This is a genomic window from Streptomyces sp. NP-1717, assembly GCF_022695985.1.
Taxonomy (GTDB): Bacteria; Actinomycetota; Actinomycetes; order Streptomycetales; family Streptomycetaceae; genus Streptomyces.
Genome location: NZ_JAAPBF010000022.1, coordinates 1 through 55901 on the forward strand (window position 1 = coordinate 1; position 55901 = coordinate 55901).

Below are 55901 nucleotides of genomic sequence, written 5' to 3' on the forward strand. Positions count from 1 at the left end.
TCGTGTCTTCAAAGTCCCGCCTGGCCCGCGACGCCTGGCACGGCCTCGCCACGTTGTGGGAGTCATCCAAGTACCCCAGTACGAGAACGATCCTTCACCTTGCGATGCACTGCACCAGCCGCCGCAGGCCCGCTCTGCGGGCGGACGGCGCTTCTTTGAAGACACTGCCTAGCCCCCTGAGCGGCGGCTGAGTACGCTCTGATCCCTGCCATCACCGGCGGCGAGCTGAGGGGAGCGTGGGGAAGTGGTGGAGCGCATGCAGCCAGAGCGGATCGTCGGTGGACGCTACTTGCTTGTCGGAGAGCTCGGCGTCGGCGGGTTCGGACGGGTGTGGAAGGCGCACGACATCGCTCTGGACGTTCATGTCGCGGTCAAGGAGGTGCGGCTGCCCCAACAGGCGGGCTCAGACGCTGACCGTCATGAACGAATGGTCCGCGCGGCACGCGAAGCCCGTAACGCGGCCCGCTTGCGTGACCATCCGCATGTCGTCGCGGTCCACGATGTAGTGATGGAGGATGGCGCGCCCTGGATCGTGATGAGCCTGGTCGACGGGAACTCGCTGGAGAAGCAGCTGAGCACGGACGGACGGTTGCTTGCGCCGCTCGTCACCAAGACGGCTGTTGCCCTGCTGAAAGGGCTGCAGGCCGCCCACGCAGCCGGGATCGTTCACCGTGACCTGAAACCCGCGAACGTTATGCTCACCGACGACGGCGAGACGCTTCTCACCGACTTCGGTATCGCTGTGCACGAGACGGACACCCGCCTCACCACCACAGGAGGGATCATCGGCTCAGCCGAGTACATGGCCCCTGAACGCTTGAAGGGTCTTCAGGATCAAGCTGCCGGCGACCTGTTCTCGCTCGGAGTCACCTTGTACGAAGCGGTAGAGGGTATTTCCCCGTTCCGCCGGGACTCTCCCGCAGGCACCCTCACCGCCGTCATCTCCGAACCGCCGCCGCCGATGCGCCACGCTGATCTCGGCCTTGCCCCGCTCATTGACGCCCTTCTGGACAAGAACCCTGAAGACCGACCGAGCGTGAACGCCGCCCTCGCCGCACTCTCCGGCAGCACACTCACGATCACGGCGTCGGCATCCCGGCCCCCACCCGCAGGCAGAGCACCGGCCATGCCTCCTCTTCCTACAGCATCAGTGGCTGTGTCCGTGACCAGCATCGCGCGTATCGGGCGTCTGATCTCGGGAAGTTGGTTCCTTCTGGCCGGGATCAGCCTGATCGCATTCGGATGCTTCATGTTCATCATCGAGGGAGGCTGGGAGGGTGCCTATCCCATCAGCTTAGGCGCTGCTGCTCTCGTCGCAGTGCTCTTCGGTCTGGCCGCAACGTTCTACCGATGGAACTACCCTGGCAAACCGCCCTTTCGGATCGCGGGAGGACTTTTCCTTCCCGTCTTCCTCTCGCTGGCCGCGATCTGGACAGTGTGGAACACGGTGCTGCTGTGGTAGGTGGCGCACATCGCCACCGAGCTTCAGCCACACCGAGGCCTCGGCCGCGTCCGCTCTCGCCTGCGCGGCCTTGAGTATCCGCTCGAACGTGCCGTCCAGTGCCCACCGGCGGAAGCGGGTATGCAGCGTGGCCCACGGGCCGTACCGCTCGGGCACGTCACGCCAAGCGGTCCCGGTGCGGAACTTCAACACGATCCCGTTGAGCACCGTGTGGTCGTCCAACCGTTTCCTGCCCCGCAACGACTCAGGCAGCGGCCGGACGAACTCCCACTCGACATCCGACAGTTCATGACGACGTATCACCCGACCATGATCCACCACACGAGATCATTTGAAGACACCGCTAGGCCGGGCACTCCGTTTGTTCACCTGTGCGGCGCGGTTACTCTGCCGTGCACGCCGCTGGTTTTGGGCCGGGCGGCCGCGCGGGAGACAAGGGCACAGCCGTGGCCACCAAGACATTCGCGATCAACACCAAACCCCACGTTGCCGACGTCGGCGGAACCGAGCTGCTGTTCCAGCCTGAGGTCATGGGCGACGACTTCATGGACGCCTACGCGGAGCTGCGGAACAAGCACCAGAACAGCGGCGTCGACCTGGACGACTTGCAGGGCACAGATCCCGCCCAGCTCCGGGTGGCGGCCCGCGTGCTGCCGAGCTGATGCTCACGGAGTCCGCCGAGTTGTTCACGCGGCTCGACGTCGTCCGCGACGGCAAGGCGCTGAAGTCGTTCAGCGACCGCGACGAGGCGGAGAGGTACGCGGAGGACAACCCTAGAATCGGGTCGCCGCTGGTTGTGGGCCGGGCACACCCTTTGCCATGAGGAGACCTCTGTGGCCAGCGTGTGTGCCTGCGGCGACTACTTCAACGTCAGCACGGACGGCGAACTGTGCCTGAACCCGGGCACGATGGGCTTGCGCGACATCGTGTACTTCACGGTGGGCGCCAATCAGTTCAGGAAGGCCGACTATCCCTGGCTCGCGCGGGTTCGCGTGCGGGTGCAGGCAGCCGGCGGAGGCAGTGGCGGGGCCGAGCCGACACCGGAGAGCTGATCAGCCGTCCCGGTGCGGCCGGTGGAGGGTACTCCGAGAGCCTGCTCGAGGTGGACGAGCTGGGCGCCGTCGAGTCTGTTGGGGCGGGCGGCGTTGGCGGGGTCGGGAACGACCCCGGTACGGCCGGGGGAGACTCCAGTTTCGGCGGGGTGGTGATGGCCAACGGCGGCGGCCCCGGCACAGCGAACATGACGTCAGGCACGAGCCTGGCTGTTACGAACGGCGTCTCGGGCCCCGTCGCTGGGACAGGGCAGTTCGTTCAGGGCGGAGGGGCCGGCGAGGGGTCGATCCGGCTGAGCGGAGCGTCCGGCTTGTCCGGTGCGGAAGGCGATTCGATGCTGGGGTTCGGCGGCTGGGGGCGCAGCACAACCGGAGTGGGCGGTACGAGTCGCGGCTACGGCGGTGGAGCCAGCGGGGCGTTCTCCCTGGGGGATGCCAACGTCGGAACGGTCGGGGGCAACGGCATGGTGATCGTTGAACTCTTCAGCTGAACTCGCCAGTGCTACGGGAGTGTGGGCCGCCAAGCGGAAGCAAGGATGACCGTCGAAGGAACAGGAGTACCTAGGACTGTGAGAAGCCCAGCGGGAACCGGACCCATCCCACTACGAAAGTCCACCATGCCGCCGGAGAAAATCGCGCCGTAGAAGTGCAGCGTGCCGCCGGAAAACTCTGCGCCCAAATACACCTTGCCGCCGGAGAACGTCACGCGGCGGAAGTCCACCATGCTGCCGGAAAACACAGCGCGGCTGAAGTCCACGGCGCCGTCGGAGAACTCCGCGAGCTTGAAGAGCATGACGCCGCCGGAGAACACCGCACCGCTGAAGCCCACCGTGCCGCCGGAAAACGTCGCACGGTTGAAGTCCACCGTGCCGCCGGAGAACACCGCACCGCTGAAGCCCACAGTGCCGCCGGAAAACGTCGCGCGGATGAAGTCCACCGTGCCGCCGGAAAACGTCGCACCGCTGAAGCTCACCCTGCCGCCGGAAAACGTCGCACCGCTGAAGCTCACCGTGCCGCCGGAGAACACCGCACCGCTGAAGTCCACCGTGCCGCCGGAAAACGTCGCGCGGATGAAGTTCATATTGCCGTCGATGGTGACGCCGGTGAGGTCGAGGTCGCAGCCTTGCCAGGAGCGGTGGGTTCCCTGAGGGCGTCGGTAGTGGTCGCCGATGAGGCGCAGGATCGTGTGCCGGACCTTGCGGAAGGCAAGGTAGCGGTGGTGTTCCTCCTGGTGGGTCGGGTCGTTACCGGGGTCGGGGGTGAAGGGGAGTTGGAGGTAGGCGCACAGGACGTCGACGCAGGTCTGGCGGAGGTTGTTGTCGGGGGCGTCGTCGGCGAGGCCTGCCAGGGCGTGGACGCCGCCGAGCCGGACGGCGGGTGATTCGGAACCGAGTTGCTCGACGGCCTGAGTGAAGCGTTCGGTGTGAAGCCGGGTGGCCTCGCGATGGGCGCCGGCCTCATCGACACGCTGGCGGCGATAGGCGACGACGAGGGCGACGAGGGCGCCGGACCCGGCGACCACGCCGAAGGAGAGTTTCACCAGGTCGAAGAGCGTCTTCGCGTCGAGCTTGGCTGTGGCGCCAATCTCCTCGACGTCGAGCAAGACCCACAAGCCGCCGAAAACGCCACCCGCGACCAGCACCGCGGCACCGAAGGAGAAGGTCAGCGCCCGGCCGATCCTCGATAACCGAAGCTCTCGCTCATTCGGGGCGGCCGGAGTCTGTCGATTGGCTGTCATGACGATAGAGACAAGTCGCCGAGAACAGTGGTTGCAACCAGTTCACTGAGTGCGGTGGTTCGGCCTGCATGCTGGCTTCGGCGTGGACCAGAAGGTGAACCGCGCGGCTTCGGACTCTACGGTCTGTCCCCTGACTGGGCCGCATCAGCCGCCCACCTCATCCTTGAGTGAGCTGTTCCAAGCTGTGCTCAAACCTCCGGACGTTCTCGTGAACAGCGCCAGCTGCCTATACTCCCTGCCGCTGGTTGTGGGCCGGGCTGACGTCCTCCGCATCGGAGTTGATCGCCATGGCATTAAGCACACACCCGCGGCCGACAGTGGGCCGGACAGTCCACTACGTCAGCCACGGCACCCCCGTGCGCACCGACGGGTCCCAGCAGTTCCCGTCGGCATGCCGCGCGGCGGTCGTCACCGAGGTCGACCCGGACGATCCCGGCCGCGTGGGGCTCGCCGTGCTCCACCCCACCGGGCAGTTCTTCCACCCGCTCCAGGCCGGCGGGAGCGTCCACAGCGACGCGGAGACGCGCCTGGGCGGTTCGTGGCACTTGCCGGAGCGTGTCTGATGGCGCTGATGCTGGGTGTGACGCGCCGTCTGATCCCGAGGAACTTCACCCGGGGCGGTCAGACGGCCGTTCACAGTGTGCTGCTCCACATCATGGAAGGGACGCTCGACGGCACCGACTCGTGGTTTCGGAACCCGGATTCGCGGGCGTCCAGCCACTTCGGAGTCGGCAGAGACGGGCGGATCTTCCAGTGGGTGGATACGGGTGACCGGTCGTGGCACCCCTCGGGCGCGAACGCGTTGTGGCTGTCGATCGAGCACGAGGGTCGGGGCGGCGATGCGCTGACTTCTCCTCAGCTCGTGGCGACCGCGCGCGTGATCCGGTGGATGCACGAGACCGAGGGCGTGAAGCTCCAGCTTGCCGATACGCCGGCCGAGCGCGGTATCGGCTGGCACGGCATGGGCGGTAAGGCGTGGGGGTCGCACCCCGACTGTCCAGGCAACCCGATCAAGGCGCAGCGGCCGGCGATCATCGCCGCCGCGCGAGGAACTGAGGAGACGGACATGAACCTGACTGACGCGGTCAAGCTCCCGGCGTGGGTCCCGACGACCTGGCCGAAGGACGAGGGCCTTCAGGACGGGAAGATCACCGTCAACACCGCGCTCGGGTCGACGTACGGGCACGCTCGCCGGTCGGCAGAGAACTCGGCCCAGTTGGTCAGCGATGTGCAGGCGCTGCGGGCGGCGTTCGCGGAGCTGTTCGCGCAGGGGCGGGCGGGCGGATGACCGCTGGGGAGTCGGGGCTCGTCGCGGTCGAGCTGGCTCAGCTTCGCGGGGAGATCGGTACCGGTCTCGCCGAGATCAAGGGCGCGCTCGGCGTGCTCGTCGAGCGGACCGCACGTACGGACGCGGACGTGAAGCAGCTCCGAGCGGACACCGAGGAGTCGGTCCGGGCCCTCCAGCAGGAGGTCGATGAGCTGAAGCGGGGCCGGTGGCCGCTGGCACAGATCGGCTCGCTGCTCGCTGTCGGCGCGCTGGCCGTCGCCATGATCGCTCTCTTCATCAGCAACTGACGAACACTGTCCGGACACTGCGTCCGGACAGTGTCCGCGCTGGTCAGCGCAGCGGCCGGTGGGTGCGGGGACAGCGTGTCCGGACCCGCGTCCTGATGTCCGAGACGCTGTGTCCGGGAAGGCGGACGGCCGTCATGAGGGTCTCCGGGCGTGTGGCTTCCGCCCACAGGATCAGGAGTCGCCAGTACGTCTCGGCGCGCTGCTCCTGGTCGCGCTCCTCGCCCTGCTGGCCGCCGGCGGACTCGTCCACGAGTCGGCGGATCGCGGCGTTCACCTCAGCCTGCGTCGGGCGCAGCAGCTGGCCGTAGGGCCTGGAGAGGGAGGGCATATGGCAACCGTACGGCAGACGGTGACTCACCGTAACGGCCTGGACGCTTTCAGTTGCCGAGGCGGATTGATCTCCAACGCCGGTCGGTGCGGCTGATCATTCCCAGCGCCTCCATGCGGGCGAGCTGGTAGGCGACTGAGCCGGTACTGGACAGCCCAACCAGATCAGCGATCTCCCGGACCGACGGCCCTTCGCCGTGGTCCGCGATCCAGCTCCTCACCGCGCGGAGGATCTGGACCTGGCGCTCGGTGGGCTCGGATATCACCCTGGGCCAGCCGTGCTACTCGATCTGCGAGTCCTGGCGCGCAGTGCAGTGCGCGCGGGCAGGGCGGGAGTGCAGGCGCGGGTCCCACCAGAGGCGCACGGAGAGCCGGAGGAGCCGTCGGCGCAGCGCGGTGTTGTCGGCGGGGTGCGGTGCGGCGAGCGCCTGGTAGGTGGCGGTCCAGTCGCGTTGGGTCTGTACGAGGTCGTCAGGGAAAGGCGTCGCGTCCATTCCAGCATTAGATCGCGTGTTCGAATAACTTGTCACGTCGGGCGCCGTGTCCGACGCCACCGGCCTTCCTGTCCGGACGCCGTCCGCGCTCACGTCGCTGATCTGCACGGGCGACGTCCGGACAGAGTCACGGGCTATGCCTCAGCCGTGATGATTTCAACGAGGCGGGCGGTGTCGGTGAGGTCATCAAGAACGTGATGAGCGCCTGCCTCGCGCAGCTCGGCGGAGGAGCTCCGGCCTGTCGCGACAGCAATGACACAGACACCGCTCTCCAGCCCGCCTTCGACGTCCGCCAGGGTGTCGCCGATCAGTACCGTCTCCCCGGCCGCGATGGACGAGCGGGCAAGCGCGAGGTCGACGAGAGCGGGTCGGAGGTCCGCGTCCTCTCCGTACGCGCCGACATCCCATTCGATGTGGGTGTCCAGGCCGAAGACGTTCAACTTGATCTCTGCGACAGCGCGGACGTTGCCTGTCACCACGGTCTGCCGGACGTTCGCGACAGCGAGGGCGTCGAGGGCCGCAGCAGCACCGATGAGCGCCGAGCCCCGCTCTCTCAGCTCCCCCGCGTGCGCTACATGCTGCTGAGCCAGCGCGTGGGCGAATCGTTCGAAGTCGCCCCGGTCTGTTGTGAGCCCGTGCAGTTTCGCAGTCTCCCGAAAGATCACGGCCTCGGTGATCCCGTCGATAGTGGCCTGCTCTCGCATGGGCTGACGCGTCACCTCCGCGAATGCCGCAGCGGACAGCTCGCGCCCCACGCCGCGCGTGTCGATGAGCGTGTGGTCGATGTCCCACAAGACCAGAGGCATGTGTCGCCCCTCCCCAGAATTGATCACAATATCCACCATGTTGCGGAAGGCCCCCATGGTGGAGCGGTCCGTCCTACTCTGTCGTAATCGGGAGGGCTGATGGCCGAGAACCCAAAGGTGCTCGTTGGGGCGCGTATCCGGCATTACCGGCGCAAGAACGGCAACAGGTCGATGGCTGCCGTGGCTGGACTCTGTGGTGTCACCGAGCGGTACTTCTCGATGATCGAGAACGGGAAGCGCTCCCCGTCCTCCGGAGTGTTGACCAGGATCGCCGCCGAGCTCCAAGTGCCCGTGTCGGCTCTCCTCGGAGATGAACCGCCCGCCAAGGCGCCCGTGACGCTGACGACCGCACCGGACGTGGCTGGCGCCCTGCTGGGGTACAGATCGACCCGCGCGGTGGGACCACCAGTGGGGCCCGTGCCGCTCCGGGAGCGGGTTGAAGAAGCATGGAGGACTTGGCAGAAGAGCGACCAGCGCTTCACCGAGATCGAGGAAGCACTCCCCGCGCTCATCGCCGACGTGGAGCACTCCGTCCGGGCCTACCGCTCATCGAGCGACGAATCGGCTCGGCGTGACGTGCTCCGCGTGGCAGCTGACTTCTACGGGCTCATGCGCTCGTACTGCCGCCGGTCCGGCCGTCTGGATCTGTCGCTCATGGTCGCGGACCGTGCCCGTCGAGCGGCGGAGGATGCGGACGATCCCATCCGAATTGCGGCCGCGCACTGGAACTTGGGCCACTGCTTGTTGTCCCAGGACGGCGGTGCGCAGGAAGCGGACGAAGTCGCCGGCGTAGCGATCGGAGAACTTCACTCGGTCCCCGAAAGCACGGAGAAGGCCGCCATCCAGGGGGCGCTCGAACTGGTGCGTGTCGTCGCGGAGGCCCAGCAAAGGCAGTGGTGGGACGCTCGCCAACGCCTGGTCAACAAGGCGGAGCCGCTCGGGAAGAAGGCTGGCGAGTCCAACACGATGTGGACCGTTTTCGGCCCCACGAACATCGGACTGCACGCCCTGACTATCGAGATGCTCGCCGGCCACAGCGCGGAGGGTCTACGCCTGGCCGACGACGTGAACATCTCCCAACTCCCCAGCAGGGAACGCCAGTTCACTTTTACCCTGGAATTGGCCCGCTGCTACGACCAACGGCGTGATGACCCCGCCGTCCTCGTCCACCTGCTCGACTTGGAGAAGCTGAGCGCTGAGGACATGGCGCGAAGCACTGTCGCGACAGACATGGTGACGGGCCTTCTCCACCGTGTACGTCCTACCTTCCAGCCCCAGGTGGCCAAGTTGGCCGAGCGCCTGGGGATCGCCCCTTAGCCGCCCGGAACTGTCAGTTCACCCGAACTCTCAGTTCGGGTCGGCATCGCGCGCTCGTCGTAACTTCCTGCGCACAGCAGTGGTCTACGAGGAGCCCTACGTGATGACAGAGCCGCCGCGCGGACGTTCGAGGCAACGCAGGGCGTTAGTGCTCCCGACCTGGGAAGTGCTCCGGGTCGGCAGGTTCTACGGTCTCCAAGCCCTGGACCGGCTCAACCGACCGGGCACGGTCGCGGTAGACCCTGACGTGCGCGGCGTCTTCTTCTTCGTCCAGGCTGGCGCCACGGCTACGTGGCCGCCGATGCCCGCCGACGGGCCTCTGAGTCTGACGACGGACCTGGAGCTTCCGCCCCATGAGCGCTGCCGCCCCCCCCGGCACCTACTGGCTCGTGCCGCCTCGAGGCGGCATCAGCGTGACGTGCTCGGGAGCACTTCGCGCGGCGTTGTCCAACGTGCTCCCCGGACTGAGCATCGCCCTTGAAGAGGAGCCCCGTTGAGCAAGGTCATAAAGCGCGCCAACTGGACACTCGGCGTCGACACCCAGCCCGGCGCGTCCGGCCCGGTGCACGAGATCGAGTGCACGACTTGCGGCGAGTCCTCAGAGGTGTCTGAGGAGCGGGCGAGTCCCGAGGAGTGGGCGCTCAACCACACCGGAGGTAAACCGTCTCACCGCGGCTTCCGAGGAATCACCACCGCGTTCTTCCGCGTGACGCCGGCCCCGGGCAATCCGTACGCGGACACTCCGCCCGAGCTTGGGGCGGAGCCGCCCCAAGTTGGGCGCCGAAGCAACTGAGTTGATGGCATGAGGCCCCCCACCCCCGTTAGTTCAGCGCCACCCCCGAGGCCCGTGAGTCCGCCGACTGCCCCGCCGCCCCTGGGCGACGGCAAGGGCTGTCTCTACGTGCTGTCGATACCGAGCTGCTTCGGCTTCCTCGCCGTGGTCGGTCTGCTGCTTCTTCTCGCGGCCGTCCACGACCTCACCCAGATCTAGCGACCTAGCTGTCGAAAGGCGCCCCCATGGCCGCACCCACAGCATCAGCGCAGCCGGCCCCGGACGAGGGACTGGTGAAACTCGAAGAGACCATCCACAGGGGTGGCTTCTGGCGGCTCGTACCGGAGTACGTACCTCGCGTGTACGCCCCCGTCGACCGGCCGTTGCTGGAGCACGTTGAAACCTGTCTGCGGCGGCTGGCATGAGGGCGATAGAAGGTCCCAGCGCCGCGGTTCTTGAGCCCGTGGCCGTCGAGGGGTGCGACGTGTGCGCCGCGCTGGCCGGGCAGCGCGAGGACGCCCGCCGCCTGGGCGGCGTGCCGACGGTAGAGGAGTGCAACGCGGAGTTGCGCTCTCACCCTCACCACGCCGGCCTCGTGCGGCGGCGTGCCCCATAGCCCCGGCTCCGTCCGTCGCGCTAATGCAGGAAGGGCAGCGGCGCGGTCGGGCGGAGCCGGATCAGAAGCCCGTCCGGCTGGCCCCCTCGGCGGGGACGGTCGGCAGCCGGACGGGCTCCAACTCGCCTACTAGGAGGCGGTCGTGACCCTCACGACAAGCGAGCGCACAGCGCCGGCGAACCCGGCGCGACTGCACAACGTGACCCGGCGGGCTATCTCCCGCGCGGTCAAAGACCTGTGGCCGAACAAGCGAGTCGTCCTGGGCACGCCGTGCCCGAGCGTCACGTCCTACGTCTGCCGGATCACAGTGGACGGCGAAACGCTGATCGCGAAATACAGCTGGCTGGGCATGTCCCTGGTGTCCGTCCTTCGAGGGGCGGGAGGGACCTGGAAGGACGTGCGTCAGGCCCAGGAGGCGTATCTGCGCAGCACCGATCTCGTCACCGCGCGCGAGGCCCGGAATCTGGAACTGCTCCGCGAACTCGGGCGCCCCCGTGTGTGCGAGACAGTCGCCCTCCATCAAGGTGTTCTGCTGACCCGCCTGGTGCCGGGGACGACGTTGGCCGATGAGCTGACGGCCCGTCCGTGGGAGACCGGTGATCTCCTCGACGCGGCCCTCGCCGCTCTCGGAGATCTCCACGGGCTTGCGGGCGTACGGCTCTTGGGCGGGGCCCGGCCGATCGACGAACGGTCGGTCTCAGGTGTGTTCCGCCGCAAGTTCAACGGCCTGAGCGCCAGCGTCTATCTGAGGTCGCTCGGTCGGGACAGCGGGCTTCCGGAGTATGCGCGTGAGGACGTGGTGGAGTTGGTGCAGCACACGGTGTGGCGGCTGATTCGGATGGGAGGGGCGATCTCGCCCGGTCGGAGAGTCGCGGTGTACGGGGATCTGAAGCCGGAGCACGTCTACGTCGACGGTCCGCGTCTGCACTTCATCGACCCGGCCGTGCACTGGGCAGGTGGCCCGCAGCCGGATATCGCGAAGCTGATCGGCCGGTCCCTGCTGCTCGCGATCGGCCACCCTGACCGGGAGGCCGGACAGCAGATGGTGCGGGGGATCGCTTCCGCGCTCTCCCGCCAGGTGTCGGCGGTGCCGGCGCTCGACCGTGCGGACTGGCTGCGCGAGGTCCTGGTGCTGTGGCTCATGGACACGGTGAGCATCCTGAGTACCTGCCTCAGCGCACCGCACGGGCTTGCTCTGGCGCCCCATCAGCAGGCGCTCGTCGCGCAGGCCCATACGGTCGCGGGGATCGTACACAGGGTGAGCGGCCTCCTCACCGGGTCGATGGCCGGGCCGCGGCTGCTGGACCTGGTTTTCTCCGAGGTCGAGCACACCACGGGCAGAAAATGGTGACCGGCGCCGTCGTGGGGGTTGTCGGTGCGGGCGCCATCGGGCAGACCCTCGCCGCCGGCCTCGTCGCCGCCGCTCTGCCCGGACGACTCCTGGTCGTGTCCCGGCAGCCGGACCAGGTACGCGCACTGACCGCCGACCTCCAGGACCTCGCGCACGCCGCCCGCTCCCGCACCGTGGTCGAGCCCGGCGAAGTGGATGACCTTCACGGGTGCGACGCGGTCGTCATCGCTCTGCGGACGTCGTTCACGAACACCGCCGAACAGGACATCCGGCGCGGGGGTGCTCTCGCCAACGCTCCCGCGATCGGCACGCTGGCCCAGGAGTTACGCGGCTTCGGCCGCACCGTCCTGGTCGTCACCGACCCCGTGGACCTCATGGCCCGCCGCTTCGCCGAAGTGTCCGGCTGCAACAGGGTCTTCGGGATCGGATCGAATCTCGACTCCACCCGGTACCGACTGCTGATGGCCCGACGCGCCCACGTCCTTCCGGATCTCGTGCACGGCCATGTGATCGGAGAGCACGGCGACCGCGCCGTCATCTGCGCCTCGTCAACAGCCGTCAACGGCAAGCCTGTTCACGTCCCGATCAAGGCGGTCCTGGACGAACTCCAGCAGCGGCCGGCACTGATCCGTACCGGCACCGGCCGTACCCGCTGCGGACCCGCCGGTGCGGTGCTCTCCACGCTCCGCAAGAGCCTCGGTCTGGCCGACGGCATCGAGGAACTGTCCGTGCCGTACCAAGACGTCTGGCTCGGAATTCCCATGCGCTTCACGGGCGGACGGGCCGTAGCGTGCCTGCCTCACCTCACCGGCACCGAGCGGCGATGTCTGGACGCCGCCGCCACCAGCCTCCGTGACGCCTACACCCGCATTCCCGCACACACCGAGAGGATCGCCCCATGATCAGTGCCACCCGACTCGGCGCCGCCACGGCCGCCGTCAACGTCATGAGCAACGACACCGAGGTCACGCACTGGGCCCTGCGGTACTTCGGCCCCTGGTGGAACGCCACCACCATCGCCGCGGCCGACGTATGTGTCGCCGAGGCCGTCGTCCTCGCGAACGTCGACAAGGCCGCCTACGAGGAGATCAGCCTCCTCGTCCAGGACGGCCGACCCATCGACACGGTGGACTACGCGAAGCACCCGATGCTCGTGGCGCGCGACGGTGAGGACATCATCGCGGCGTCGCCGGACGAGAACATCGCCTACCGGAGCACCCCGTCCACCGGCCGCCTCACCCTCGCCGGCATTGACTCCATGCCCCTCGCCCTGGCCGCCGCGCGCCTCGCCCGCGAATCGATCCGTGGCCAACTCCTCCGTGACGGCTGGGCTGTCCTCCACGCCTCCGCCGTTGTGCGCGAGGCCGACGGTGCGACGGTCCTCACCTTCGGCGACAAGGGCGCGGGCAAGACCACCACGGCCCTGCTGCTCGCCTCGCACGGCTGGCAGCTCCTCGCGAACGACAGGGTCCTCGTCCGCCCCGTCGGGGAGCGCGGTGTCGAGGCCCTGCCCTGGCCGTCCGCCGCAGCGATCGGCCTCGGCCTCCTTCATGCCCTCGGCTGGGACACCGTCGCCCGGGGCCACCTGCGGGCGGGTGGCACCTTCCACCCCACACAGCACCCGTCCGTAACCGCAGCGCTCTTGGACGGCAGTCACGAACCGCAGTGGGACGGCAAGGGGAAGGAGCGGAAGGTCCAGGTGTTCCCGGACCAGTTCCCGGCACTCTTCGGCGTTCCTCTCGCCACCGGAGGACGGGCCGCCGCCCTGCTGTTCCCCCAGGTCGATCCCGACGCGGCGCCCGACATCATCGACGGAGCACGCGCGCTCGGAGAGGCGGACTTCATGTCCGGCGCCACAGAGGACCGCTACCCGGACGTCTTCGAGCTGGCCCAAGGCGTCGACGGCGGCGGCCGGGACAGCGTCCGTACGGAGGTGGCGCTGCGTCTCGCCGGACTCCCGCACCAGGCGGTCCGGCTCAACCACGACATCCCCGCCAGCGCCGCCCTGCTGAGCAAGATCGCCGACACGGCGCGCTGACCGACCAGCCCCCGGGTCCGCTGACCTTGTCGCGGGGCCGGGGCGCGGGTACCACCCCGCGCGGGCCACCAGGTCCGCGCGCTGTCGCGAGGAACCCCGGTGAGTGAACGAGTCCGCCAGATCGTGTACGTGATGATGCTCTGTGGTCTGCTGGCCGCGTTGTGCGCCGGCATCTTCAAGGGGTAGGCGTCGTGGACCGGAATTGGGTCATCGGGCTGTGCTGGCGCTGTGAGGACGACCACGTGCTGGTGCTGTGGCTCGGTCCCGTGCAGAGCCCAGAGGTCGGCGATGCCGGGTTCTTCTGCTGCGCGCCCTGTGTGCGGCGCCTGGAAACTCTGGTGAACGCGCACAACCGCCGCAATGCCGAAGTTCCGGACGACGGGCCTCTCGATCCTCCCCCGGCCCCGCAGACCCAGCGTCATACGTCCAGATCCCGGTCGACTCACTGACCCACCTTGATCCATTTGGCTTACCTGAAGGGTTTGCTATCGGTGGGGTCCTGAGCGGATTGACCGGGGCGCTGGAGAGGGAGGACGTGTGAACCTCGATGTGCCACACCCAGGTTCAGCGGTACGGCCCGGGGCTGGGGGCTGGATCCGCGCATCGCCAGCTGCGGGCGGCAACGGAGCCGGTCGCGGTCCGTCCGGTACCGGGCGCTCCGAGGGCCTCTAGGGCATGGGACGCCCCCGCCGCGCCGGGATGGTGTGCCCGTCCTAGCGGGGGCGTGGCCGGTGCTCCAGGTCGGTCGTTCAGAGGAGAGCGAGTTCGGCAGTGAGCTTTTCCAGGGGCTGGCCGTGTCGGGGAGCAGCGCCGCATGCAGGCCCTGCGCCATCCACGGGGTGACGGTAGCGGCCGCGTCGACGGCGGTGCCTGCGACGAACTTCACCACCAAGTCCGTCGCACCCTGCGGAACCTCACGTCGACGTTTGTTCCCTACCTCCCGCTGACGCGTCGTCCGGGCAAGGGATGCTCGGTACCAGTGGTGTTGCGGTGTCTGTCTTAGAGCTTGCGCAGATAGGCGGTGCGGGGTGCTCCGACAGCAAGGCGGGCACAGGCCTCGGTGATCATGGAGTTGCGACGCTCTGTGATCGCTGAGGGGACCTGTGCCCGTCCTGCCATCATGGCTGACCGAACCGCTCTGGGACCAATTCGCGGCGCTGCTGCCGCAGCGCCCGGCCTTCGATCCGACGCACCCACTGGGGTGCCACCGCCGCCGCGTCAGCGATCGGATCGTGTTCGACAAGCTGCTGCAGCTGCTCCGGTTCGGCTGCTCCTACCAGGCGATTGCCGACACAACCTGCTCGGCCACGACCATCCGCAACCGCCGTGACGAGTGGATCCGGCTGGGCGTCTTCGCCCAGTTCACTCAGATCGCGCTCCAGTCCTACGACCGGATCGTCGGACTCGTGCTCGACCAGATCGCGATCGACGGCTCCATCACCAAGGCGCCCGGAGGCGGCGAGGCCGCCGGGCGCTCACCGGTCGACTGCGGCAAACAGGGCCTGACGCGCTCGGGCATGACAGATGGTTACGGAATCCCCCTCGGCAGGGTCCTGGCCGGAGCAAACCGCCACGACTCCCCGATGCTCGCCCCCACCCTGGACCTGCTGCACGACCTCGGGCCGCTGCCCGACGACATCACCGTCCACCTGGACGCCGGCTACGCCTCGGACAAGACCCGCGCCGAACTGGCGGCCCGCAAACTGCACGGCCGCATCGCCCGCAAGGGCAAGAAGGCGCCGATCCAGGCAAGCCAGCGCTGGCACCTCGAGCGCACGCACGCCTGGCAGAACGCCTTCCAACGCCTTGCCCGCTGCTACGAACGTCGGGCCACGGTCATCGACGCCTTCTTCGACCTTGCGGACACGATCATCACCGTCCGTAGCCTGATCCGCCGCGCCTGGACCACCCACCGCTGGGACGACCGCCCGAACCGGCACCCATGAATACACACCTGCTCTTAATCATCGTCGGTCGCGGCCGCGCCCCGCGCCTCGTCATACTCGGCGAAGACCTCGCGCGCCACGGAATAGCTGTCGAACGCGCGGGCGACGCCCGCGTAGACGGCCATCTGGATGAAGGCTTCGACGATCTCCTCCTTGGTCACGCCGTTGTACAGGGCGATCCGCAGCTGGCCGCGGAGCGGCTCCAAGATGCCCAGGCTCGCCGTGATGGTGACGGAGACCAGCGCGCGGGTACGCAGGTCGAGGTGATCGGTGCGGGGCCAGGCGTCGTTGAAGGCGTGCTCGGTCGCGATCCGGGTGAAGTCGTAGGCGTTGGCCGGCTCAGACGGCCGGGGGTCGACGAACGGCGCCAGGCTGAAGCCGAGGATCCGCTCGGCGTTGTTTAGGGAGCGGATGTAGTCAGGGCTGTGCTCGGTCATACCGTGATTCTGCACCCGCACGGCGTTTGACGGTGCATCGCAACCCCGGAAGCGCAGCCACCCCGCCGTCGCACGATCGAAATCCTGGCGATCGCGTGAGGCTCGACCTTGGTCGGCGGTGCGATCGCTCATGCGGTGTCTCCGCCCGGCGGGTACCGGACGACGCGCCCGTCTCCGGTCACGGCGGCCTCAGGGACCTTGCGAGGACGCGGGCCTTCTTCGCCTCGAACTCCGCTTCCGACAGCGCCCCTTGCTTCCTCAGCTCCGCCAGGGCGGTAAGCCTGGAGATCCGGTCCTCGGCGGGAACAGCCGCTGCGGTGGCGACGGCGGGCTACTGCGTCGGGCAGCGGCCCGAGGTCGTGCAGCAGGTCCAGGGTGGGGGCGAGCAGCGGGGAGTCGTGGCGGTTTGCTCCGGCCAGGACCCTGCCGAGGGGGATTCCGTAACCATCTGTCATGCCCGAGCGCTTCAGGCCCTGTTTGCCGCAGTCGACCGGTGAGCGCCCGGCGGCCTCGCCGCCTCCGGGCGCCTCCGATCGCTGACGCGGCGGCGGTGGCACCCCAGTGGGTGCGTCGGATCGAAGGCCGGGCGCTGCGGCAGCAGCGCCGCGAATTGGTCCCAGAGCGGTTCGGTCAGCCATGATGGCAGGACGGGCACAGGTCCCCTCAGCGATCACAGAGCGTCGCAACTCCATGATCACCGAGGCCTGTGCCCGCCTTGCTGTCGGAGCACCCCGCACCGCCTATCTGCGCGAGCTCTTATGCGTGACCTTATCGTCCGTGCCCTGCTGTGGGTGCTCCGCCTGGTGCTGCCGGCCCGAGGGCGGCACAAAGAACGACCGTCCTGCCGACGTGTGAACCCGTCCATGTGAGCCCGTGGAACAGCCCTTGGCCGACTCCGGCCCCCAAGCACGTTCGTGAGCTCTTCACACCGCTTGACGGTGAAGATGTCAGGCTCGTCCGCCCTTATGCCCTTGCAGAGTTCACGATGGAACTCGGAGTGATCGGCGAGCGGCGCCGAGCGGTCGAGCTTGCCTCGCTCGGCGAGGACCACCCGTACTCCTATCCCGGAGACCACTTCCAAACCCTGGCGCGCTCCGCTAAGGCGCTGCCGGCATGACCGGTCACGCTGTAATGGCAGCCCCCGACCCTGGAGCCGGTGGGCGGTGTTGCCTGAGCGGCCAGTCGGACGAAGGAACAGAGGTGACCCGTGACCAACCCCCGCGGCCCCGGCGCCCCCGGATGGCATCCGAGAAGCGGCGGCTCCAACTGACCCGGACGCAGCGCTGCTTGATGGGCACGGTCGTCGCCGGTGCGGTTCTCATCGCCGCGATCGGTTTCGCGGGGTCGTACTCCGCCGTGCGCGACCTCGCCGAGAAGAAGGGCTTCGGGCAGTTCTCGATCGTCTTCCCGATCGGTATCGACGCGGGCATCTGCGTCCTGCTCGCGCTCGACCTGCTGCTGACCTGGATGCGGATCCCGTTCCCGCTCCTGCGCCAGACCGCCTGGCTGCTCACCGCCGCGACGATCGCCTTCAACGGCGCCGCCGCCTGGCCGGACCCGCTCGGCGTGGGCATGCACGCGGTGATCCCGATCCTGTTCGTCGTCTCCGTCGAGGCGGCGCGCCACGCGGTCGGCCGTATCGCGGACATCACGGCCGACAAGCACATGGAGGGTGTCCGCCTCACCCGCTGGCTGCTGTCGCCCGTCCCGACGTTCAAGCTGTGGCGCCGGATGAAGCTGTGGGAGATCCGCAGTTACGAGGACATCATCCAGCTCGAACAGGACCGGCTCATCTACCAGGCCCGCCTCCAGGCGCGCTACGGCCGCAACTGGCGCCGCAAGGCGCCCATCGAGGCGATGATGCCGCTGCGGCTCGCGAAGTACGGCGTTCCGCTGGCGGACACCGGCCCGGCCGGTCTCGCGGCGGCGGGCATCGAACCGGCCCTGCTCCCGCCGGCCCAGGCGACCGCGATCGAACCGGCCTCCGCGCAGGCGGGCGGGCAGGCCGCCGCGCAGGCGAGCGCGCCCGAACTCCCCCAGTCGCGGCAGGAGCGCGAGCTGACGGAGGAGGAGTGGATCCAGCTCCAGAAGGAGGAGCAGTGGGCGAGGGAGAACCAGCAGCAGGACATGGGGGCCCCCGCCGCCCAGGAGAACCCCTGGTTCGCCGCGCCGCGTGCGCCTGAGGGCCCGTACCAGGGGTCGTACGACCCCGACTTCGACCCGCAGCGGTACGAACAGCAGCAGTACGAGCAGCAGAGTTACGAACAGTACGAGCAGGCCCAGCAGCGGTACGAGCAGTACGAGGCGGAGCAGTACGAGACCGAGCAGCCGCGGGCTGAGCAGCGGCAGCCTCAGCAGCAGACGGCCCAACAGACCCAGCAGGCACAGCAGTTCCCGCCCCGCCGCCCTCTCGGCCCGCAACCCGCGGTCGACTTCGAGCCCGAGCCCGAGCCGGAAGAACCCCCCACTGCCACCCTCCCTGAAGGCGTGCCTCGCGAAGAGGCGTACTTCAACGCCTTCCAGCGGTACGTCAAGGAGCGCGGGGACATGCCCAACGGCCGCCAGCTCGCGGTCTACCTGCAGGACCTGTACGGCGTGACGGGCCGCACCGGCGGTCCGTTGAGCGAGAGTTCACTTCGCGCGTACGTGAAGGACTTCAGGCGCCGGTACCAGGAGCAGCTGGACGCCCAGGACTCCGAGCACATCGCCTAGCGCAGGCCCAGACGGTCACGGCAGGGTGAGGACGCGCGGCCCGTCCTCCGTGACCGCGATGGTGTGTTCGACGTGCGCCGCGCGGCTGCCGTCGATCGTGCGCAGCGTCCACCCGTCGGGGTCGGTGCGGTACTCGCTGCGCCCGCCGGCCATGAGCATGGGTTCGATGGCGAGTGTGAGGCCGTGCCGCAGGGGGAATCCGCGGCCGGACCGCCCGTAGTTGGGGACGTGCGGGTCCTCGTGCATCCGCCGTCCGATGCCGTGGCCGCCGAAGTCGGTCGGCATGCCGCAGTCGACGTCGCGGGCGACGGTGCTGACGGCGTGGGCGATGTCGCCGATGCGGTTGCCGACGGTGGCGGCGGCGATGCCCGCGTCCAGTGCCCGCTCGGTGGCGGCGATGAGTTCCAGGTCGGCCGGGCGCGGGGTGCCGACGACGAAGCTGATCGCGGCGTCGCCGGTCCAGCCGTCGAGTTCGGCTCCGCAGTCGATGCTGACGAGGTCGCCGTCGCGCAGGCGGTAGTCGTCGGGGATGCCGTGGACGAGGGCGTCGTTGACGGAGGCGCAGATCACCGCCGGGAACGGGGTGGGCGCGAAGGAGGGCCGGTAGCCCAGGAACGGAGAGCGCGCCCCGGCCTTGTCCAGCACGGTGCGGGCGGCCCGGTCGAGGTCGCGCAGGCTGACGCCCACGGCTGCCGATTCGCGGGTGGCCGCGAGGGCCCGGCCCACGACGCGTCCGGCTTCACGCATCTTCTCCAGCGCCGCGTCGGTCTTGATCTCCACCATGTGCCGTGACTCCTCGCCGTACCGCCATCCAATACTTATACCGGTATTAGTATCACAGCCGCGCGGCCGGAGAGGCGCGCGGCGGATGCGGTGACACGGCGAAGGCCCCCGTCCGATCACCCGGACAGGGGCCCTCACCAGCAACGGGACGTATCAGCCGCCCAGCAGCGTCCGCACCCGGTCCGCCCCCACCGCCAGCAGCAGCGTCGGCAGCCGCGGGCCGGTGTCCCGGCTCACCAGCAGCCGGTAGAGCACCGCGAAGAACGACCGCTGCGCGGCCTTCAGTTCCGGCGTCGGCTTCGCGTCGGGCGCCAGCCCCGCCAGCACCTTCGGCACGCCGTAGACGAGCGTCGTGAGCCCGTCCAGCGACCAGTGCGCGTCCAGGTCGGCCAGCAGCAGCCGCAGCGCCTCACGCGTCTGCTCGTCCAGCGAGTCCAGCAGCTCCCGGTCGGGCTCGCCCCGGACGACCGTCCGCGCCTCGGCCGGCACCTGGCTGGTGATCCAGTTCTCCGCCCTGTCCAGGCGGGGCCGCACCTCGTCCAGCGAGGTCAGCGGATCGGCCGGGTCCAGGTCGCCGAGGATCCGCAGCGTCTGGTCCTCGGCGCCCGCCGTGATGTCCACGACGGAGGCCAGCGTGCGGTACGGGAGCGCGCGCGGCGTACGCGGCAGCTCACGGGCCGCCGTACGCGTGGCCCGCGAGTACGCCGCCGCGTCGGCCGCCTGCACCGACCCGTCCGCGATCTTGCGCTCCAGGGCGTCCCACTCGTCGTACAGCCGCTGGATCTCCTGGTCGAAGGCGATCTTGAAGGACTGGTTGGGCCTGCGCCGCGCGTACAGCCAGCGCAGCAGAGGTGCCTCCATGATCCGCAGCGCGTCGGCCGGGATCGGGACGCCTCCCTTGGAGGACGACATCTTCGCCATCCCGGAGATCCCGACGAAGGCGTACATCGGCCCGATGGGCTGCACGCCGTCGAAGATCTCGCGCACGATCTGCCCGCCGACCACGAAGGACGACCCGGGCGACGAGTGGTCGACACCCGACGGCTCGAAGACCACGCCCTCGTACGCCCAGCGCATCGGCCAGTCGACCTTCCAGACCAGCTTGCCGCGGTTGAACTCGGAGAGCCGTACGGTCTCCTCGAATCCGCAGGCCTGGCAGACGTAGGTCAGCTCGGTCGTCGCCTCGTCGTACGCCGTGACGGTCGTCAGGTCCTTGCCGCAGCCCTCGTTGCCGCAGTACGGCTTGTACGGGAAGTACCCGGCCGAACCGGCGCCGTCGTCCTCGTCGGCGGCGCCCGACCCCTCGGCGGCCTCCAGCTCGGCCTCGTCGACCTTCTTCTGCTGCTGGGGAGCCTTCTTCTGCGGGCCCGCCGCCTTGTCCTTCGTCCGGTAGCGCCCGAGGATCGCGTCGATCTCGCCCCGGTGCCGCATCGCGTGCAGGATCTGCTCGCGGTAGGTCCCCGCCAGGTACTTCTCGGTCTGGCTGATCCCGTCGTACTCGACACCCAGCTCCACCAGCGACTCGATCAGCTGCGCCTTGAAGTGCTCGGCCCAGTTCGGGTACGGGGACCCGGCCGGCGCGGGCACCGACGTCAGGGGCTTGCCGATGTGCTCGGCCCAGGACGTGTCCACCCCGGGGACCCCGGCCGGCACCTTGCGGTAGCGGTCGTAGTCGTCCCACGAGATGAGGTGCCTGACCTCGTACCCCCGCCGGCGGATCTCGTCGGCGACGAGGTGCGGTGTCATGACCTCGCGCAGATTGCCGAGGTGGATGGGGCCCGAGGGGGAGATGCCGGACGCGACCACGACCGGTTTGCCAGGCGCACGCCGCTCCGACTCGGCGATGACATCGTCCGCGAAACGGGAGACCCAGTCGGTCTCGGTGCTCTGAGCCACGGTCGGCACGTCCTTCTTTCTCGTACGCCCTGCGAATACGCCGGTGATAGCGGCGACGGCCATTGTCCCAGGCCCTTACGACAATGCGAAAACGACTTGTTGCCCCATGGGAGAATGGGGTCACCGACACCCCCTTCTACAGGAACGGCTCCCAGCCCATGGCCCCGGTCACTTCCCTCGCATCGACCGTCGATCAGCGCATCGCGGACGCCCTCTCGGCAGCCCTGCCGGAGGCCGGTCCCGCGGACCCCCTGCTGCGACGTAGCGACCGGGCGGACTTCCAGGCCAACGGGATGCTGGCCCTCGCCAAGAAGCTGAAGGGCAATCCGCGCGAGCTGGCGGCGAAGGTCGTCCAGGCGCTGGCCACCGGCGACCTCGTCAAGGAGGTCGAGGTCTCGGGCCCCGGCTTCCTCAACATCACCGTCACGGACCGGGCGATCACCGAGACGCTGGCGGCCCGCGCCGCCGACGACCGCCTCGGCGTCCCGCGCGCCACGGACCCCGGCACGACGGTCATCGACTACGCGCAGCCCAACGTCGCCAAGGAGATGCACGTCGGCCATCTGCGCTCCGCCGTGATCGGCGCCGCGATGGTCGAGATCCTGGAGTTCACCGGCGAGAACGTGATCAGGCGCCACCACATCGGCGACTGGGGCACGCAGTTCGGCATGCTCATCCAGTATCTGACCGAGCACCCGCACGAGTTGGACCACAAGCGCGCGGAGAGCGTCTCCGGCGAGGAGGCGATGTCGAACCTGGGCCGTCTCTACAAGTCCGCCCGCGCGGTCTTCGACTCCGACGAGGAGTTCAAGGCCCGCGCGCGCGACCGCGTCGTGGCCCTCCAGGCCGGTGACGCGCAGACCCTCGCCCAGTGGCAGCGCTTCGTGGACGAGTCGAAGATCTACTTCCACTCGGTCTTCGACAAGCTCGACATGGAGATCCGCGACGAGGACGTCGTCGGCGAGTCCGGCTACAACGACATGCTTGAGGAGACCTGCCGCATCCTTGAGGAGACGGGCGTCGCCGTCCGCTCCGACGGCGCGCTGTGCGTCTTCTTCGACGACGTGAAGGGCCCGGACGGCAACCCGACGCCGCTCATCGTCAAGAAGAGCAACGGCGGTTACGGATACGCGGCCACCGACCTCTCGGCGATCCGCGACCGGGTGGGGAACCTGAAGGCGGACACCCTGCTGTACGTGGTGGACGCCCGCCAGTCGCTGCACTTCAAGATGGTCTTCGAGACCGCCCGCCGGGCCGGCTGGCTGAACGAGGACGTCAAGGCGGTCCAGCTCGCCTTCGGCACCGTCCTCGGTAAGGACGGCAAGCCGTTCAAGACCCGTGAGGGCGAGACGGTGCGGCTGGTGGACCTGCTGGACGAGGCCGTGGAGCGCGCGGCGGCGGTCGTCCGGGAGAAGGCGAAGGACCTCACGGAGGACGAGATCGTCGAACGCTCCACGCAGGTGGGCATCGGCGCGGTGAAGTACGCCGACCTGTCGACCTCCGCCGCGCGGGACTACAAGTTCGACCTGGACCAGATGGTGTCGCTGCACGGCGACACGAGCGTCTACATCCAGTACGCCTACGCCCGCACCCGCTCGATCTTCGGCAAAGCGGGCGACCGCTCCCCCGTGGCCCGCCCGGAACTCGAACTGGCCCCGGCGGAACGGGAGCTGGGCCTGCACCTGGACCAGTTCGGCCAGGTCCTGGACGAGGCGGCCTCCGCGTACGAGCCGCACAAGCTGACCGCGTACCTGTACCAACTGGCGTCGCTGTTCACGACGTTCTACGACAAGTGCCCGGTCATCAAGCCGGCCCCGCCGCAGGAGATCGCCGAGAACCGCCTCTTCCTCTGCGACCTCACGGCCCGCACCCTCCACCAGGGCATGACCCTGCTCGGCATCCGCACCCCGGAACGCCTGTAGGCCCGCCCTCGATCGCCGGCCGGGCTCGATGAGCCCGGCCGGCGATCGAGGACACCACGCGTGACCAGGCGGGGCGCTACACCGCGCGCACCCCCGGTACCACCTCCGGATACGTCACCTTGTCCGGCAGCCGGTGGCCGAGTTCCTTCAGGCGGGTCGCTACGTCCGACGGGCTGCGGCCCGTCAGCGTCGCGCAGCGCAGGACGTGTTCCAGGTGGACGTCGTCCCGGTGGGAGCGGGTGAGCGTGTCAAGGAGGCGGATGTCCGGCTCGGTGGCGACGGCGGGCAGGTTCGCGTTCTCGTGGAGCCCGTGGCCCAGCGTGGCCAGTCTCCCGGCGACCTGTGCGGGGGTGCGGCCCGTGACGAGGGAGGCGCGCAGGATGTGGCGCGGCTGGACGCCGACGACGCTGTTCTTCCACAGCCAGGGCGCGCGGCCGTCCAGGTTCGCGCTGAGGAGGACGAGGTCGTCCGCCTCCGGGGTGTCGGGTACGTTCCCGTCCGGCCGCTGGCAGCCCAGTTCGCGCAGCCGGGCGACGATGTCCGCGTGCGAGCGGCCCGTGTCGCGGGCGACGGCGAGGACGTGTCCGACGGGCGGGGCCGTCCAGCGGCCGAGCCAGCCGCCGCCGGGGGTGTCGGCGTACTTCAACAACCGCTCGTCCTCCGGTTCGGGCGTGTAGGGCAGCCGGAAGCCGAGCGCTATCAGCCGCTTCGCGGCGGCGTACGGGCTGCACGACAACTCCAGCGCCACGCCCAGCACATGCGGTGCCGACACCTCTTCCCCCCAGTCGAGCCACGTCCCGTAGCTTCTGCGCTCGGTGCGGATGAGCCCGACATCACGCGGGTCGGCGGTCTCGGGCAGCGGCCGGGCGCCGGTGCCCACCCGGTAGCCGTACGCGGTCATACGCCGTGCGACGTCGGCCGGGGAGCGGTCCGTGAGAGCCGCCGATTCGAGGATCTGCTTCAGCGCCACGGGCTTGTCGAGACCGACCCACGGAGCGCGGTAGCTCCACGCGCCCGCACTCCTGACCAGAGGGACGTCGTCGGGCTCGACAGCGTCCGGCAGCGGGCCCTCGGGACGCTGGATGTCCGCGTACCCCAGTGCGTCAAGCCGGGACACGACGGCGGCGGGACTCCACTTCAGCAGGGCGGCGGCGTCGAGCACGCGCCCGTACTCCACCTGCTCGCCGGGATCCTGCCACGGGTACCGGGCGTTGAGGTTGCGGCTGGCGAGCAGGAGGTCGTCCGGGTCCTGGGACTCAGGGGCATGGCGTTCGGATGCGCGGGACATGGTGGTGCGGCCTTTCGACGGTCGGACGGGAGCGGGTGGCACGGGTGCTTACTCGGATGCCGCGATGTACCGGCCGTCCTCGTCCCACTCGTCCGCCTGGCGTTCGTGCTTCATGGTCAGATCCACCCGGACCCCCGCCGGCTCCAGCGCCGTCCAGATCCGCAGCATCATCTCGTCGCTCATGAAGTGGAAGGAGAGATCGAGTTCCCGCAGGTGGGTGAGCGGCTGCCCCTGGAGCAGTTCCGCCGCGCCCTCGTCGGAGAGCGTGCCCATCGACAGGCTCAGCGAGGTGAGCTGGGACACGACCGGCGCGGAGGCGAGCGCGGCGGCCAACTCGTCCTGGATGAAGCTGTTCTGGAGTCCGAGGTGGCGCAGCGCGGGCTTGCCCTCCCCCGTGAGCAGCGGGGCGAGCTGTTCGACCGTGACGCCTCCGCCGTAGTTCTCGTCGCCGAGCCACAGCTCCAGGCGCTCCAGCGAGGGCAGCCGGGCGGCGGCGATGTGCTGCGCCGCGACCGGCGGCAGCCCGCCGGACTCGACGCGCAGCACGCGCAGTCGCTCGTGGCCGGAGACGGGGAAGTCGAGGCCGTCCCCTCCGCGTACGGCCAGCTCCCGGAGGCCGGGGTACGCCTGGAGGATCGGGGCGACGTCGCAGTGGCCGATCGTGGAGATCATCGCCTGCTCGTCCTCCAGATCGCCGAGGAAGAGCGCTTCGAGCCCGGTCAGCCGGTCGCGCAGCTCGATGAGCGGTTCGTCCGTCATCCCGCCGTCGCCGTCGTACCAAGGCTGGCCGAAGACGATCGCCCGTACCTTCTCCAGCTCGACGGACTCGGTGAACCGCTTCCAGCAGGCCTCCGCGCTCTCCTCGGAGTCGTACGGCTCACGGTGCAGCCGCCAGGCGACCGCGTCGGCGGGTGGCAGATCGGCCGGGTGGGCGTACGGCGGGAAGTTGAAGGCGGGCAGTCCGTAGAACCGCTCGACATGGTGCACATGAGACAAGATCGGGCTCCTGAGGCTTCTGGTACGCCAGTTGGCCCTCGCCATCCTTCCGCGTCCGGCCCCTTCGCGCTGTCGCTTGCTCACTTGCCTCCCGGCGCGTATCGCGGCGCTCGGCAGCACGAAGTACGTCGGGGCGCCCCCGGCCTCACCTGCCGCGTAAGGGCCCGGACAAGGGAAGTTCCACAAGCTGAACTCCGTTGTCAGTGCGGGCCTTTAGGGTCTCCTGCATGGCGACGCTCCCCAACCCCCTGCCCGCCCTGGCCACCGACCCCTCGGGCCGGTCGGTGGGGCTCCAGCTGCCGCCCGGCAAGCTGGTCGACACGACCATGGACGGGACCTGGCACGAACCACTCCTCTGGTACGCGGACGAGCCGGCGGCCCCCCGGGCGTGGGCGGACCTGCTGCCCGCCCGCAGGACGGCGGGGCTGCATCCGCTGCTCGTCCACGGCGGTCACCGCAAGGAGTGGCCCGAGGAGTGGGATCTGAGCCCGGAGTCGGTGTCGTACCCGGGCGACCACGACGCGGAGGAGATCCTCGCGGAGTCCTGGGAGCGTCTGTCGGAGGACGAGGAGTGGCCGGGCCTGGCGGCGGCCCCGCAGGAGCAGTCCGCCGACCCCGACAAGGAGGCGGCCGAGGTCGCCTCCATCCTCACCGACGACGGCAGCTGGATGCAGGGCGCGCGCGTGGCCCTGGTCCCCGCCCGCCGCAGCGCGGACATCCCGGCGGCGATCGGCTGGTCGGGCCCGGTGAACCACGAGGACGACGTGGCACGGCTGTCGGCGGTGCTGCGGTCGTGGGAGGACCGGTTCGGGATACGGGTGGTGGCGCTCACCTTCGACCAGCTGGTGGTCTCGGTGGCCGCCCCGCCGACGACCCGGGCGGAGGCCGAGGCGGTCGCGGCGGAGCACTTCGCGTTCTGCCCGGACAACATCCACCAGGGCCGGCACACGACGCTGCCCGCGTACGCCGCACACCAGGTACTGAACCAGCCCGCCTGGACGTTCTGGTGGGACTGACCGGCCACGGGCGGAGACCGCTCAGACCACGAACTCGCACCACACGACCTTGCCGGGGTCACGCTCCCCCACACCCCACTTGTCGGCGAGCGCCGCGACGAGCATGAGCCCGCGCCCCGACTCCCCATACGGCTCACGGACACTCGGCCGCCCGTCGCCGCTGTCGTGCACCTCGACACGGAGTACCCCGTCCGCGAGCAGCGACAGACTCAGCCGGTAGCCGCGCCCCGGAGGAACTCCGTGCACCAGGGCGTTGGTCGCCAGCTCGCTCACGCACAGCAAGACGTCGTCGAGCCGGCCGCCGAGCGCCCAGTCCGTCACCGCCTCCCGTACGAACTGCCTGGCGGCGGGCACGGATCGGCGTTCGCGGCGGTAGAAGCGCTCGCGCGGGGCGGGGGGTGGATTCGTCTCATTCACGGGGCGATTGTCACTGCCTGTGATTACGCTGATGCAGTGCGCATGCCCGTACAGAGATTTTGTACGGGCGGTGCGGGCGTGACGTACGCACGGGAACGGGGAGTTGGTCGGACATGCACACCAGAAAGCGGCAGCGGAAGAACGCGTCGGCGATGAAGCTCGTGGGCGCGCTGGTCGCCCTCTTCCGTGAGGCGGCGGGCCTGACCCAACGCCAGCTCGCGGAGCGCGCCTGCGTACACACGGAGACGATCGCGTCGGTGGAGCAGGGGCGGCGCCTGCTCAAGCCTGATCTGGCGATCCTGCTGGATCAAGTGCTTTCGACCAAGGGGGCGTTGGAGACGGCGGTGGAGAACATGCCGGAGATCGACCGGTACCCGACGTGGGCGGCGGCGTTCATCGACCAGGAGCAGGAGGCCATCGCGATCTCGTCGTACCAGAACCAGGTGGTGCCCGGTCTGCTCCAGACCGAGAACTACGCGCGGGCGGTCTTCCGCAGCAGGGTGCCCGCGTTCAGCGAGGACGAGATCAACACCCGCGTCGCGGGGCGCATCGAGCGCCAGCACATCCTGCACCGCAAAGTCCCGCCGACGTGCAGCTTCCTGATCGGCGAAGGCGTCCTCAAGGACCGGCTCGGCTCCCCGGCCGTGTACGCGGAACAGCTCCGCCAGCTCCGGGAGAGCGCCGATCTACCGGGCTTGACGCTCCAGATCATGCCGTTCGGCCGGACCACTCACGCGGGACTCGACGGACCGTTCGTCCTGCTGGAGACACCCGATCATCAGCATCTCGCCTATGCCGAGACCCAGCGGGGCAGCCTCTTTGTCGAGGACCCGGACGAGGTCAGCATCCTGGCGCGCAAATATGCCATGCTGCGGACGCAGGCCCTCAACCCCGAAGAGACGAAAGGCCTGTTGGACCGGCTGCTAGGAGAGCAATGAACACCGCACTGGAGTGGTTCAAGTCCAGCTACAGCGGGAGCGAGGGCGGCGACTGCCTCGAAGTCGCCTACCACTGGCGCAAGTCGAGCTACAGCGGCGATGAGGGCGGCGATTGCGTCGAGGTCGCCGCGCACCCCGCCGCCGTGCACGTCCGGGACTCCAAGGTCTCGGGAGGCCCGGTACTCACCCTTGCCCCCGCCGCCTGGGCGGCCTTCACCGCGGACGTCGTCCGCTGACCGTCGCGCCAACTGCGCCGGTCAAGTGAATCCCCCCCCGACACTCGCCGTCAGCCGTGACTTCCGCCCCCGGTCTGCGCCATAGACAGACCGGACCATGAGCACGACGACGATCGGACGGGGTACCACCAGAGATGAAAGCCACACGCACTCTTACCGTCTTGGGCGCGACGGTGCTGGCCGCCGTACTCCCGGCCACCGGCGCCGCCGCGGACGAGACCCATACGAACTCGCACAACGGCGGCTTCACGCTGCTCTCGATCGGCCAGATCGACGACCCGGCCGAGGATGTACTGGAACACGCCACGATCCTGGGCGAGACGCACATGATCGAAGGCGCGGAGGCGCCTGACGCGCCCGAGGCGCCGGAGGCGGCCGAAGCTCCCGAGGCCGCCGACACCGCTTAGCGTCAGACGATGACCGGGACGGTCTCGGACTGGTTCGTGGACCAGTTGGTGACGATCGGCTTGTCGACGACGGCGGGCTCGGGCAGCTTGAGTTCGGCGGGGTTGGGGTCGTCCTCGGTCGTGCCGATGATGACGTTCTCGAACTCCACGCCACCGTCGACGTCGGTGGTCTTGGGGTTGATGCCGGTGTACGCGACGGCGGAGCCGGTGAGCTTGATCGGCTTCTCGCCACCCTGTCCGACCGGGGAGGCGACGCCGTCCGCGTCGGAACCGAAGGACACCGTGGGGGTGTTGACCTCCAGGGTGCACGTGATCCCGGACTTGGCCTTGGCGGTGACGAGGTAGTAGCCGCCGGCCTGGGACTCCGAAGTGACCGTGAAGTCCAGGTCGTTGGTGCCGCAGGCCTGCCCGTAGCCGCTCTTCCCGTCGTCGGCGGACTCGCCCTTGTCGCTGGAGCCACCGGAGTCCGAGGAGTCGGAGCCACCGGTCGACGACTTGTCGCCGGAGGCCTTGTCGCTCCCCTCCGAGGCGGCGGCCGACGGGTTCGCCGAACTGCCGGACTCCGCGACCTCTTCGGGCCCGCACGCGGTGGTGGTGGCGGCCAGCGCCGTCACGGCCGCGGCGGCCAGGAAGAGACGGGCGGAACGGGTGGCGAGACGCGAGCGCATCATGATCTCCAGTGGCTGTCGGTTGGGGTGTTCCCCGCTGACTCCGACGACACTAGGGGCGGGCAGATCCTCAAATGATCCTGCGGATGTCCGGGTTCCGTCTCAGCGAATGCGTTCCATGAAAACGGCATTGGATGTGCAACAGCCGCAGCTCAAGGCCGCGGCCGGAACGTGACGGAGCCCGGGAGCATGTCCAGCTCCCGGGCTCCAGCTTGCCACCCATTTGCGCACACCGACGGCGTTTAAGAACCGCGGGTCACGTTGAGATCGACGTGTTCTGCCTTTGAACTACAGCGCCACGAGAGAGGCGCCGGAGGGACTTGAACCCCCATCCGTCGATGTTCGCCCACGCTCGGTCGATCCGGTGTTCGGCGGCGAATACTGAGACTGGAGCGAGAATCTGAGTTTCACGGGGCCGCCTCTGCCAGGCTTGGGCCACCCCCGCACGTGGTGCGGGGAGAGGGATTCGAACCCCCAACTGACACCCCATATCAGCTTCAACATCAGTTTCAGCTTGCGCTCATCGCGCACCCTCCGCTCGCGACGGAGGGCGTATGTGGGGGCTACCGGAAGAGGTAGCCGAATACCGCGTCGCCGACCCGCTGGTCGGTGACCTCGGTGTTGTTCGCCTCCTCGCGGGCGAACTTGACTGCCTGCTGGAGCTTCTCGACGCGTTCGAGGAGCTCGTTGACCCGCCGGGCGGGCAGCGCGCCGGAGAACTTCACCGTGGTCCAGTAGCCGACCGGGACGTCCTCGTAGTACACCTCCACCTGCGCCGGGTGCTTCTCCGTGGCCTCGGCCTTCACGTGGTTGCGCGGAACCTTCTTGGTGCGGATGGTCCGCACCGGGTCCGTCTTCCACGAGTCCGTCGAGGGGTCCAGGTTCCACGACTCGGAGGCGTCGAGCACCGGCAGCTTGCGCACGAAGGTGTGCAGGTCGGTGAGTTGCTTCTCCAGGAACAGCAGGTACGGGACGGGCACCTGGGACAGCAGCGCCGTACCGTCGACCACCACGTCCGCGACCGCGGACCGGTTCGCCCAGTCCTTCGTCGCGGTCACGTCGAAGAGCCGCGTCAGCGTCCCGGCGGTCGCCCGCAGGGCGTCCTCGGCCTTGATCTGCACCCGGGTGGACTCGGGCGGCAGCTGCTCGCCCTCCTCGTCCTTGGGCTGGTAGGTCCGGGAGATGCCGGCCAGCAGGGCGGGCTTCTGCACGTCCTGGTGAGCCTGGGTGAGCTCCTGGAGGGCCTTGGACTTGACGCCCTTTTCGACTGCGATGATCTGATTCAGCTTCGGCACACGGTGAACCTAACAACCCAGCGCCGCACGCACATCCGATTAAACGCCCGCCCCGTCCCGGCCGGACGCGAGATCCGCACTCTCCGGGACGGCGGCCCAGGTGTTGGCCAGGTCGGCGTAGAGCGGCGAATCGCGCAGCAGCGCGTGGTGGTCACCGATCCGTACGGAACTCCCGTCCAGCACGAGAATCCGGCGGGCCCGCATCGCGGAGCTGATCCGGTGCGCGATGATGACCAGGGTGCCGGGGCGGTCGGCGAACGCCTCCTCCGCGCGTCGTTCGGCCGCCGGATCCAGGTGGCAGGTGGCCTCGTCGAGGATCACCAGTCGCGCCGGCGAGACGTACGCCCGTACGAGCGTGATCAGTTGGCGTTCCCCCTCGGACAGGGCAGCGGTCTGTTCCATCGGCGCGTCGAGCCCGCCGAGCCGTTTGACCACCGGCGCCAGACCGACCAGGTCGGCGGCCCTCGCCAACTCGTCGTCGGACACCTCGGGGGCGAGGTAGGCGAGGTTCTCCCGCAGTGTCCCGGCGAAGACGTAGGACTCCTGCGGGACGAGCGCGACGGCCTCCCGCAGCCACGGACCCGCCGACGCCCCGAGCCGGATGCCGCCGAGCATGACGTCACCGCGTCGGCAGGGCTCCAGGCCGGCCATCAGGTTGGCCACCGTCGACTTGCCGATGCCGCTGGGTCCCACGATCGCCAGGTGGTCGCCGTACGGGACGTCGAGATCGAGGTCGTCGACGATCGGCGCCGAGTGCGGGCCGTAGGCGAAGGTGACGCCGCGCAGGGAGAGGGAGGGGACGTGGTCGCGGCCGGGTGCGGCGGCGTCCGGCGGGCCGGGCGATTCGGGTGGCCGGGCCGTGTGTTGCGCGAGCCGTCGCAGCAGGACCTGGAGTTGGACCCCCATGTTGCCCAGGCTCTGCGCGAACAGCCGCAGCGCGGGTTCCAGCCCGGAGATCAGATAGGTGACGGCGCCGAGGATCTGCCCCGGGGTGACGGCGCCGCTGCGCAACAGCGACGGTGCCATGACCAGGGTCGCGATCAGCGGGACACGGGCACCGATCACCACCACCCCGATCCGGCAGGCCCCGACGCGGGCGGCCGCTATGGAGGCGGCCGCGTTGGCGTCCACGTCGTGCCCGACGCGCCGGGTCGCCGTGTCCGCGCCGCCGCACGCCAATATGTCCCGCAGGCCGGACACGGCGTGGCCCGCGCTCCCCGCCAGCCGCTCCTCGGCCAGCAGCGCCTCGCGGTAACGCTTCCGGAAGAGCACCGACAGCAGCGCCAGCAGCGCGCCCGCGGCGGCGAGGCAGCCCAGCGTCACGCCGGCCATCTCCGGGAGGAGCGTGGCCAGGCCGGCGAGCGCGGCGCCGAGCGAGAACACCACGGTCCGGGCCATCATCAGCAGTGCCGCCAGGATCTGCCGCACGCCCTCGGTCTGCCGCGTCAGCCGGGCGACCGTGCTGGTGTCCACGGGGCCGCTGCCCTGGGCGGCGTGGGCGAGCCGCGCCTGGACGACGGCGCGGACCAACGCGTCGCGGGCGGCCTCCACGATGGCGGCGAGCGGGGTGATGGCGTTCCGCGCGGCCCAGGCGCCCAGCACCATGGCCGTGCCGTACAGCATGAGGAACGCCAGTCCCGCGGCCAGCTCACCGGCCAGGAAACCGCGGTCGAGCGCGGCGGCGACGAGCTGGCCCGACAGCAGGACCGGGGCCGCCTCAAGGACGGACCAGGAGGCCAGTACCAGCAGGGAGCGGCGCTGCCCGGCGAGGGCGGGGCGCAGCAGCGCCCAGCCGCTGGGCTCGGTGTTGGCTGTCACCGTCATGCCTGCTCCATCGTTCGGGGCCGCGCCACCAGCGGGATGTCTTCGGCGACGTATTCGGCGGCGTCGCCCCGCGGCTGCTGGAAGAGAGCGCGGTAGTCCGGGTCGGCGGCGAGCGTCTCGTGGCTGCCCGTGGCCCGGATTCCGTTGTCCTCCACCCACACCACCAGGTCGGCGCGGCGCACGGTGGCGGCGCGGTGGGTGACGACCAGCCGGGTGCGGTGCCGCGCCGCGCGGTCCATGGCCAGGGAGACCTCCCGCTCGGTGACGGTGTCCAGGCTCGACGTGGTGTCGTCCAGCACCAGGATCCTGGCGTCCCGGCACAGAGCGCGGGCCAGGCCCAGGCGCTGGAGTTCACCGCCGGAGAGCCGCAGTCCGGCGACGGGCGTGGCCCGGCCGAGCGGCAGCCGTTCGACGAACGACTCGGCGCGGCTGTCGCGCAGCGCCTCGCGCAACGCGTCCGGCGCCACCGGCCGGTCGCCGTAGGCGACCGCGTCGGCGACGGTTTCGCCGAGCAGCACCGGCCGTTCGAAGGCGTGGGCCACGGCGTCCCGTACCGACCGCTGGTCGGCCTGCCACAGCGACATGCCGTCGATGGTCACCGCACCGGCGTCGGGCTGCCACAGCCCGCCGACGACCGCGGCCAGCGTCGACTTGCCCCCGCCCGAGCCGCCGACGACGGCGACGGTGGCGCCCGCCGGAATGTCGAGGTCGACGCCGTCGAGCAGCGCGCGGTCGCCGTCGGACACGCGCACCCCGCGCAGGCTCACGGCGCCCGTACCGGCGGGCAGCGGCGGGCCGGTGGCGCCGGCGGGCGCCGGGGTGTGCAGCACCTCGCTGATACCGGCCGCCGAGCCGCGCGCCCTGCCCAGGTGCGCGAGGGTGCCGACCTGCCGGAAGACGCCGAAGGCGTAGCCCAGATAGGTGTTGAGCGCTATCAGCTCGCCGGGGCTGACCCGTCCGGCGATCACCCCGTGCCCGGCGGTCGCCAGGACGCTGACCTGGAGGACGGCCACCAGCACGGCGAGCTTCCAGCCCACGTCCCGCTGGGCGTTCCAGAGCGCCTCGCCGTAGCGGCGCAGGTCGCGCAGCGGGACGAGTACGCGGCGGGCCTCGCGATCGGCCGTGCCGCTGGCGCGGATGGTGCGCACCCCGCTCATCGCGTCCACGAAACGGGTGGCGAGGCCGCTGTAAGCGGTTTGGTAACGCTCGGTCAGCTCGGTCGAGCTGCCGAGGAATCCCCGGGCCAGCCGCCACACGACCGGGGCGCCCAGCAGGAAGACCAGGCCGGCAAGCGGGTCGATCAGCAGCAGTGCGACGATCCCGGCGATCGAGGTGAGCAGGGAGACGACGGCTCCGGCCATGGAGGGACCGACCTTGGCGGTCTCGGCGGTGCCCTGCAGCAGCCGGTTCAGCAGGTCGCCCTCGGCGAACCGCCGCTGTCCGCCGAGGTCGAGGGCGAACAGGTGGCCCAGTGCCCGGTGGCGCAGCCGCCCCGTGGCCCGCGCCGCCGTGGTGGCCTCGACCAGCTCGGCCGTGAGCTGAGCCAGGGTGGAGACCGCCAGCAGGCCGACCAGCCAGACCAGGGCGGGGCCGGTCGAATCACCGCCGAGCGCGGCGTCGATCGCGGCGGCCAGCGCCACCGGCATGGCCAGGGAGGCGGCGGCGTCGAGCAGGGCCGCCGCCAGGAACAGCGATGTCCAGCCGCCGGTCGATCTCGCCACCTGCCACAGGAGCCGATCGCGCTGCTGCATGGGAGTCCTCACTTCACGGTGTCGTGCCGGCAGGTCCGACCTGCCGAGGGGCCGACCTGCCGGCCCCGACGGCTCTGCCGAGCCGCCGGGGCCGCCTTCGAATCAGAAATCGAAGGTGTAAGCGGGGCAGGTCAGCACGCTGCCGAATCCGCAACAGCCCAACTCCGAGTTCGCGGCTTCCTCGGGTTCCGGCAGCTGCTGGAGCAGCTCGACGTCAATGGCCACGTTCTTCTTTTTCCTCTCTTCAGCGACAGGCGGCCGGCGGCCGCGCCGTCAGCCGTTGGTATTGGTGCAGCTGTGGCAGGACGTCAGGCCGCTGGTGCCGAAGATGGGGCAGTTCTCGGTGAGCGAGTTCCAGCAGCAGTCCATCGCGCCCAGAGTTGCCTCCTCCGTCGAAGCGAACTCTTGGAGCGCGTCCACGGAAAGTGTCATGGGAGTCACCTCCTCTCCATGCTCGTCGGGACTTCGTGACGATGCGTCAGCCCGTGAACGTGCAGCCGAAACAGGTGATCACGGTCAGCTCGCAGCAGCTCGTGGGGTACAGCCAGTTGGGCAACGGGCAACAGTCGGCCAGACCACCGCTCTCCTCCGTGGCCCGCAACTCCTGAAGCGCCTCCAGATCCAATGTCATGGTGTCTCTCACCTCCCCTCCGCACTCGTCGGGACTTCGTGACGACGCGTCAGCCCGTGAACGTGCAGCCGAAACAGGTGATCACGGTCAGCTCGCAGCAGCTCGTCGGATACAGCCAGTTGGGCAACGGGCAACAGTCGGCCAGACCACCGCTCTCCTCCGTGGCCCGCAACTCCTGAAGCGCCTCCAGATCCAATGTCATGGTGTCTCTCACCTCCCCTCCGCACTCGTCGTCGTCACGGACTCCACCCGCCCGCGGCCAAGAACCGCGCCATGGCCAGGTGGAGGCTCTGGGAGCCGTCCAGCGGGGTGTGCCCCGCGCCGCTCACTTCGTGATGGTGGAAGTCCACGCCGGGCACCGCGCCCAGGTCGGCGAGCCGCCGCGCCAGCGCGCGGGACTGGCCGGCGGGGACGACGTCGTCCCCGTCGCCGTGGAGGATCAGCAACGGCGCGCGCAGCCGGGGCAGTCGGCCGGGTTCGGCGAGGTCGCGCGGGCCGTGCTCGTCGACCACCCGTCGTCGGCCGCCGAGCCGGTCGATCATGGCGCGGACCGGTGACGTGGCCTCCTGGTACAGGGACTCGCCGGACAGGAACGGTGCGACGGCCACCACCCTCGACCACAGTTCGGGCTCGGCGCAGGCCGCCAGCAGCGCGAGGAACGCGCCGTAGCTGTGCCCGTAGAGCGCCGGCGGTTCCCGGTCCGCGGGCCGGTGGTCACGGATGTGAGTGGCCAGATGCAGGACGTCGGCCAGGTCGGGGCCGCCCCAGGCGTTGACCACGTGTTCGTGGAACGCCTGCCCGTAGCCGATGCTGCCGCGCGGGTTGGGCGCGATGACGGTGACGCCCGCGTCGGCGAAGACCTGGAACAGCTGGTGGAACTTGAGCCGCCACATGCCGGCCGGCCCGCCGTGAAGGGCCAGCACGACGTGCTTGGCGGTGCGCCAGTCCTCGTGGCCGCAGACCAGGGCCTCGACATCTTCTGCCGGGCCGGGGAAGGTCTCCACGTGGCCGGGCGCCCAGGGCCACCGGCCGGCCGGGGTGCCGTCGTCGGCCTCCACCCACCGCGCCTCACCCGCCCCGGAGACGGTGGCGCCCATCAGCCGCGCGGGCGTGTCGGCTCCGACCGACAGGCACCACAGCCGTGGTGGACCCTCGTCGGTGGCGGCGGGCGCGCGCCAGGCCGCGGGACCCAGGACCCGGCCGGCGGGCGCGGCGAGGGGGTGGACGGCGTCGCGGTGGGTGTCGAGCAGGGCGAGGTCGCAGGAGAGGCCGCTGGTGCGGCGCAGCAGCGCCCATCTGCCGTCGCCGCGCAGGGCGATCGGGCGGACCTCGCCGGCCAGCTGTTCCGGTGCCAGCAGGGTTCGCAGTGGGCCGGAGGCCGGTCCGGCGCGCAGCACGTACCTGCCGTTCCGTTCGGTGGCCACCAGCAGCGCGCCGGCCTCGGGCGCGGTCAGCAGGACCGTGTCGCCACCGGAGCCACCGGAGCCACCGGAGCCGTCGGAGCCCTCAGAGTCGTCGTACAGGAAGTCGTGGCCGCCGTCGCCCACATGGAACACGGCGGGGCGGACGCGGCCGGCGACGCGGACGTTGACCTGGAACCGTTCGCCGGCCGGGTCGAGCCAGCCGCCGCCGCGCAGCAGCAGCGCGGGCAGTTCCCCGGCCCGCACCGGCGGGCCGGCCGGTCCGGCCGGGGAGCCCGTCAGCTTCCACGCCGTGCAGGCGGCGGCCGGGTCGTTCCCGACCCGGGTCAGGAGCAGCGCGCCGGGCCGGCCGTCCGGCAGGCCGGCGGCGGTGACGTGGTCCCCGGGCACCGAACCCACGGCGCGTTCCCCGCCGTCGGGCAGCACGACCACCAGATCATGGGAACCGGGCCGGGCCACCAGCACCAGCACGGAGCCGTCGTCGAACGGCACGATGTCGGTGGGCTGCCCCTGCGACATCACGTTGGACGCGGCCCGCTCGAAGCCGGGCACCCCGCGGCAGACCGGGGTGCCCCCGCGAAGGTCCCACGTCTCCAGGAACATCCGGCCGCGGCCGTCGGTGACCAGGGCCGCCGCCCTGTTCCCGGTGGCGGAGAAACGGAAACCGAAGCGCGATCTGAGGGTGGTCAGGGCCGCCCACTGCGAGGCCGGGGGCCGGGACCGGTCCACCACGGCGGGCGCCGCACCGCTCATCGCCCGCCCTCCGGCGCCAGCGCGAAGTCGTCCACCATCCACCAGCGTTCGCCACCGTGGCGCAGCCGGTGCAGGAACCCGATCGAGCCGGACAGCCCGAGGTTGTAGCTGTAGGTGGTCTTCAGGGACACGTCGTCGATGGGGACGAGGCGGCCGTCGCGCTGGACGCACAGCCGGGCCAGGCAGGTGGCGTACTCCTCGGCCCATTCGCGGTACCGCTGCTCGCCGGTGGCCGCCGCCATGTCGAGCAGGAACTCGGCATTGCCGGCGATGCCGTGGCAGTGGCTCGCGGACAGGAACCACTTCTCGGCACGGGTGGCCACCGCCGCCCGGTGCGCGGCCTCGCGGTACCTGGCCTCGCCGGTGGCCCGCCACAACCGGATCAGGAAGGTGCCGATGCCGGACGCGCCGCTGCACCACCAGCACACCCCGTCGTGCGGCTCCTCGCCCGGCTCCGGGGGAAGGACCGGCCAGGTGATGCCGTCCCCCAGCTCCTGGGCGACGGAGAGCAGGTAGTCGCCGCCCTCGACAGCCGTCGCCAGCAGTTCGGGCCGGTCCAGATCGCGGGCGGCCGTCATCAGGAACGTGCAGATGCCGGCGACCCCGTGGGCGTACCCCAGATGGGTCGGGCCGGTCGCGGTGCGGTCGTTGGGCGACTCGGGCAGCTGCCACAGCATCGACCCGCCGGACGGGCGGGCGGCCAGCACCGTATCGGCGCAGATCCCCACCCGCCGGGCCAGCTCCTCGTCACCGGTACGGCGCCACAGGTGGAGCTGGGCGAGGCCGGAGCCCGACACGCCGTGGGTGATGTCCGGGTTGGCCCAGGCGACCGGCAGCCGCTTCGCCCGCTGGACCGCGCGCCGCATGGCGTCCTCGTCCCCCAGCGCCTCAGCGGCCTCGTACAGCGCCCAGCAGGTGCCGGCGCGGCCGAAGAAGAGGCCGGGCAGCAGCCGTTGGTCCTGGCGGAGCCGGGCCTCCAGCCAGGTCACCGAGGTCCGCAGGGCACGCCGCACCTCGTCGGTCCCGTCGGTGTCCTTGACGGCCAGCGTGCGCCGCAGGGCGTCGATCGAGCCGGCGCAGCCCGCCTGCAGGCTCAACGAGTCGAACAGGCGCCCGTCGTAGGGCACGGCCGGCCACAGGGCCCGTTCGTCCTCGGGCGTCATCGCCACCATGAGTTCGCTGACGGCGTCGTCCAGCAGACGCTGCTGCTCGTCGGCCGGCAGCCGTACGGGGGCCGACGCCAACGCGTCGACATCGACATCGACGGTGACATCGGCGTTGGTACCGGCGTCGCGCCGCGGCAGCGAGGTGAGCAACTCCCGTACTTGCGACAGCCCGATGCGCTTCTCCGGGTCCTGGCGCAGCAGGCCGAGCACCAGCGGTGCGAAGGTGCGCAGGGTGGGGCTGCTGCCGGCGACCGCGTTCACCAGGAACGCCAGGCGGTCGTCGAGCGGGCGCGGCTCGGGGGACGCGTCCTCGGCCAGCAGCGGGTGGATCCCGGTGCACAAGTAGAAGAGCGACGCACCCAGGCTGTACAGGTCGGTGTCCTGGCCGGGCGCGGGGTAGCGCGCCGGGCCCGTCATCTCCTCCGGCGCCACGTACCCCATCGTCATCACCCGGGTCACCAGCTCGCCGGGACGGGTGACGAACTCGGTGTCGATCAGCACCAGGACGCCGTCGGGGGTCACCATGACGTTGTTCGGCGTCAGGTCGCGGAAGACCAGGCCCTTGTCGTGGACGACGGCGACCAGGTCGACCAGCTGCCGGGCCATCGGCAGCACCGCGTCCGCGGAGATGAGGTGGTCGGGGTGGTCGCGCATCTGACGCTCCACCCACGCGCGCAGCGTCACCCCGGGGATCTCCTCCTCGGCGAGGAAGACGTGGTCCTGGTACTCGAAGAGGGACACCGGGCGGGGCGCGATGGCCATTCCCTCGAAGAGCCGCAGGATCTCGTGCTCGTTGCGCAGATAGTCGCGGGCGTCGGTGCCGTCGAACTCCGCCGCGACGTAGGGGCGGGCCTCCTTGATGACGACGTTCTGGCCGGTGTTGCCGTCCTTCGCCCGGTAGACCCCGCCGCGGTTGGAGTGCCGGATCGCCTCGAAGACGGCGAACCGGGAGTCGAGCAGCACCTGCTGCTGACCGCGTTCCTTCTCGCCTCGTACCGGGTTCTCGTCGGCGAGGGGCGACTGGGCCCAGGGCACCGGCGCGTACCACGCCTCGCGCTTGTCCTGGAACCAGCCACCGTCGGGCGTGACCAGCATCGGCACGTACGAACCGTCGGCGTCGAGGATCTGCTGGCGTCCGGAGAAGCCGCCGAAGCGGTAGTGCACCAGGCTGCCGGGCCGGTAGCGGCGGTCGGAGAGGATCTTCGGCCCCGTCATGCCGTCGGTGACCCGGTGGAGTTCCTCGACCAGCTCCGCGAACTGCCGGTCGTCCTGGGGGTAGACGGTGATGAACTTGCCGCCGCTGCCGCGGTTGCAGCGCACCGACAGCAACTGCCGCAGCTGGGCGACACCCTTGGCGAACTTGAAGGCGACGCCGCGTTCCAGCAGCACACGGGCGGCGTTCTGGAGGACGGTCGCCGCGGAGCTCGGCGTCGCCGAGAGGTGGATCTTCCAGCCCTGGGGGCGGGAGTAGTGCCCGGGCGGTATGACGTGGCACCACATCTCGTCCATGGAATGGTCCCACCCGTGGAGGGCGACCACCTCGTCCCTGACGCCGAGGAAGTCGCCAACGTAGAGGTGGTCGGGGTGCTGGGGTTGGCTGCTCACGGTGGCTCCCGGCGGTGAGAACGAACGCACCGGTGCTCGGCGCGGATTCACACGCTAGACAGCCCGGTGTCCCGGACTCCTGGGGCGGCTGTCCCATAAATGTCCCGGCTGGGAAGTCCCGGATTCCGGTTCCGTTCCCGGTTTTTCGGGCGATGCGCCCCGGTGCCGTCATCGCGGGCGCGGCGGTTTCGCCGGGATCGGTGTACGGACCTGAGGCAGCCGCCCGCGCGGTGGCGTCCTGCCGGACAGCTCGCGGTCGCGGCATTCTCGTGGCGGGTGACTGTGCCGCGCCACAGGCCCTGGCGGTGGGGCCGTCACGTGCGCGAAGGCAGGAGCGTTGCCGGCGCTTACGGCCCGTCCGGCGTTACCGGCATGTGCGAGGTGTGCGCGCCGGGGACCACGTGCCCGGCGGGATCCGCAGGACAGGGCCGGAGCAGGCGGCCGGGTGGCCCGGGGGGAAACTCACCACCGGGCGAGCGGACCTCTGGAGGGTGTTGCGGAGGCGGCGTCGTCCACGCCTCAGACGCCGAGCCCGGCTTCCCGCGCGCGCACGATCGCCTCCATCCGGTAGTGCACGTCCAGCTTGCCGAGGATCTGCGAGACGTAGTTGCGGACGGTCTTCTCCGTCAGCACCAGGTCTTTGGCGATCCGGCCGTTGTTCCAGCCGCGCGCGAGCAGGTCGAGTACCTGCGTCTCGCGTAACGTCAGCTGCGGGAACGCCGACTGGTAGGACATCGCGTACGGCTCCGAGAAGTACTCGCCCAGCCTCCGCGCGATCCCCGCGCTGAACACGGCGCCGCCCTCGGCGACGATCTCGATGGCGCGCAGCAGCTCCTGTTCGGAGGCCCGCTTGGTGATGTAGCCGTTCACCCCGGCCCGCATCGCCGCCACCACCGAGTCGTCGTCGTCCCGGACCGAGACGGCCAGCATGCGTGGGGTCCTGCCGCGCCGGGCTCCGTTCACCGCGCTCCGGGCCGGGGCGAGCCCCGACCGCAGGGCCCGGATGGCGGCCATTCCCTCGCCGCCCTCCAGCCGGGGCTCTATCAGCACGACATCGGGCGGGGGAGACAGCTCCGGGAGCAAGGCCATCACCCCCTCGGCCGACTCCACCTCGCCCACCAGTTCAAAGCCGTCCGCGCCCACCAGGAGGTGCCGGATGCCGGCGCGGAACAGGGCCTGTTCATCGACCACCAGGACACGCACGACCACCACACACCTCCCAACACCCCGCTCGGGGTGCGGCAGGCGTGCCGACGGCTCTCGCGAGGACCGTCCGTCTTCTGTGCCGCGCTTCCAGCTCCGTATCCCCGACAGTGGGCACGCCGTTCCTCCCCGTTGGTCTTCGGCGCACGTGGACTGCTTGTTCACCCGCCGACCGACGAGGGGCACGATAGTCCGGGCTGGTGCCTGAATGTGCCGGTTGTTCGCCCCACAAGCGATGTGCTGTCCCACCGGTCGGAGGTGTCAGGTGCGCACGCCGAACCACTGCTCGGCGCCGTACTCCTCGAACCGCTCCACCTCGATGAAGCCCAGCTTCGCCGCGAGACGCATCGAGGGGGCGTTGGCCGTCTGGGTGCAGAGCACCACCGGCTCGCCGGGATACGCGTCGGCGAACCAGTCGAGTGCCGCCGCGCACGCCTCGGCGGCGTACCCGCGTCCCCATGCCTCCGGCAGGAACAGGTAGCCGAGTTCGGCCTCCCCGGCGTCCGGACGGACGTGCCCCGGGCGCTCCGTGTCGCGCCGGTCGAGCGTGACCGTGCCGATCATCGCCCCGTCGAGATCGATCACGAAGAGGCCGGGGCGCCGGCCGGGCACCTCGGGCACCGCGCGTTCGAGCTCGTCACGCGGTCGGGGGCCACCGAGGTAGGTGCGCACCTCCGGTGAGGCGAACAGTTCGATGAACACCGCACGGTCGCGGGCCTCGGACTCGCGGAGCACGAGCCGTTCGGTGCTGATCGGGGCGGGCGGCCAGGCGACGGGGCCGAGTCCGGTCATGGCTGGGGGCTCCCTACGGATACTGGTCCGGGTCGTTCACGGCCGCCGTCTCCCACTTCGAGTCGCCCCCGAGCGGGTAGTCGAACGACGGCCGCCCTTGCGCGCCGCTGGTACGGAACGGCTTCCCGTGGTCGTCGATGCGGAGCGTGCCCTCCCGGTCGCCGCTGGACCACTCCAGTTCGAGGTACCAACTGACGTAGCGGGCCGAGGCTTTCGCGGTGACCTGGAAGACCTCCGGGTCGGACTCGCTCACCTTGTAGGGGAAGTCCCGCTGCCCGCCCTGCGGTTCGACGGCGGGGCGGCCCGCGTCCAGGTTCACGGTGAAGGCCCTGGTCGTGACACCGCCGCCGCAGCCGACTCCCGTACCGAAGTCGTTCCAGGCGAGCGGCGCCTCGCTCCCCACCACGCGTACGTTCAGGCTGTTGAGCACGACGGTCTCGCTCCCGGTGCCCTGGAGGGCCAGTTCGACGAACTGGCTTCCGCTGGAGACCGCGCCGAGCGCGGCGACCCAGCCGGGCGCGTCCGGCTCGTTGGGGGGCGGGGGGACCTCGGACGCGGGGCGGTCGACGAGATAGCGCTGGGTGCACGGGTCCTCGAAGGCGTACGGTCTGGTGTTCACCGTCACGGGCACGCCGCCGGTCTCCCCCTTCCCGTTTCCGTTTCCGGCGTCGCCGCCGCCCTCCTTGTCCTTCGCGGTCTCGCGGGCCGAGGGACTGGCCTTCGGCGAGGGCGACTTGTCGGGGGAAGGTGATCCGGAGGGGGAGGCGGACGGCTCGGGCGCCTTCGACCCCCCGCCGTCCGAGACCCCGGACGCGGTCGGCGTACGGTCGGTCGACGGATCGTTCAGCGGGCCGAAGACAAGAGCGGGAACGGCGACGGCCACGACGACCGCCGCGGCGGCGAGGGTGACGTACAGACGCTTCCGGCGTCGCGAGCGGGACGGTTCGCCGTCGGGCCGGACCGGTTCGGGTGCGGCGCCGTCCGTCGACTCGGTGGACTCGGCGGACTCGGCGGGCTCAGTGGGCTCAGCCGGGGCCGGAACGGGGGCACTTGGGGTCCCGGGGGCCGCAGCCTCGACGGGCGCCGCCGCCGGCCCCGCCGCCCTCGACCGCCGCCGTGCCTCGTCCGCGAGGATCCACCGCCGGTGCAGCTCCACGAACTCCTCGCCCGTGGCCCCGCACAGCCGGCCGAACCGCTCCGCGGCCGAGAAGTCGGCCGGCACGGCGTCACCGTTGCAGTAGCGGTGGAGTGTTGACGTACTGACGTGGAGCTTCGCCGCGAGCACGCCGTAGCTGTGTCCGGAGCGCTCCTTCAGCTCTGCGAGCAGTTCCGCGAAAGCCTTGGCCTCGGTCGTCGCCACTCGCAGTCTTCCCCTCCACACAGGTACGCCACGGTCCGCGGCCGTTCCAGGAACGCGTCCCAGGGAAACATCGTTCCCGCAGGTCAGGGACGTCTGAGCGTTCCAGCTTCCCTCATTGTCCCTTGCCGATTGCGGTCGGTTCCAGCCGCCCCGCAAGGTGATGTCAGCAGCCGCCGAACGAGGAGGAGCGATCCGGACCCGCCTCCGCGAAAACCTCGTGGACGGCGTCGCCGTCTGCGTAGTCATCGCCTGCACGAGCGTTCTGCTCGTGCTCATCAACAGCCACTGACCGCACCACCAAACGGGAGACAGAGACTCATGCGCAACCTTCGATTCCGCTCCGCGACCGCCTCCACCGCCATGGCCGCCGCCACCACCGCTCTCGTGGCCGCGCTCGCCCTCACCGCCTGCCAGCCGTCGGACGCGGTCGGCGCCGCCCCGAAGCCCGACTCCACCGCCGCGGCGGCGGCCACCGAGGAGCGGGACTCCCAGCCTGCCGTCAAGCCGCAGGCGCCCGCCGCAGCCGACCAGAGCGCGGACAGCGCCAAGAACAGCGGTAGCAGCAAGAACGACAGCGCGGACAAGGGCTCCGACGCCAAGAGCGACGCCCGCACCACCTGCACCGCGTCCAACACCAAGGTCACCGTCACCGACGTCGCCCGGCCCATCAACCACCTGCTGGTGACCGCGACCAACACCGGCGACCGGAACTGCGACGCCTACTACGCGCCTCTCCTCGGCTTCGACGACGCCCAGTCCGTCACGCGGATCAACGAGGACAGCAAGCCGCAGGCGGTCGTCACCCTCGCGCCCGGCGAGTCGGCCTACGCCTCGATCGCGCTCGGCGGCGACGGCTCCCCGGACATCGCGGCGTACAGGCTCAGCGTCCACTTCGCGGGCCGCGACAACCAGGGCTCGGTGGGCTCCGCCGCGAACCTCACCCTCCCGGAAGGGACGATGATCTCCGACAGCACGTCGGTCTCCTACTGGCAGTCGACGATGGCCGACGCCCTGGTCTGGTAGCCGCTCCGGTCACGCGCGGGCGCCTCAGAGCGCCCGCGCGACCTCCGTCGCCCAGTACGTGAGGATCATCTGCGCGCCGGCCCGCTTGATCCCGGTCAGGCTCTCCAGGATCGCCTTGTCCCGGTCGATCCAGCCCTTCTCGGCCGCGGCCTCGACCATCGCGTACTCACCACTGATCTGGTACGCGGCGACGGGCACGGCCACCTCGGCGGCGACCTTCGCCAGCACGTCCAGATACGGCCCGGCGGGCTTCACCATCACCATGTCGGCGCCCTCTTCGAGATCCAGCGCCAACTCGCGCATGGACTCACGGGAGTTGGCCGGGTCCTGCTGGTACGTCTTGCGGTCGCCCGTCAGCGACGAGCCGACCGCCTCGCGGAACGGGCCGTAGAACGCGGACGAGTACTTCACCGCGTACGCCAGGACGGCCACGTCCTCCTTGCCGATCGTGTCCAACGCGTCGCGCACGACGCCGACCTGACCGTCCATCATCCCGCTGGTGCCCACGACGTGCACGCCCGCGTCCGCCTGCACCTGGGCCATCTCCGCGTACCGCTCCAGCGTCGCGTCGTTGTCGACGCGCCCGGCGGAGTCGAGCACCCCGCAGTGGCCGTGGTCGGTGTACTCGTCCAGACACAGGTCGGACATGATCACCAGATCGTCGCCGACCTCGTCGCGCACCGCCCGGACCGCCACCTGGAGGATTCCCTCCGGGTCGGTCCCGGCCGTCCCGAGCGCGTCCTTCTTCCCGTCCTCCGGCACGCCGAACAGCATGATCCCGGAGACACCCGCCGCGACCGCCTCGACGGCCGCCTTGCGCAGCGTGTCCAGGCTGTGCTGGACGACCCCGGGCATGGCCGAGATGGCCAGCGGCTCGGTGACGCCCTCCCGCACGAACGCGGGCAGGATCAGATCGGCCGGGTGGAGCCGCGTCTCGGCGACCATGCGCCGCATCGCGGGGTTCGTCCGCAGCCGACGGGGCCGGGCACCGGGGAAGGAACCGTACACAGTCATGGTGAGTCGCCTCATGGTCCGAAAGAGCTGTCGCTGACCTGGGGCCTGTCGTTTGGATCAGGCTGGGCTGATCCAGCCTGATCCAAACGACAGGCCCTACCCCGTCCACGCTACGCCCGCGCGGACGGGGGCCCCGACGGACCCACCTCCTACGTCGTGCGCCGCCGCCTCGACCCCGGCCGCCGCTCGCTCGGCCGGGTGACCGTCTCGCCGGCCTCCCGCGCCGCCGCCCGGCGCTCCGCGCCGAACGCCGCCAGCGCCTCGGCCAGCTTGTGCACCGAGGGCTCCGGCGACAGCACGTCCACCCGCAGCCCGTGCTCCTCGGCCGTCTTGGCGGTCGCGGGACCGATGCACGCGATGACGGTCACGTTGTGCGGCTTGCCCGCGATCCCGACCAGATTCCGCACGGTGGACGACGAGGTGAACATCACCGCGTCGAAGCCGCCGCCCTTGATGGCCTCCCGCGTCTCGGCGGGCGGCGGCGACGCGCGCACGGTCCGGTAGGCCGTGACGTCGTCGACCTCCCAACCCAGCTCGATCAGCCCGGCGACCAGCGTCTCCGTGGCGATGTCGGCGCGCGGCAGGAACACCCGGTCGATCGGGTCGAAGACCGGGTCGTACGGCGGCCAGTCGTCCAGCAGCCCGGCCGCGGACTGCTCACCGCTGGGCACCAGGTCCGGCTTGACGCCGAAGTCGACCAGCGCGGCGGCGGTCTGCTCGCCGACAGCGGCGACCTTGATTCCCGCGAAGGCACGGGCGTCGAGCCCGTACTCCTCGAACTTCTCCCTGACGGCCTTCACCGCGTTGACCGACGTGAAGGCGATCCACTCGTAGCGCCCGGTGACGAGACCCTTGACCGCGCGCTCCATCTGCTGGGGCGTACGCGGCGGCTCGACCGCGATGGTCGGGACCTCGTGCGGTACGGCGCCGTATGACCGAAGCTGGTCGGAGAGCGAGGCGGCCTGCTCCTTCGTACGCGGTACGAGCACCTTCCAGCCGAACAGCTGCTTCGACTCGAACCACGCGAGCTGGTCGCGCTGCGCGGGCGCGCTGCGCTCCCCGACCACGGCTATGACCGGCTGGTGCCCGGACGCCGACGGCAGGACCTTCGCCTGCTTCAGCGTGAGCGCGATCGTGCCGAGCGTCGCGGACCAGGTGCGCTGGCGCGTCGTCGTACCGGCGACGGTGACCGTCATCGGCGTGTCGGGCTTGCGGCCCGCGGCGACGAACTCACCGGCGGTCGCGGCGACCGTGTCGAGCGTCGCCGAGACGACGACCGTGCCGTCGCTGGCGCCGAGTTCGGTCCAGCAGCGCTCGCCGGCCGTACGGCTGTCGACGAAGCGGACGTCCGTGCCCTGGGCGTCCCGCAGCGGCACACCCGCGTACGCGGGCACCCCGACGGCGGCGGCGATACCGGGCACGACCTCGAAGGGAATGCCCGCGGCGGCGCACGCCAGCATCTCGGCGCCGGTGTCGCCGTCGAGACCGGGGTCCCCGGTCACCGCACGGACGACCCGCTTGCCGCCGCGCGCGGCCTCCATGACAAGATTGACGGCATCCCTGATCGCTGGGATACCGGCGGCTGTTGACGCATCGTCAACAATCGTGATCTCAGGCGTGCTCACACCCGGACGGGCATGGCCGCGTACGACTTCGAGCACATCCGGCTCGGCGATCAGTACCTCCGCCCCCGCGAGCGCCTCGACGGCGCGGAGTGTCAGCAGACCCGGATCCCCGGGTCCGGCACCGAGGAAGGTGACGTGCCCTGATGCGTGGACTGCCGGATGGTCGGCGATGGGGCTCAAAGTGCTCGCTCCCCCATAAGACCGGCCGCACCCTTGGCGAGCATCTCGGACGCGAGTTCGCGACCGAGCGCGACGGCGTCGCCGTGCGACGTGGGTACGGGACCGGTGATGGACAACTGCACGAGCGTCGAACCGTCGGTCGTGCCGACGACGCCACGCAGGCGCAGTTCGTTGACAAATCGCGTGTCCTGGCCGTCGCCCAGCAGGTCGGCCAGCGCACCCACAGGTGCGCTGCAACCGGCCTCCAGGGCGGCGAGCAGGGAACGTTCCGCGGTGACGGCGATCCGCGTGTGCGGATCGTCGAGGCCGGCGAGTGCGGCGGCGAGTTCCGGGTCGGAAGCCACGCATTCGACGGCGAGTGCCCCCTGGCCGGGAGCCGGCAGGACGGAGTCGACCGACAGGAAGTCGGTCACCTCACCGGTCCTGCCAAGTCGGTTGAGACCCGCGGCGGCCAGCACGACCCCGTCGAGCTCACCGCCGTGCACGTAGCCGATGCGGGTGTCGATGTTCCCGCGTATCGGCACGGTCTCTATGAGGAGGCCGTGGCTGCGGGCGTACGCGTTGAGCTGGGCCGTACGCCGCGGGGAGCCCGTACCGATCCTGGCGCCGTGCGGCAGCCGGTCGAGGGTGAGCCCGTCGCGCGCGATCAGCACGTCCCGCGGGTCCTCGCGGCGCGGTACGGCGGCGAGCGTCAGGTCCTCGGGCTGCGCGGTCGGCAGGTCCTTGAGCGAGTGGACGGCGAAGTCGACGTCGCCGCGCAGCAGCGCGTCACGCAGCGCGGTGACGAAGACGCCGGTGCCGCCGATCTGGGACAGCTGCTCGCGGGAGGTGTCGCCGTACGTCGTGATCTCGACGAGCTCCACGCGCCGCCCGGTCAGCTCTCTGACGGCGTCGGCCACTTGCCCGGACTGGGCCATGGCGAGCCTGCTGCGCCTGGTCCCGAGTCTCAGTGTCTTGTCGGTCATACTCGCCCTCGGTTCTTGAGGTCGACCGCGTTCCGGGCGGCGGCCTCGCTCCGGTCGGCCCGGCTGACGGCGGCGACCGTCTGCGGGTCGAGGTCGAACAGTTCGCGCAGCGCGTCCGCGTAACCCGCGCCGCCCGGCTCACCGGCGAGTTGCTTGACCCGCACGGTCGGGGCGTGCAGAAGCTTGTCGACGACACGGCGCACGGTCTGGGTGATCTCGGCGCGCTGCCGCTCGTCGAGGCCGGGGAGCCGGCCTTCGAGACGCGTGATCTCGTTGGTGACGACGTCGGCGGCCATGGCGCGCAGCGCGACCACGGTGGGGGTGATGTGGGCGGCGCGCTGGGCGGCGCCGAAGGCCGCGACCTCGTCGGCGACGATCCGCTTGACCTGGTCGACGTCGGCGGCCATCGGGGCGTCGGCGGACGCGTCGGCCAGGGACTCGATGTCGATCAGCCGGGCGCCGGCGAGGCGGTGGACGGCCGCGTCGATGTCGCGGGGCATGGCGAGGTCGAGGAGTTCGATCTCCCGGTCCCCGGCGCCGGGGCCCATGGCCGCCTCGACGGCGTCGGCCGTCAGGACGAGCCCGGTGGCGCCGGTGCAGGAGACGACGATGTCGGCACGTGTCAACTCCGCGTCGACAGCGCCCATGTCGACGGCGCGGGCCTTGACTCCCGTACCGCCGGGCTCGTTCAGGATGGCCACCAGCCGGTCCGCGCGCGACGCGGTGCGGTTGGCGACGACGATCTCGGCGACCCCGGCGCGGGCGAGGGTGGCGGCGGCGAGCGAGGACATCGACCCGGCGCCGATCACCAGCGCGCGCCGGCCCTCGGACCAGGTGGTGACGTCCGCGCCGGCGGCGAGCTGTTCGAGACCGAAGGTGACGAGCGACTGCCCGGCGCGGTCGATCCCGGTCTCGCTGTGGGCGCGCTTGCCCACGCGCAGCGCCTGCTGGAAGAGGTCGTTGAGGAGGCGGCCCGCGGTGTGCAGCTCCTGGCCGCGCGCGAGCGTGTCCTTGATCTGCCCGAGGATCTGGCCCTCGCCGACGACCATCGAGTCGAGTCCGCAGGCCACCGTGAAGAGATGGTGGACGGCGCGGTCCTCGTAGTGCACGTAGAGATAAGGAGTCAGCTCGTCGAGCCCGACACCGCTGTGCCGGGCGAGGAGCGTGGACAACTCGGCGACGCCCGCGTGGAACTTGTCCACGTCCGCGTACAGCTCGACGCGGTTGCACGTCGTGAGGACGGCCGCCTCGGTCGCCGGTTCGGCGGCGAGCACGTCCTGGAGGAGCTTGATCCGGCTGTCCGGTGACAGCGAGGCCCGGTCGAGCACGCTCACGGGCGCGCTGCGATGGCTCAGACCGATGACCAGAAGACTCATGCCGGCATCACGGCGGGGACGTCCCCGTCGGGTCCCTTCCGGCCGGCGCCGGTCGAGCGGATCGGCGGCGGCGTTCCCGCCTCGGCGGCCGCCGCTTCCTCACCGGCCTTGCGCTGCTCGTGGAAGGCGAGGATCTGGAGCTCGATCGAGAGGTCGACCTTCCGTACGTCCACACCGTCGGGCACGGTCAGCACGGTCGGCGCGAAGTTGAGGATCGAGGTGACACCGGCGGCGACGAGCCGCTCGCAGACCTGCTGCGCACCGCCCGCCGGGGTCGCGATGACCCCGATGGAGACGCCGTTGTCGCTGATGATCCGCTCCAGCTCGTCCGTGTGCTGGACGGGCATCCCGGCGACCGGCTTGCCGGCCATCTCGGGGTCGGCGTCGATCAGCGCGGCGACGCGGAAGCCGCGGGAGGCGAAACCGCCGTAGTTGGCGAGCGCGGCGCCGAGGTTTCCGATGCCGACGATGACGACGGGCCAGTCCTGCGTGAGGCCCAGTTCGCGGGAGATCTGGTAGACGAGGTACTCCACGTCGTACCCGACACCGCGCGTTCCGTAGGAGCCGAGGTACGAGAAGTCCTTGCGCAGCTTCGCGGAGTTGACCCCGGCGGCCACGGCGAGTTCCTCGGAGGACACAGTGGGTACGGAGCGCTCGGAGAGTGCGGTGAGCGCCCGCAGATACAGCGGAAGCCGGGCGACCGTGGCCTCGGGGATTCCTCGGCTACGGGTCGCCGGTCGGTGAGTTCGGCCAGTTGCCACGGTGCTCCTGCGGGATGAGCGGGGCTGCAGGCGGCCGTTTGTCCCAGGACCGCCCCGTCGTGTGCAGGGTATGTCTTTGTGAACGCGTGCACAAAGATTGTGTCCGCTTTGTCCGTGCGAAGTGACCGGGGTCACGCGACCCGAACGAGGGATCTTGGAACCCTCGACCGCACCGGCCCGTTGAACCCATGATGGGGGCAAAACCGTACAACTCCTCATGACCACGCCCCCGAGACCGCTTCGCCACGCCCACCGGAGCCGGTCGTCCCGGCCCTTCGGAAAAAGCTCGGCAAAGCGCCCACGATCGTAACCGTCTTTCGTTCAGGTCCCCAGTTCCTTGCGGAGCCGATCGGCGTCAACACGCCAGAAGGTGTGCTGCTCGCCGTCCACGAGCACGACCGGAATCTGCTCCCAGTAGGCGCGGTGCAACTCTTCGTCGACCGTGATGTCCTTCTCCTCCCAGGACGCCCCGGTCTCGGCGCAGACGGCGGCCACGACGGCGCGCGCGTCGTCGCAGAGATGACAGCCGGGCTTGGAGACGAGCGTCACCACACGCTCGGCGGGTCTCTTCTTCTTACGGCGCAGGAGGGGGCTCATGAGATCCATTCTCCGCCGTCCGCGCGCCGTCACGGAGCCGTCCGCACGTTCTCCGTGCCCCGCCTTCCCGGAGAGTTCACACCGACGGCACTCCGGCGCGTCCGGAACGGCCGAACAGACTGGATATGCTCACGCTATGGCCGCACTGGGATGGCTCACCCCCCGTAAGCGCTCCGCGACAGCACGGAGCGTGCTCGCGGGTGAGGCCGCAGCAGAGGCAGGACTCAAGTCGTCGCAGGAGATCGACGGCGTCGGCACGGCACCGGCGGGCACCGCCGAGCCCCTCGTGCCCGACTTCCCCGTCATCGGGGACGCGCGCGCCGCGGCGTTCTTCGACCTCGACAACACCGTCATGCAGGGCGCCGCGATCTTCCACTTCGGACGCGGACTGTACAAACGGAAGTTCTTCCAGCGCCGCGAACTGGCCAGGTTCGCCTGGCAGCAGGCGTGGTTCCGGCTCGCCGGCGTCGAGGACCCGCAGCACATGCAGGACGCGCGGGACAGCGCGCTGTCGATCGTCAAGGGCCACCGGGTCTCCGAGCTGATGTCGATCGGCGAGGAGATCTACGACGAGTACATGGCCGACCGCATCTGGCCGGGCACCCGCACCCTCGCCCAGGCGCACCTCGACGCCGGGCAGCAGGTCTGGCTGGTGACCGCCGCGCCCGTCGAGACGGCCACGATCATCGCCCGCCGCCTGGGACTGACCGGCGCGCTCGGCACGGTCGCCGAGTCGATCGGCGGCGTCTACACCGGCAAGCTCGTCGGCGAGCCCCTGCACGGCCCGGCGAAGGCCGAGGCGGTACGGGCACTGGCGGCGGCCGAGGACTTCGACCTGGCCCGCTGCGCGGCGTACAGCGACTCACACAACGACATCCCGATGCTGTCGCTGGTCGGACATCCGTACGCGATCAACCCGGACAGCAAGCTCCGCAAGCACGCCAAGGACCGTGAGTGGCGGCTGCGGGACTACCGGACGGGCCGCAAGGCGGCCAAGGTCGGCATCCCGGCCGCCGCGGGTGTCGGCGCGCTGGCGGGCGGCACGGCCGCCGCGGTGGCGCTGCACCGCCGCCGCCGCTGAACCGGGGGCCTTCGGCCCTCCCGGCACACCCCCCGGTACGCGCCCGCGGTCGGCGAACCGACCGCCACCGATCACGTCAGCTGACACATCGTGACGCCAAACGATCAATAACCGCTCACAATGTGCTGCTTGATTCGCCGTATAGGCGTAACAGAAGCGACGTAATCGATGATTTGAGCAACTGGGTGTAGTGCTGCCTGTACGAAGCGTTATTCTCCTCAGACGCATGACGGACCCACACGTCGCCACGACGGGTGAACGGTCCCGCACTGAACGTGATGGAAGCTCTGCCTCTGGGAGTCCCGTGTACCCACACGTCGGGGTTGACGCCTCGGGCCTGGCTACGCTGCGCGCATCGGTCATCGACCGCTTGCGCGGCTTCGTCCCCACCGCGTACGCCGTCCCCGCCCACGCCGCCGCGGCCCCTGCCGTGAGCGGCCCGATTGGTCCTTGCTATGCCCTGGCGAACGGCGGTGCGGCGGTCGGCAGACGGGGAAGCCGGCACAGCAGCACCACCGCCGCCTCCACCCCCGTCCGCCGGCCCACGGCGGACAGTGACAGCGCCCGCATGATGGAGCTGGTCGAGCGCGCCCAGGCCGGCGAGGCCGAAGCGTTCGGCAGGCTGTACGACCAGTACAGCGACACCGTCTACCGCTACATCTACTACCGCGTGGGCGGCAAGGCGACGGCGGAGGACCTCACCAGTGAGACCTTCCTGCGCGCCCTGCGGCGTATCTCCACGTTCACCTGGCAGGGCCGCGACTTCGGCGCCTGGCTGGTCACGATCGCTCGGAATCTGGTCGCCGATCACTTCAAGTCGAGCCGTTTCCGGCTGGAAGTGACCACGGGCGAAATGCTCGACGCCAACGAGGTGGAGCGCAGCCCGGAGGACTCCGTCCTGGAGTCCCTCTCGAACGCCGCGCTGCTCGAAGCCGTACGGAAACTCAACCCCCAGCAGCAGGAGTGCGTGACCCTGCGCTTCCTGCAAGGGCTCTCGGTCGCCGAGACGGCCCGCGTGATGGGGAAGAACGAAGGAGCGATCAAGACCTTGCAGTACCGGGCCGTGCGCACGCTGGCGCGGCTGCTCCCGGAGGACGCCCGCTGAAGGGCGGCCGGCGCACCGTTCAACTCACCGTCGGTGACGCCCCGATGACGCACTGGTCCGATCATCTTTCGCGCGTAACCCAAGTGCCGCGACGCTCGTTGTGCGGGATGCAGGCTCCCTGTGGATGCGCTCAAGGCGTGCAACCTTCCGAACGGTCAGGGGAGTCGATCGTCATGACGAGAGGAGGTGCCGCCAGTGATCGCGAATGTCTCGGCACACCGGCGGGCGAACGCCTTCGCCCAGGCCCTGGAAGACCGGACGCCCGACGGCGCTGCGGTGGAACAGCCCGCCACGCCGGCCGAACCTACTGAGCAGGGGCGGCTGTTGGCCGTGGCGAACGGCCTCGGCGAGCTACCGAGACCCAAGCTGGACCCCGAGGTCAAAGTGGTGCAACGAGCACAGCTCGTGGCAGCCATGGAGGCCATGCTGCTGGAGGGCACCGCGGGCGGAGCGACGTCCACGGGCCCTACGGTGCCCGAGCAACGGCGGACATCGGGGAGGGGAGCCCACCGGGCGTCCCCACTCCGGAAGTTCCGCCCCAGATCCCGCTGGTCGAAGGGGCTCGCGGCCGGAGGACTCACCGTCGGCGTCGCCGCCGGTGCCTTCGGCGGAGTGGCCGCTGCCAGTTCCGACGCCCTGCCCGGTGATTCGCTGTACGGACTGAAGCGCGGCATGGAGGACTTCAAGCTCGGTATGGCCGACGAGGACGCCGACCGAGGCAGTCTCTACCTCGACCACGCCTCGACCCGGCTGAACGAAGCCCGCCGACTGCTGGAGCGTGGCCGCTCCGGCGCGCTGGACCATGAATCGCTCGGCGAGATCCGCCGCGCGCTCAACGGCATGAAGCACGACGCCACCGAGGGCCACCGGCTGCTGAACCGGGCGTACGAGAAGGACGGCAAGATCAAGTCGATCGCGACGCTCTCCTCGTTCTCCGAATCGCACCGCGCGATCTGGAACGGCCTGCGGGACCGGCTGCCACCGCAGCTGAGCGACGTGGGAAGCCAGGTCAACTCGGTGTTCGACGCCATAGACGAGGACGTCGCCCCGTTGCAGGCGCTGCTGCCGCGCAGCCCGGACGGAGACGGCCGCTCCCAGGCACCCGGCGGCCCCACCGCGGGCTCCGGCGACTCCGGCGGTACGGACGCGACCCCGTCGCCGTCGAAGTCGGCCTCCGACGAGAGTGGTACGGACAGTGGGGGCAAGCCGAGCCCCTCGACTCCGGGAACCCCGGAGAACGACGGGCTGCTGCCCGACGCGCCCGGCGATCTGCTCAATCCGCCGTCCGGCAGCGGTCAGCCGTCGGCGCCCGGCGAGGGCGGTGTCCCGCCCGGCCCGGACGTCACGATCCCGCCGCTGCTGCCCGACCTGCTGCCGGGCCTCGGCATCGACACGGAAACCGCAGACTGACACCGTCCGGCACGGACTAACACCGCCTGACGAAGCACAGCACGTGAAGGAGGCGAGGGCCAGTGGCCCTCGCCTCCTTCACGTGGCGCCGCGCCTCGGTCAGAAGAAGACCGACCGGCGCTGCACCAGCAGCTTGTAGAGCGTGTGCTGGATCTGCTCCCGTACCTGATCGGTCAGGTTGAACATCAGCATCGGATCCTCGGCCGCCTCCGGCGGATAGCCGTCCGTGGGGATCGGCTCGCCGAACTGGATCGTCCACTTCGTCGGCAGCGGCAGCGCGCCCAGCGGTCCGAGCCACGGGAACGTCGGCGTGATCGGGAAGTACGGGAATCCCAGCAGCCGCGCCAGCGTCTTGGAGTTGCCGATCATCGGGTAGATCTCCTCCGCCCCGACGATCGAGCACGGCACGATCGGCACACCGTGCCGCAGAGCCGTGGAGACGAAGCCGCCCCGGCCGAAGCGCTGCAACTTGTAGCGCTCGCCGAAGGGCTTGCCGAGTCCCTTGAAGCCTTCCGGCATCACGCCCACGATCTCGCCGCGCTGGAGCAGCCGCTCCGCGTCCTCGGCACACGCCAGGGTGTGACCGGCCTTGCGCGCCAGCTCGTTGACGACCGGCAGCATGAACACCAGGTCGGCGGCGAGCAGCCGCAGATGGCGGCCGGCGGGGTGGTTGTCGTGGACGGCGACCTGCATCATCAGCCCGTCGAGCGGCAGGGTGCCGGAGTGGTTGGACACCACCAGGGCACCGCCGTCAGAGGGGATGTTCTCGATGCCCTTCACCTCGACGCGGAAATAGTTCGCGTAGAGCGGGCGGATCAACGACATCAGGACCTGGTCGGTGAGTTCCTTGTCGTACCCGAACTCGTCGACCTCGTAGTCACCGGTGACCCGGCGCCGCAGGAAGGCGAATCCCTCGGCGAGCCGCCGGTCCCAGTCGCCGCCGCCGGAATCGGCCGGGGCCTCGGCCCCGGCGGGGTCTTCGGACCCGGGGTCTTCGGGCCCGGGTGCGGTGGCGTGCGGCTCGGCCGGTTCGGGCGTCGGCGTGTCGTCGGGCATGTTGTCCTCGACCCCGTCGGCCTGCTCGGGCACGGACGAGAGGGAGTGCGGGCCGGACGCCGCCGCGGCCCCGGACCCCGAGCCCGAACCCGAAGCCGATTCCGTAGCGGATCCCGACGAGGACGGGGACGAGAGACCGCGCCCCCGTGCGCGCTTCGCGGCGGCACCCTTCGCCGCGCGACGGGACCGGGGCTCTTCGCCGAAGGGGATGACCTTGGCATCGGCCATTTCAGATGCGCTCCTTGCTGACGAGGGTGGCGAACCGGTCGACCGCGTCGGCGACAGCCTCCGGCGGCAACAGCCCGGCACCCCGGCTACGTGCGAAGTCCGTGAAGGCCTCCGCCGTCGTGTACGAGGGTACGAACCCCAGTGTCTCGCGCATCTGGTCCGTGCTGACGACCCTGCCGTGGGTCAGCAGCCGGATCTGCTCCGGCGAGAAGTCCGTCACACCGAGCGTGCGCAGCGCGGAGCCGACCCACGTCACGGCCGGCAGCAGCACCGGCACCGTCGGCCTGCCGAGCCGCCGGGAGCACTGAGAGAGCAAGAGCACGCCGTCACCGGCGATGTTGAAGGTCCCGCTGTTGAGCGTGCCCCGCCGGGGCTCGTGCAGGGCGATCCGCAGGACGTCGATGACGTCGTCCTCGTGCACGAACTGGAGCCGCGGGTCGTAGCCAAAGACCGTCGGCAGCACGGGCAG

Annotated in this window: 59 protein-coding genes and 2 pseudogenes (1 of these 61 running past the window's edge); 26 read left to right on the forward strand and 35 right to left on the reverse strand. The window is 70.2% G+C overall.

What is annotated here, in order from left to right; all coding sequences use genetic code 11:
* Positions 1–244: 244 nt before the first annotated feature.
* Positions 245–1462 carry a serine/threonine-protein kinase gene (locus GXP76_RS07310; RefSeq protein WP_242570607.1) on the forward strand — a complete coding sequence of 406 codons (1218 nt, stop codon included), beginning with the start codon at positions 245–247 and terminating at the stop codon, positions 1460–1462.
* Between the two features lie 87 nt (positions 1463–1549).
* Here the strand turns inward: GXP76_RS07310 and GXP76_RS07315 are convergent.
* Positions 1550–1783, reverse strand: a pseudogene (locus GXP76_RS07315) (transposase); the annotation flags it as partial.
* A gap of 125 nt (positions 1784–1908) precedes the next feature.
* On the opposite strand from GXP76_RS07315, the gene GXP76_RS07320 reads away from it, so the two are divergent.
* The 4 genes from GXP76_RS07320 to GXP76_RS07335 are packed head-to-tail and all read left to right on the forward strand — an operon-like array spanning position 1909 to position 3005.
* Complete coding sequence (locus tag GXP76_RS07320) at positions 1909–2124, forward strand: hypothetical protein (protein WP_242570608.1); 216 nt, start codon at positions 1909–1911, stop codon at positions 2122–2124.
* On the forward strand, positions 2124–2285 hold the full coding sequence (locus tag GXP76_RS07325) for a hypothetical protein (RefSeq protein ID WP_242570609.1): 162 nt from the start codon (positions 2124–2126) through the stop codon (positions 2283–2285). Before GXP76_RS07320 ends, GXP76_RS07325 begins: the two co-directional genes overlap by 1 nt.
* 10 nt (positions 2286–2295) lie before the next feature.
* Positions 2296–2514, forward strand: coding sequence for a hypothetical protein (locus GXP76_RS07330; protein ID WP_242570610.1), 219 nt, complete (start codon positions 2296–2298; stop codon positions 2512–2514).
* A gap of 50 nt (positions 2515–2564) precedes the next feature.
* Complete coding sequence (locus GXP76_RS07335) at positions 2565–3005, forward strand: hypothetical protein (protein ID WP_242570611.1); 441 nt, start codon at positions 2565–2567, stop codon at positions 3003–3005.
* A gap of 11 nt (positions 3006–3016) precedes the next feature.
* On the opposite strand, the gene GXP76_RS07340 is transcribed toward GXP76_RS07335, so the two are convergent.
* Entirely contained in the window at positions 3017–4252 is a 1236-nt protein-coding gene (locus tag GXP76_RS07340) for a pentapeptide repeat-containing protein (protein ID WP_242570612.1), read from the reverse strand.
* A gap of 356 nt (positions 4253–4608) precedes the next feature.
* Between GXP76_RS07340 and GXP76_RS07345 the strand changes: the two genes are divergently transcribed.
* The 3 genes from GXP76_RS07345 to GXP76_RS07355 are packed head-to-tail and all read left to right on the forward strand — an operon-like array spanning position 4609 to position 5827.
* The gene (locus tag GXP76_RS07345) at positions 4609–4815 is read left to right on the forward strand and encodes a hypothetical protein (protein WP_242570613.1); all 207 of its coding nucleotides are present in this window, start codon (positions 4609–4611) and stop codon (positions 4813–4815) included.
* Complete coding sequence (locus tag GXP76_RS07350) at positions 4815–5540, forward strand: N-acetylmuramoyl-L-alanine amidase (RefSeq protein WP_242570614.1); 726 nt, start codon at positions 4815–4817, stop codon at positions 5538–5540. The genes GXP76_RS07345 and GXP76_RS07350 overlap by 1 nt, the downstream gene beginning before the upstream one ends.
* Positions 5537–5827, forward strand: a complete 291-nt coding sequence (locus GXP76_RS07355; RefSeq protein WP_242570615.1) for a hypothetical protein — start codon at positions 5537–5539, stop codon at positions 5825–5827. Before GXP76_RS07350 ends, GXP76_RS07355 begins: the two co-directional genes overlap by 4 nt.
* 43 nt (positions 5828–5870) lie before the next feature.
* Here GXP76_RS07355 and GXP76_RS07360 read toward each other — a convergent pair whose 3' ends face one another.
* The 4 genes from GXP76_RS07360 to GXP76_RS07375 form a co-directional block, all read right to left on the reverse strand.
* On the reverse strand, positions 5871–6155 hold the full coding sequence (locus GXP76_RS07360; RefSeq protein ID WP_242570616.1) for a hypothetical protein: 285 nt from the start codon (positions 6153–6155) through the stop codon (positions 5871–5873).
* Between the two features lie 49 nt (positions 6156–6204).
* Positions 6205–6420 carry a LexA family transcriptional regulator gene (locus GXP76_RS07365; protein ID WP_242570617.1) on the reverse strand — a complete coding sequence of 72 codons (216 nt, stop codon included), beginning with the start codon at positions 6418–6420 and terminating at the stop codon, positions 6205–6207.
* A 15-nt stretch (positions 6421–6435) separates the two neighbouring features.
* Positions 6436–6648: a hypothetical protein gene (locus tag GXP76_RS07370; RefSeq protein ID WP_242570618.1), complete on the reverse strand. Its 213-nt coding sequence runs from the start codon at positions 6646–6648 to the stop codon at positions 6436–6438.
* A 134-nt stretch (positions 6649–6782) separates the two neighbouring features.
* A complete protein-coding gene (locus GXP76_RS07375) occupies positions 6783–7454 on the reverse strand; it encodes an HAD family hydrolase (protein ID WP_242570619.1) in 672 nt (223 codons plus the stop codon).
* Positions 7455–7553: 99 nt separating this feature from the next.
* Here GXP76_RS07375 and GXP76_RS07380 point away from each other — a divergent pair, with 99 nt between their 5' ends.
* The 7 genes from GXP76_RS07380 to GXP76_RS07410 all read left to right on the forward strand — a co-directional run bounded on the left by GXP76_RS07380 (position 7554) and on the right by GXP76_RS07410 (position 15494).
* The gene (locus GXP76_RS07380; RefSeq protein ID WP_242570620.1) at positions 7554–8771 is read left to right on the forward strand and encodes a helix-turn-helix domain-containing protein; all 1218 of its coding nucleotides are present in this window, start codon (positions 7554–7556) and stop codon (positions 8769–8771) included.
* Positions 8772–9618: 847 nt separating this feature from the next.
* Entirely contained in the window at positions 9619–9762 is a 144-nt protein-coding gene (locus GXP76_RS07385; protein WP_242570621.1) for a hypothetical protein, read from the forward strand.
* 26 nt (positions 9763–9788) lie between these two features.
* Positions 9789–9968 carry a hypothetical protein gene (locus tag GXP76_RS07390; protein WP_242570622.1) on the forward strand — a complete coding sequence of 60 codons (180 nt, stop codon included), beginning with the start codon at positions 9789–9791 and terminating at the stop codon, positions 9966–9968.
* Between the two features lie 333 nt (positions 9969–10301).
* The gene (locus tag GXP76_RS07395; RefSeq protein WP_242570623.1) at positions 10302–11510 is read left to right on the forward strand and encodes a hypothetical protein; all 1209 of its coding nucleotides are present in this window, start codon (positions 10302–10304) and stop codon (positions 11508–11510) included.
* 11 nt (positions 11511–11521) lie between these two features.
* Positions 11522–12412, forward strand: a complete 891-nt coding sequence (locus GXP76_RS07400) for an NAD(P)-binding domain-containing protein (RefSeq protein ID WP_242570624.1) — start codon at positions 11522–11524, stop codon at positions 12410–12412.
* Positions 12409–13548, forward strand: coding sequence for a hypothetical protein (locus GXP76_RS07405; protein ID WP_242570625.1), 1140 nt, complete (start codon positions 12409–12411; stop codon positions 13546–13548). Before GXP76_RS07400 ends, GXP76_RS07405 begins: the two co-directional genes overlap by 4 nt.
* Before the next feature lie 1103 nt (positions 13549–14651).
* Entirely contained in the window at positions 14652–15494 is an 843-nt protein-coding gene (locus GXP76_RS07410; RefSeq protein ID WP_242570626.1) for an IS5 family transposase, read from the forward strand.
* A 14-nt stretch (positions 15495–15508) separates the two neighbouring features.
* Here the strand turns inward: GXP76_RS07410 and GXP76_RS07415 are convergent, their stop codons facing one another.
* The 3 genes and pseudogenes from GXP76_RS07415 to GXP76_RS07420 all read right to left on the reverse strand — a co-directional run.
* Positions 15509–16063 (reverse strand): carboxymuconolactone decarboxylase family protein, encoded by a 555-nt coding sequence (locus GXP76_RS07415; RefSeq protein ID WP_242570627.1) that lies wholly within the window; start codon positions 16061–16063, stop codon positions 15509–15511.
* Between the two features lie 46 nt (positions 16064–16109).
* Positions 16110–16220, reverse strand: coding sequence for an SHOCT domain-containing protein (locus GXP76_RS35545; protein ID WP_308354102.1), 111 nt, complete (start codon positions 16218–16220; stop codon positions 16110–16112).
* A 43-nt stretch (positions 16221–16263) separates the two neighbouring features.
* A pseudogene (locus GXP76_RS07420) lies at positions 16264–16586 on the reverse strand (IS5/IS1182 family transposase); the annotation flags it as partial.
* A 584-nt stretch (positions 16587–17170) separates the two neighbouring features.
* On the opposite strand from GXP76_RS07420, the gene GXP76_RS07425 reads away from it, so the two are divergent.
* Positions 17171–18643 (forward strand): DUF2637 domain-containing protein, encoded by a 1473-nt coding sequence (locus tag GXP76_RS07425; RefSeq protein WP_242570628.1) that lies wholly within the window; start codon positions 17171–17173, stop codon positions 18641–18643.
* 15 nt (positions 18644–18658) lie between these two features.
* On the opposite strand, the gene map is transcribed toward GXP76_RS07425, so the two are convergent.
* Together map and lysS are read right to left on the reverse strand one after the other, a co-directional pair.
* A complete protein-coding gene (gene map, locus GXP76_RS07430) occupies positions 18659–19426 on the reverse strand; it encodes a type I methionyl aminopeptidase (protein WP_242570629.1) in 768 nt (255 codons plus the stop codon).
* 153 nt (positions 19427–19579) lie between these two features.
* Complete coding sequence (gene lysS, locus GXP76_RS07435) at positions 19580–21331, reverse strand: lysine--tRNA ligase (protein ID WP_242570630.1); 1752 nt, start codon at positions 21329–21331, stop codon at positions 19580–19582.
* Between the two features lie 149 nt (positions 21332–21480).
* Between lysS and argS the strand changes: the two genes are divergently transcribed.
* Positions 21481–23244: an arginine--tRNA ligase gene (gene argS, locus GXP76_RS07440; RefSeq protein ID WP_242570631.1), complete on the forward strand. Its 1764-nt coding sequence runs from the start codon at positions 21481–21483 to the stop codon at positions 23242–23244.
* A gap of 76 nt (positions 23245–23320) precedes the next feature.
* On the opposite strand, the gene GXP76_RS07445 is transcribed toward argS, so the two are convergent.
* Both GXP76_RS07445 and GXP76_RS07450 read right to left on the reverse strand, forming a co-directional pair.
* Positions 23321–24532 carry a hypothetical protein gene (locus GXP76_RS07445; RefSeq protein ID WP_242570632.1) on the reverse strand — a complete coding sequence of 404 codons (1212 nt, stop codon included), beginning with the start codon at positions 24530–24532 and terminating at the stop codon, positions 23321–23323.
* A 48-nt stretch (positions 24533–24580) separates the two neighbouring features.
* The gene (locus GXP76_RS07450) at positions 24581–25519 is read right to left on the reverse strand and encodes an STM4015 family protein (protein ID WP_308354103.1); all 939 of its coding nucleotides are present in this window, start codon (positions 25517–25519) and stop codon (positions 24581–24583) included.
* Between the two features lie 236 nt (positions 25520–25755).
* On the opposite strand from GXP76_RS07450, the gene GXP76_RS07455 reads away from it, so the two are divergent.
* Positions 25756–26544, forward strand: a complete 789-nt coding sequence (locus GXP76_RS07455) for a DUF4253 domain-containing protein (RefSeq protein ID WP_242570634.1) — start codon at positions 25756–25758, stop codon at positions 26542–26544.
* A gap of 21 nt (positions 26545–26565) precedes the next feature.
* Here GXP76_RS07455 and GXP76_RS07460 read toward each other — a convergent pair whose 3' ends face one another.
* Complete coding sequence (locus GXP76_RS07460; protein ID WP_242570635.1) at positions 26566–26961, reverse strand: ATP-binding protein; 396 nt, start codon at positions 26959–26961, stop codon at positions 26566–26568.
* Between the two features lie 113 nt (positions 26962–27074).
* On the opposite strand from GXP76_RS07460, the gene GXP76_RS07465 reads away from it, so the two are divergent.
* From GXP76_RS07465 to GXP76_RS07475, 3 genes are all read left to right on the forward strand, one after another.
* Positions 27075–27899, forward strand: coding sequence for a helix-turn-helix transcriptional regulator (locus GXP76_RS07465; RefSeq protein WP_242570636.1), 825 nt, complete (start codon positions 27075–27077; stop codon positions 27897–27899).
* On the forward strand, positions 27896–28135 hold the full coding sequence (locus GXP76_RS07470; protein ID WP_242570637.1) for a DUF397 domain-containing protein: 240 nt from the start codon (positions 27896–27898) through the stop codon (positions 28133–28135). The genes GXP76_RS07465 and GXP76_RS07470 overlap by 4 nt, the downstream gene beginning before the upstream one ends.
* A gap of 161 nt (positions 28136–28296) precedes the next feature.
* Positions 28297–28542: a hypothetical protein gene (locus GXP76_RS07475; RefSeq protein WP_374360085.1), complete on the forward strand. Its 246-nt coding sequence runs from the start codon at positions 28297–28299 to the stop codon at positions 28540–28542.
* Positions 28543–28544: 2 nt separating this feature from the next.
* On the opposite strand, the gene GXP76_RS07480 is transcribed toward GXP76_RS07475, so the two are convergent.
* From GXP76_RS07480 to GXP76_RS07535, 13 genes are all read right to left on the reverse strand, one after another.
* Positions 28545–29210, reverse strand: coding sequence for a DUF4232 domain-containing protein (locus GXP76_RS07480; protein WP_242570663.1), 666 nt, complete (start codon positions 29208–29210; stop codon positions 28545–28547).
* A 563-nt stretch (positions 29211–29773) separates the two neighbouring features.
* The gene (locus GXP76_RS07485) at positions 29774–30505 is read right to left on the reverse strand and encodes a hypothetical protein (protein WP_242570638.1); all 732 of its coding nucleotides are present in this window, start codon (positions 30503–30505) and stop codon (positions 29774–29776) included.
* A gap of 39 nt (positions 30506–30544) precedes the next feature.
* Entirely contained in the window at positions 30545–32329 is a 1785-nt protein-coding gene (locus tag GXP76_RS07490) for an ABC transporter ATP-binding protein (RefSeq protein ID WP_242570639.1), read from the reverse strand.
* Complete coding sequence (locus tag GXP76_RS07495) at positions 32326–34080, reverse strand: ABC transporter ATP-binding protein (RefSeq protein ID WP_242570640.1); 1755 nt, start codon at positions 34078–34080, stop codon at positions 32326–32328. The genes GXP76_RS07490 and GXP76_RS07495 overlap by 4 nt, the downstream gene beginning before the upstream one ends.
* Before the next feature lie 102 nt (positions 34081–34182).
* Positions 34183–34305 carry a hypothetical protein gene (locus GXP76_RS35550; RefSeq protein ID WP_277993085.1) on the reverse strand — a complete coding sequence of 41 codons (123 nt, stop codon included), beginning with the start codon at positions 34303–34305 and terminating at the stop codon, positions 34183–34185.
* A 48-nt stretch (positions 34306–34353) separates the two neighbouring features.
* Complete coding sequence (locus tag GXP76_RS07500; protein WP_242570641.1) at positions 34354–34512, reverse strand: hypothetical protein; 159 nt, start codon at positions 34510–34512, stop codon at positions 34354–34356.
* Positions 34513–34558: 46 nt separating this feature from the next.
* Positions 34559–34711 (reverse strand): ALQxL family class IV lanthipeptide, encoded by a 153-nt coding sequence (locus GXP76_RS07505; RefSeq protein ID WP_242570642.1) that lies wholly within the window; start codon positions 34709–34711, stop codon positions 34559–34561.
* Between the two features lie 49 nt (positions 34712–34760).
* Positions 34761–34913 (reverse strand): ALQxL family class IV lanthipeptide, encoded by a 153-nt coding sequence (locus tag GXP76_RS07510; protein WP_242570642.1) that lies wholly within the window; start codon positions 34911–34913, stop codon positions 34761–34763.
* A 34-nt stretch (positions 34914–34947) separates the two neighbouring features.
* Complete coding sequence (locus GXP76_RS07515; RefSeq protein ID WP_242570643.1) at positions 34948–36885, reverse strand: S9 family peptidase; 1938 nt, start codon at positions 36883–36885, stop codon at positions 34948–34950.
* Complete coding sequence (gene lanL / locus GXP76_RS07520) at positions 36882–39656, reverse strand: class IV lanthionine synthetase LanL (RefSeq protein WP_242570644.1); 2775 nt, start codon at positions 39654–39656, stop codon at positions 36882–36884. Before lanL ends, GXP76_RS07515 begins: the two co-directional genes overlap by 4 nt.
* A gap of 519 nt (positions 39657–40175) precedes the next feature.
* On the reverse strand, positions 40176–40865 hold the full coding sequence (locus GXP76_RS07525) for a response regulator transcription factor (protein WP_242570645.1): 690 nt from the start codon (positions 40863–40865) through the stop codon (positions 40176–40178).
* A 255-nt stretch (positions 40866–41120) separates the two neighbouring features.
* Positions 41121–41651, reverse strand: a complete 531-nt coding sequence (locus GXP76_RS07530; protein ID WP_242570646.1) for a GNAT family N-acetyltransferase — start codon at positions 41649–41651, stop codon at positions 41121–41123.
* 13 nt (positions 41652–41664) lie between these two features.
* On the reverse strand, positions 41665–43011 hold the full coding sequence (locus GXP76_RS07535; RefSeq protein WP_242570647.1) for a helix-turn-helix transcriptional regulator: 1347 nt from the start codon (positions 43009–43011) through the stop codon (positions 41665–41667).
* Positions 43012–43171: 160 nt separating this feature from the next.
* Here GXP76_RS07535 and GXP76_RS35555 point away from each other — a divergent pair, with 160 nt between their 5' ends.
* On the forward strand, positions 43172–43300 hold the full coding sequence (locus GXP76_RS35555; protein WP_277993086.1) for a hypothetical protein: 129 nt from the start codon (positions 43172–43174) through the stop codon (positions 43298–43300).
* Positions 43301–43329: 29 nt separating this feature from the next.
* Positions 43330–44034, forward strand: coding sequence for a DUF4232 domain-containing protein (locus GXP76_RS07540; RefSeq protein WP_242570648.1), 705 nt, complete (start codon positions 43330–43332; stop codon positions 44032–44034).
* 24 nt (positions 44035–44058) lie between these two features.
* Here GXP76_RS07540 and hemB read toward each other — a convergent pair whose 3' ends face one another.
* The 6 genes from hemB to GXP76_RS07570 form a co-directional block, all read right to left on the reverse strand.
* A complete protein-coding gene (hemB, locus tag GXP76_RS07545; protein WP_242570649.1) occupies positions 44059–45048 on the reverse strand; it encodes a porphobilinogen synthase in 990 nt (329 codons plus the stop codon).
* 149 nt (positions 45049–45197) lie between these two features.
* Positions 45198–46853, reverse strand: coding sequence for a bifunctional uroporphyrinogen-III C-methyltransferase/uroporphyrinogen-III synthase (locus tag GXP76_RS07550; protein WP_242570650.1), 1656 nt, complete (start codon positions 46851–46853; stop codon positions 45198–45200).
* Positions 46850–47818: a hydroxymethylbilane synthase gene (gene hemC / locus GXP76_RS07555; protein WP_242570651.1), complete on the reverse strand. Its 969-nt coding sequence runs from the start codon at positions 47816–47818 to the stop codon at positions 46850–46852. Before hemC ends, GXP76_RS07550 begins: the two co-directional genes overlap by 4 nt.
* Positions 47815–49194: a glutamyl-tRNA reductase gene (locus GXP76_RS07560; protein ID WP_242570652.1), complete on the reverse strand. Its 1380-nt coding sequence runs from the start codon at positions 49192–49194 to the stop codon at positions 47815–47817. The genes hemC and GXP76_RS07560 overlap by 4 nt, the downstream gene beginning before the upstream one ends.
* Positions 49191–49955, reverse strand: a complete 765-nt coding sequence (locus GXP76_RS07565; protein WP_147874493.1) for a redox-sensing transcriptional repressor Rex — start codon at positions 49953–49955, stop codon at positions 49191–49193. The genes GXP76_RS07560 and GXP76_RS07565 overlap by 4 nt, the downstream gene beginning before the upstream one ends.
* 321 nt (positions 49956–50276) lie before the next feature.
* On the reverse strand, positions 50277–50552 hold the full coding sequence (locus GXP76_RS07570) for a glutaredoxin family protein (protein ID WP_242570653.1): 276 nt from the start codon (positions 50550–50552) through the stop codon (positions 50277–50279).
* Between the two features lie 136 nt (positions 50553–50688).
* On the opposite strand from GXP76_RS07570, the gene GXP76_RS07575 reads away from it, so the two are divergent.
* From GXP76_RS07575 to GXP76_RS07585, 3 genes are all read left to right on the forward strand, one after another.
* A complete protein-coding gene (locus GXP76_RS07575; protein ID WP_242570654.1) occupies positions 50689–51633 on the forward strand; it encodes an HAD family phosphatase in 945 nt (314 codons plus the stop codon).
* A 304-nt stretch (positions 51634–51937) separates the two neighbouring features.
* Positions 51938–52738, forward strand: coding sequence for an ECF subfamily RNA polymerase sigma factor, BldN family (locus tag GXP76_RS07580; RefSeq protein ID WP_242570655.1), 801 nt, complete (start codon positions 51938–51940; stop codon positions 52736–52738).
* 195 nt (positions 52739–52933) lie between these two features.
* A complete protein-coding gene (locus GXP76_RS07585; RefSeq protein WP_242570656.1) occupies positions 52934–54148 on the forward strand; it encodes a DUF5667 domain-containing protein in 1215 nt (404 codons plus the stop codon).
* Positions 54149–54247: 99 nt separating this feature from the next.
* Here the strand turns inward: GXP76_RS07585 and GXP76_RS07590 are convergent, their stop codons facing one another.
* Together GXP76_RS07590 and GXP76_RS07595 are read right to left on the reverse strand one after the other, a co-directional pair.
* Entirely contained in the window at positions 54248–55432 is a 1185-nt protein-coding gene (locus GXP76_RS07590) for a lysophospholipid acyltransferase family protein (RefSeq protein WP_242570657.1), read from the reverse strand.
* 1 nt (position 55433) lies between these two features.
* On the reverse strand, positions 55434–55901 hold the 3' end of the coding sequence (locus GXP76_RS07595; RefSeq protein ID WP_242570658.1) for an NAD-dependent epimerase/dehydratase family protein. The gene runs 570 nt beyond the window's last position; 468 of the gene's 1038 nt are visible here — the last part of the coding sequence; the start codon falls outside the window, past its right edge — the gene reads right to left on this strand; its stop codon occupies positions 55434–55436.

What these genes read in the sequence shown, in the direction of transcription:
- GXP76_RS07340 (WP_242570612.1), bottom strand. Translation starts at nt 4,252, where the DNA reads ATGACAGCCAATCGACAGACTCCGGCCGCCCCGAATGAGCGAGAGCTT.
- GXP76_RS07425 (WP_242570628.1), top strand. Translation starts at nt 17,171, where the DNA reads ATGGCATCCGAGAAGCGGCGGCTCCAACTGACCCGGACGCAGCGCTGC.
- GXP76_RS07355 (WP_242570615.1), top strand. Translation starts at nt 5,537, where the DNA reads ATGACCGCTGGGGAGTCGGGGCTCGTCGCGGTCGAGCTGGCTCAGCTT.
- GXP76_RS07505 (WP_242570642.1), bottom strand. Translation starts at nt 34,711, where the DNA reads ATGACATTGGATCTGGAGGCGCTTCAGGAGTTGCGGGCCACGGAGGAG.
- GXP76_RS07360 (WP_242570616.1), bottom strand. Translation starts at nt 6,155, where the DNA reads ATGCCCTCCCTCTCCAGGCCCTACGGCCAGCTGCTGCGCCCGACGCAG.
- GXP76_RS07350 (WP_242570614.1), top strand. Translation starts at nt 4,815, where the DNA reads ATGGCGCTGATGCTGGGTGTGACGCGCCGTCTGATCCCGAGGAACTTC.
- GXP76_RS07380 (WP_242570620.1), top strand. Translation starts at nt 7,554, where the DNA reads ATGGCCGAGAACCCAAAGGTGCTCGTTGGGGCGCGTATCCGGCATTAC.
- GXP76_RS07445 (WP_242570632.1), bottom strand. Translation starts at nt 24,532, where the DNA reads ATGTCCCGCGCATCCGAACGCCATGCCCCTGAGTCCCAGGACCCGGAC.
- GXP76_RS07490 (WP_242570639.1), bottom strand. Translation starts at nt 32,329, where the DNA reads ATGACGGTGACAGCCAACACCGAGCCCAGCGGCTGGGCGCTGCTGCGC.
- GXP76_RS07390 (WP_242570622.1), top strand. Translation starts at nt 9,789, where the DNA reads ATGGCCGCACCCACAGCATCAGCGCAGCCGGCCCCGGACGAGGGACTG.
- GXP76_RS07465 (WP_242570636.1), top strand. Translation starts at nt 27,075, where the DNA reads ATGCACACCAGAAAGCGGCAGCGGAAGAACGCGTCGGCGATGAAGCTC.
- GXP76_RS07480 (WP_242570663.1), bottom strand. Translation starts at nt 29,210, where the DNA reads ATGCGCTCGCGTCTCGCCACCCGTTCCGCCCGTCTCTTCCTGGCCGCC.
- GXP76_RS07375 (WP_242570619.1), bottom strand. Translation starts at nt 7,454, where the DNA reads ATGCCTCTGGTCTTGTGGGACATCGACCACACGCTCATCGACACGCGC.
- GXP76_RS07325 (WP_242570609.1), top strand. Translation starts at nt 2,124, where the DNA reads ATGCTCACGGAGTCCGCCGAGTTGTTCACGCGGCTCGACGTCGTCCGC.
- GXP76_RS35555 (WP_277993086.1), top strand. Translation starts at nt 43,172, where the DNA reads ATGTCAGCAGCCGCCGAACGAGGAGGAGCGATCCGGACCCGCCTCCGC.
- GXP76_RS07590 (WP_242570657.1), bottom strand. Translation starts at nt 55,432, where the DNA reads ATGGCCGATGCCAAGGTCATCCCCTTCGGCGAAGAGCCCCGGTCCCGT.
- GXP76_RS07470 (WP_242570637.1), top strand. Translation starts at nt 27,896, where the DNA reads ATGAACACCGCACTGGAGTGGTTCAAGTCCAGCTACAGCGGGAGCGAG.
- GXP76_RS07515 (WP_242570643.1), bottom strand. Translation starts at nt 36,885, where the DNA reads ATGAGCGGTGCGGCGCCCGCCGTGGTGGACCGGTCCCGGCCCCCGGCC.
- GXP76_RS07415 (WP_242570627.1), bottom strand. Translation starts at nt 16,063, where the DNA reads ATGAGCGATCGCACCGCCGACCAAGGTCGAGCCTCACGCGATCGCCAG.
- map (WP_242570629.1), bottom strand. Translation starts at nt 19,426, where the DNA reads ATGGTGGAGATCAAGACCGACGCGGCGCTGGAGAAGATGCGTGAAGCC.
- hemB (WP_242570649.1), bottom strand. Translation starts at nt 45,048, where the DNA reads ATGACTGTGTACGGTTCCTTCCCCGGTGCCCGGCCCCGTCGGCTGCGG.
- GXP76_RS07405 (WP_242570625.1), top strand. Translation starts at nt 12,409, where the DNA reads ATGATCAGTGCCACCCGACTCGGCGCCGCCACGGCCGCCGTCAACGTC.
- GXP76_RS07570 (WP_242570653.1), bottom strand. Translation starts at nt 50,552, where the DNA reads ATGAGCCCCCTCCTGCGCCGTAAGAAGAAGAGACCCGCCGAGCGTGTG.
- hemC (WP_242570651.1), bottom strand. Translation starts at nt 47,818, where the DNA reads ATGACCGACAAGACACTGAGACTCGGGACCAGGCGCAGCAGGCTCGCC.
- GXP76_RS07455 (WP_242570634.1), top strand. Translation starts at nt 25,756, where the DNA reads ATGGCGACGCTCCCCAACCCCCTGCCCGCCCTGGCCACCGACCCCTCG.
- GXP76_RS07370 (WP_242570618.1), bottom strand. Translation starts at nt 6,648, where the DNA reads ATGGACGCGACGCCTTTCCCTGACGACCTCGTACAGACCCAACGCGAC.
- GXP76_RS07560 (WP_242570652.1), bottom strand. Translation starts at nt 49,194, where the DNA reads ATGAGTCTTCTGGTCATCGGTCTGAGCCATCGCAGCGCGCCCGTGAGC.
- argS (WP_242570631.1), top strand. Translation starts at nt 21,481, where the DNA reads ATGGCCCCGGTCACTTCCCTCGCATCGACCGTCGATCAGCGCATCGCG.
- GXP76_RS07510 (WP_242570642.1), bottom strand. Translation starts at nt 34,913, where the DNA reads ATGACATTGGATCTGGAGGCGCTTCAGGAGTTGCGGGCCACGGAGGAG.
- GXP76_RS07575 (WP_242570654.1), top strand. Translation starts at nt 50,689, where the DNA reads ATGGCCGCACTGGGATGGCTCACCCCCCGTAAGCGCTCCGCGACAGCA.
- GXP76_RS07500 (WP_242570641.1), bottom strand. Translation starts at nt 34,512, where the DNA reads ATGACACTTTCCGTGGACGCGCTCCAAGAGTTCGCTTCGACGGAGGAG.
- GXP76_RS07495 (WP_242570640.1), bottom strand. Translation starts at nt 34,080, where the DNA reads ATGCAGCAGCGCGATCGGCTCCTGTGGCAGGTGGCGAGATCGACCGGC.
- GXP76_RS07540 (WP_242570648.1), top strand. Translation starts at nt 43,330, where the DNA reads ATGCGCAACCTTCGATTCCGCTCCGCGACCGCCTCCACCGCCATGGCC.
- GXP76_RS07530 (WP_242570646.1), bottom strand. Translation starts at nt 41,651, where the DNA reads ATGACCGGACTCGGCCCCGTCGCCTGGCCGCCCGCCCCGATCAGCACC.